The organism is Bradyrhizobium sp. RP6 (assembly GCF_003837805.1).
Classification (GTDB): Bacteria; Pseudomonadota; Alphaproteobacteria; order Rhizobiales; family Xanthobacteraceae; genus Bradyrhizobium.
This window is the reverse complement of the sequence record NZ_RQIT01000001.1, coordinates 386,792-441,388: the sequence shown is the minus strand read 5'-3', so window position 1 is coordinate 441,388 and position 54,597 is coordinate 386,792. Positions and strand designations below refer to the sequence as shown.

The 54,597-nt window shown below is 64.6% G+C and carries 58 protein-coding genes and 2 pseudogenes (2 of these 60 only partly in view); 26 read left to right on the top strand and 34 right to left on the bottom strand.

The window, feature by feature from the left end; genetic code table 11:
* Positions 1-567, top strand: the final stretch of a protein-coding gene (locus EHH60_RS02445; protein ID WP_124157902.1) for an MFS transporter. The gene continues 855 nt to the left of window position 1, outside the view; the window shows 567 of its 1,422 coding nt (coding positions 856-1,422); its start codon lies off the left edge, out of view; it ends in the stop codon at positions 565-567.
* On the opposite strand, the pseudogene EHH60_RS02440 reads toward EHH60_RS02445, so the two are convergent.
* Positions 564-1,377, bottom strand: a pseudogene (locus EHH60_RS02440) (transposase). The gene EHH60_RS02445 and the pseudogene EHH60_RS02440 sit on opposite strands and share 4 nt — an antisense overlap.
* A gap of 222 nt (positions 1,378-1,599) precedes the next feature.
* Between EHH60_RS02440 and EHH60_RS02435 the strand changes: the two are divergent.
* Positions 1,600-2,049: a PEGA domain-containing protein gene (locus EHH60_RS02435; RefSeq protein ID WP_124157901.1), complete on the top strand. Its 450-nt coding sequence runs from the start codon at positions 1,600-1,602 to the stop codon at positions 2,047-2,049.
* 71 nt (positions 2,050-2,120) lie between these two features.
* Here the strand turns inward: EHH60_RS02435 and clpA are convergent, their stop codons facing one another.
* Together clpA and clpS are read right to left on the bottom strand one after the other, a co-directional pair.
* A complete protein-coding gene (clpA, locus tag EHH60_RS02430) occupies positions 2,121-4,529 on the bottom strand; it encodes an ATP-dependent Clp protease ATP-binding subunit ClpA (protein WP_124157900.1) in 2,409 nt (802 codons plus the stop codon).
* Positions 4,530-4,812: 283 nt separating this feature from the next.
* A complete protein-coding gene (gene clpS, locus EHH60_RS02425; RefSeq protein ID WP_028135886.1) occupies positions 4,813-5,145 on the bottom strand; it encodes an ATP-dependent Clp protease adapter ClpS in 333 nt (110 codons plus the stop codon).
* Positions 5,146-5,627: 482 nt separating this feature from the next.
* On the opposite strand from clpS, the gene EHH60_RS02420 reads away from it, so the two are divergent.
* Positions 5,628-7,559: a TadE/TadG family type IV pilus assembly protein gene (locus EHH60_RS02420; protein ID WP_124157898.1), complete on the top strand. Its 1,932-nt coding sequence runs from the start codon at positions 5,628-5,630 to the stop codon at positions 7,557-7,559.
* 76 nt (positions 7,560-7,635) lie between these two features.
* Here EHH60_RS02420 and EHH60_RS02415 read toward each other — a convergent pair whose 3' ends face one another.
* A complete protein-coding gene (locus tag EHH60_RS02415; protein WP_124157897.1) occupies positions 7,636-7,974 on the bottom strand; it encodes a phasin family protein in 339 nt (112 codons plus the stop codon).
* Between the two features lie 387 nt (positions 7,975-8,361).
* Between EHH60_RS02415 and EHH60_RS02410 the strand changes: the two genes are divergently transcribed.
* A complete protein-coding gene (locus EHH60_RS02410) occupies positions 8,362-10,212 on the top strand; it encodes a D-alanyl-D-alanine carboxypeptidase (protein ID WP_124157896.1) in 1,851 nt (616 codons plus the stop codon).
* Positions 10,213-10,451: 239 nt separating this feature from the next.
* Here EHH60_RS02410 and EHH60_RS02405 read toward each other — a convergent pair whose 3' ends face one another.
* The 5 genes from EHH60_RS02405 to EHH60_RS02385 all read right to left on the bottom strand — a co-directional run bounded on the left by EHH60_RS02405 (position 10,452) and on the right by EHH60_RS02385 (position 14,469).
* Entirely contained in the window at positions 10,452-11,177 is a 726-nt protein-coding gene (locus EHH60_RS02405; protein WP_124157895.1) for a DnaJ domain-containing protein, read from the bottom strand.
* Positions 11,178-11,250: 73 nt separating this feature from the next.
* Entirely contained in the window at positions 11,251-12,000 is a 750-nt protein-coding gene (locus EHH60_RS02400) for a VWA domain-containing protein (RefSeq protein ID WP_124157894.1), read from the bottom strand.
* A gap of 135 nt (positions 12,001-12,135) precedes the next feature.
* Entirely contained in the window at positions 12,136-12,996 is an 861-nt protein-coding gene (locus EHH60_RS02395; protein WP_124157893.1) for an alpha/beta fold hydrolase, read from the bottom strand.
* A 358-nt stretch (positions 12,997-13,354) separates the two neighbouring features.
* Complete coding sequence (locus tag EHH60_RS02390; protein WP_124157892.1) at positions 13,355-14,278, bottom strand: division plane positioning ATPase MipZ; 924 nt, start codon at positions 14,276-14,278, stop codon at positions 13,355-13,357.
* 8 nt (positions 14,279-14,286) lie between these two features.
* Complete coding sequence (locus EHH60_RS02385; protein ID WP_124157891.1) at positions 14,287-14,469, bottom strand: hypothetical protein; 183 nt, start codon at positions 14,467-14,469, stop codon at positions 14,287-14,289.
* 89 nt (positions 14,470-14,558) lie between these two features.
* Here EHH60_RS02385 and panC point away from each other — a divergent pair, with 89 nt between their 5' ends.
* Positions 14,559-15,410, top strand: coding sequence for a pantoate--beta-alanine ligase (gene panC / locus EHH60_RS02380; protein ID WP_124157890.1), 852 nt, complete (start codon positions 14,559-14,561; stop codon positions 15,408-15,410).
* Positions 15,411-15,493: 83 nt separating this feature from the next.
* Here panC and EHH60_RS02375 read toward each other — a convergent pair whose 3' ends face one another.
* The 4 genes from EHH60_RS02375 to EHH60_RS02360 form a co-directional block, all read right to left on the bottom strand.
* Positions 15,494-15,934: a DUF1489 family protein gene (locus tag EHH60_RS02375; protein ID WP_124157889.1), complete on the bottom strand. Its 441-nt coding sequence runs from the start codon at positions 15,932-15,934 to the stop codon at positions 15,494-15,496.
* Positions 15,935-15,976: 42 nt separating this feature from the next.
* Positions 15,977-16,951 (bottom strand): hypothetical protein, encoded by a 975-nt coding sequence (locus EHH60_RS02370; protein WP_124157888.1) that lies wholly within the window; start codon positions 16,949-16,951, stop codon positions 15,977-15,979.
* A gap of 154 nt (positions 16,952-17,105) precedes the next feature.
* Positions 17,106-17,309: a hypothetical protein gene (locus tag EHH60_RS02365; protein WP_085966667.1), complete on the bottom strand. Its 204-nt coding sequence runs from the start codon at positions 17,307-17,309 to the stop codon at positions 17,106-17,108.
* 305 nt (positions 17,310-17,614) lie between these two features.
* The gene (locus EHH60_RS02360) at positions 17,615-18,277 is read right to left on the bottom strand and encodes a glutathione S-transferase family protein (protein ID WP_124157887.1); all 663 of its coding nucleotides are present in this window, start codon (positions 18,275-18,277) and stop codon (positions 17,615-17,617) included.
* A 135-nt stretch (positions 18,278-18,412) separates the two neighbouring features.
* On the opposite strand from EHH60_RS02360, the gene EHH60_RS02355 reads away from it, so the two are divergent.
* Positions 18,413-19,129: a DUF599 domain-containing protein gene (locus EHH60_RS02355; protein WP_124157886.1), complete on the top strand. Its 717-nt coding sequence runs from the start codon at positions 18,413-18,415 to the stop codon at positions 19,127-19,129.
* Between the two features lie 748 nt (positions 19,130-19,877).
* Here EHH60_RS02355 and tolA read toward each other — a convergent pair.
* The 4 genes from tolA to mgtE all read right to left on the bottom strand — a co-directional run bounded on the left by tolA (position 19,878) and on the right by mgtE (position 23,622).
* Positions 19,878-20,795, bottom strand: coding sequence for a cell envelope integrity protein TolA (gene tolA / locus EHH60_RS02345; protein WP_124157884.1), 918 nt, complete (start codon positions 20,793-20,795; stop codon positions 19,878-19,880).
* 49 nt (positions 20,796-20,844) lie between these two features.
* Positions 20,845-21,663, bottom strand: coding sequence for an aldo/keto reductase (locus EHH60_RS02340; protein ID WP_124157883.1), 819 nt, complete (start codon positions 21,661-21,663; stop codon positions 20,845-20,847).
* Positions 21,664-21,780: 117 nt separating this feature from the next.
* Entirely contained in the window at positions 21,781-22,083 is a 303-nt protein-coding gene (locus tag EHH60_RS02335; RefSeq protein WP_124157882.1) for a helix-turn-helix domain-containing protein, read from the bottom strand.
* 117 nt (positions 22,084-22,200) lie between these two features.
* On the bottom strand, positions 22,201-23,622 hold the full coding sequence (gene mgtE, locus EHH60_RS02330) for a magnesium transporter (RefSeq protein WP_124157881.1): 1,422 nt from the start codon (positions 23,620-23,622) through the stop codon (positions 22,201-22,203).
* Positions 23,623-23,738: 116 nt separating this feature from the next.
* Between mgtE and EHH60_RS02325 the strand changes: the two genes are divergently transcribed.
* Together EHH60_RS02325 and EHH60_RS02320 are read left to right on the top strand one after the other, a co-directional pair.
* A complete protein-coding gene (locus EHH60_RS02325) occupies positions 23,739-24,512 on the top strand; it encodes a polysaccharide deacetylase family protein (RefSeq protein ID WP_199751295.1) in 774 nt (257 codons plus the stop codon).
* Between the two features lie 159 nt (positions 24,513-24,671).
* Positions 24,672-25,994 (top strand): polysaccharide deacetylase family protein, encoded by a 1,323-nt coding sequence (locus tag EHH60_RS02320; protein ID WP_124157879.1) that lies wholly within the window; start codon positions 24,672-24,674, stop codon positions 25,992-25,994.
* A gap of 4 nt (positions 25,995-25,998) precedes the next feature.
* On the opposite strand, the gene EHH60_RS02315 is transcribed toward EHH60_RS02320, so the two are convergent.
* Positions 25,999-26,373: a hypothetical protein gene (locus EHH60_RS02315; RefSeq protein WP_124157878.1), complete on the bottom strand. Its 375-nt coding sequence runs from the start codon at positions 26,371-26,373 to the stop codon at positions 25,999-26,001.
* A gap of 289 nt (positions 26,374-26,662) precedes the next feature.
* Between EHH60_RS02315 and EHH60_RS37375 the strand changes: the two genes are divergently transcribed.
* A complete protein-coding gene (locus EHH60_RS37375) occupies positions 26,663-26,920 on the top strand; it encodes a hypothetical protein (RefSeq protein ID WP_245454374.1) in 258 nt (85 codons plus the stop codon).
* A 15-nt stretch (positions 26,921-26,935) separates the two neighbouring features.
* Here EHH60_RS37375 and EHH60_RS02305 read toward each other — a convergent pair whose 3' ends face one another.
* The 6 genes from EHH60_RS02305 to EHH60_RS02280 all read right to left on the bottom strand — a co-directional run bounded on the left by EHH60_RS02305 (position 26,936) and on the right by EHH60_RS02280 (position 30,015).
* On the bottom strand, positions 26,936-27,124 hold the full coding sequence (locus tag EHH60_RS02305) for a hypothetical protein (RefSeq protein WP_124157877.1): 189 nt from the start codon (positions 27,122-27,124) through the stop codon (positions 26,936-26,938).
* Positions 27,125-27,134: 10 nt separating this feature from the next.
* Positions 27,135-27,464, bottom strand: a complete 330-nt coding sequence (locus EHH60_RS02300; protein ID WP_124157876.1) for a four-helix bundle copper-binding protein — start codon at positions 27,462-27,464, stop codon at positions 27,135-27,137.
* 103 nt (positions 27,465-27,567) lie between these two features.
* Positions 27,568-28,470, bottom strand: coding sequence for an NAD(P)/FAD-dependent oxidoreductase (locus EHH60_RS02295; RefSeq protein ID WP_124157875.1), 903 nt, complete (start codon positions 28,468-28,470; stop codon positions 27,568-27,570).
* Positions 28,467-29,543, bottom strand: coding sequence for a flavodoxin family protein (locus tag EHH60_RS02290; RefSeq protein WP_124157874.1), 1,077 nt, complete (start codon positions 29,541-29,543; stop codon positions 28,467-28,469). The genes EHH60_RS02295 and EHH60_RS02290 overlap by 4 nt, the downstream gene beginning before the upstream one ends.
* A gap of 62 nt (positions 29,544-29,605) precedes the next feature.
* Positions 29,606-29,806, bottom strand: coding sequence for a hypothetical protein (locus EHH60_RS02285; protein WP_124157873.1), 201 nt, complete (start codon positions 29,804-29,806; stop codon positions 29,606-29,608).
* Positions 29,806-30,015, bottom strand: coding sequence for a hypothetical protein (locus EHH60_RS02280; protein ID WP_124157872.1), 210 nt, complete (start codon positions 30,013-30,015; stop codon positions 29,806-29,808). The genes EHH60_RS02285 and EHH60_RS02280 overlap by 1 nt, the downstream gene beginning before the upstream one ends.
* A 278-nt stretch (positions 30,016-30,293) precedes the next feature.
* Here EHH60_RS02280 and EHH60_RS02275 point away from each other — a divergent pair, with 278 nt between their 5' ends.
* Positions 30,294-30,578: a hypothetical protein gene (locus EHH60_RS02275; RefSeq protein WP_124157871.1), complete on the top strand. Its 285-nt coding sequence runs from the start codon at positions 30,294-30,296 to the stop codon at positions 30,576-30,578.
* Between the two features lie 160 nt (positions 30,579-30,738).
* Here EHH60_RS02275 and EHH60_RS02270 read toward each other — a convergent pair whose 3' ends face one another.
* Positions 30,739-30,939 carry a hypothetical protein gene (locus tag EHH60_RS02270; RefSeq protein WP_124157870.1) on the bottom strand — a complete coding sequence of 67 codons (201 nt, stop codon included), beginning with the start codon at positions 30,937-30,939 and terminating at the stop codon, positions 30,739-30,741.
* A gap of 133 nt (positions 30,940-31,072) precedes the next feature.
* Complete coding sequence (locus tag EHH60_RS02265) at positions 31,073-31,255, bottom strand: hypothetical protein (RefSeq protein WP_124157869.1); 183 nt, start codon at positions 31,253-31,255, stop codon at positions 31,073-31,075.
* Positions 31,256-31,553: 298 nt separating this feature from the next.
* Between EHH60_RS02265 and EHH60_RS02260 the strand changes: the two genes are divergently transcribed.
* Positions 31,554-31,748: a hypothetical protein gene (locus EHH60_RS02260; protein WP_124157868.1), complete on the top strand. Its 195-nt coding sequence runs from the start codon at positions 31,554-31,556 to the stop codon at positions 31,746-31,748.
* Between the two features lie 73 nt (positions 31,749-31,821).
* Here the strand turns inward: EHH60_RS02260 and EHH60_RS02255 are convergent.
* The 4 genes and pseudogenes from EHH60_RS02255 to EHH60_RS02240 form a co-directional block, all read right to left on the bottom strand.
* Positions 31,822-32,579, bottom strand: a pseudogene (locus tag EHH60_RS02255) (Crp/Fnr family transcriptional regulator).
* The gene (locus EHH60_RS02250) at positions 32,579-35,749 is read right to left on the bottom strand and encodes a CheR family methyltransferase (RefSeq protein WP_124157867.1); all 3,171 of its coding nucleotides are present in this window, start codon (positions 35,747-35,749) and stop codon (positions 32,579-32,581) included. The pseudogene EHH60_RS02255 and the gene EHH60_RS02250 overlap by 1 nt, the downstream one beginning before the upstream one ends.
* Before the next feature lie 307 nt (positions 35,750-36,056).
* Positions 36,057-36,323, bottom strand: a complete 267-nt coding sequence (locus tag EHH60_RS02245; RefSeq protein ID WP_124157866.1) for a hypothetical protein — start codon at positions 36,321-36,323, stop codon at positions 36,057-36,059.
* Positions 36,324-36,333: 10 nt separating this feature from the next.
* A complete protein-coding gene (locus EHH60_RS02240; RefSeq protein WP_124157865.1) occupies positions 36,334-37,341 on the bottom strand; it encodes a chemotaxis protein CheB in 1,008 nt (335 codons plus the stop codon).
* Between the two features lie 86 nt (positions 37,342-37,427).
* On the opposite strand from EHH60_RS02240, the gene EHH60_RS02235 reads away from it, so the two are divergent.
* Positions 37,428-37,832, top strand: a complete 405-nt coding sequence (locus EHH60_RS02235; RefSeq protein ID WP_124157864.1) for a response regulator — start codon at positions 37,428-37,430, stop codon at positions 37,830-37,832.
* Positions 37,833-37,883: 51 nt separating this feature from the next.
* The gene (locus EHH60_RS02230) at positions 37,884-38,168 is read left to right on the top strand and encodes a hypothetical protein (protein ID WP_124157863.1); all 285 of its coding nucleotides are present in this window, start codon (positions 37,884-37,886) and stop codon (positions 38,166-38,168) included.
* Between the two features lie 260 nt (positions 38,169-38,428).
* Here EHH60_RS02230 and EHH60_RS02225 read toward each other — a convergent pair whose 3' ends face one another.
* On the bottom strand, positions 38,429-39,211 hold the full coding sequence (locus EHH60_RS02225) for an SDR family NAD(P)-dependent oxidoreductase (protein WP_124157862.1): 783 nt from the start codon (positions 39,209-39,211) through the stop codon (positions 38,429-38,431).
* Between the two features lie 166 nt (positions 39,212-39,377).
* On the opposite strand from EHH60_RS02225, the gene EHH60_RS02220 reads away from it, so the two are divergent.
* From EHH60_RS02220 to EHH60_RS02165, 12 genes are all read left to right on the top strand, one after another.
* Complete coding sequence (locus tag EHH60_RS02220) at positions 39,378-40,553, top strand: zinc-dependent alcohol dehydrogenase (RefSeq protein ID WP_124157861.1); 1,176 nt, start codon at positions 39,378-39,380, stop codon at positions 40,551-40,553.
* Positions 40,554-40,565: 12 nt separating this feature from the next.
* Complete coding sequence (locus EHH60_RS02215) at positions 40,566-41,135, top strand: hypothetical protein (RefSeq protein WP_124157860.1); 570 nt, start codon at positions 40,566-40,568, stop codon at positions 41,133-41,135.
* Positions 41,116-42,720, top strand: a complete 1,605-nt coding sequence (locus tag EHH60_RS02210; RefSeq protein ID WP_124157859.1) for an alpha-amylase family glycosyl hydrolase — start codon at positions 41,116-41,118, stop codon at positions 42,718-42,720. The genes EHH60_RS02215 and EHH60_RS02210 overlap by 20 nt, the downstream gene beginning before the upstream one ends.
* Positions 42,721-42,885: 165 nt before the next feature.
* A complete protein-coding gene (locus EHH60_RS02205) occupies positions 42,886-43,065 on the top strand; it encodes a hypothetical protein (protein ID WP_027575113.1) in 180 nt (59 codons plus the stop codon).
* Entirely contained in the window at positions 43,062-44,216 is a 1,155-nt protein-coding gene (locus tag EHH60_RS02200) for a DUF305 domain-containing protein (RefSeq protein WP_124157858.1), read from the top strand. The genes EHH60_RS02205 and EHH60_RS02200 overlap by 4 nt, the downstream gene beginning before the upstream one ends.
* A 73-nt stretch (positions 44,217-44,289) precedes the next feature.
* Positions 44,290-44,847, top strand: coding sequence for a c-type cytochrome (locus EHH60_RS02195; protein ID WP_124157857.1), 558 nt, complete (start codon positions 44,290-44,292; stop codon positions 44,845-44,847).
* Between the two features lie 32 nt (positions 44,848-44,879).
* Complete coding sequence (gene coxB / locus EHH60_RS02190; RefSeq protein WP_124158331.1) at positions 44,880-45,854, top strand: cytochrome c oxidase subunit II; 975 nt, start codon at positions 44,880-44,882, stop codon at positions 45,852-45,854.
* A gap of 23 nt (positions 45,855-45,877) precedes the next feature.
* Positions 45,878-47,764 (top strand): cytochrome c oxidase subunit I, encoded by a 1,887-nt coding sequence (ctaD, locus tag EHH60_RS02185; protein WP_245454392.1) that lies wholly within the window; start codon positions 45,878-45,880, stop codon positions 47,762-47,764.
* Entirely contained in the window at positions 47,761-48,363 is a 603-nt protein-coding gene (locus EHH60_RS02180) for a cytochrome c oxidase subunit 3 (RefSeq protein ID WP_124157855.1), read from the top strand. Before ctaD ends, EHH60_RS02180 begins: the two co-directional genes overlap by 4 nt.
* A complete protein-coding gene (locus tag EHH60_RS02175; RefSeq protein ID WP_124157854.1) occupies positions 48,360-48,704 on the top strand; it encodes a hypothetical protein in 345 nt (114 codons plus the stop codon). The genes EHH60_RS02180 and EHH60_RS02175 overlap by 4 nt, the downstream gene beginning before the upstream one ends.
* Entirely contained in the window at positions 48,692-49,576 is an 885-nt protein-coding gene (locus EHH60_RS02170; protein WP_124157853.1) for a cytochrome c oxidase assembly protein, read from the top strand. The genes EHH60_RS02175 and EHH60_RS02170 overlap by 13 nt, the downstream gene beginning before the upstream one ends.
* Positions 49,557-49,967, top strand: coding sequence for a c-type cytochrome (locus tag EHH60_RS02165; RefSeq protein ID WP_124157852.1), 411 nt, complete (start codon positions 49,557-49,559; stop codon positions 49,965-49,967). Before EHH60_RS02170 ends, EHH60_RS02165 begins: the two co-directional genes overlap by 20 nt.
* A gap of 7 nt (positions 49,968-49,974) precedes the next feature.
* Here EHH60_RS02165 and EHH60_RS02160 read toward each other — a convergent pair whose 3' ends face one another.
* Entirely contained in the window at positions 49,975-50,907 is a 933-nt protein-coding gene (locus tag EHH60_RS02160) for a c-type cytochrome (RefSeq protein WP_124158330.1), read from the bottom strand.
* A gap of 233 nt (positions 50,908-51,140) precedes the next feature.
* Here EHH60_RS02160 and EHH60_RS02155 point away from each other — a divergent pair, with 233 nt between their 5' ends.
* Positions 51,141-51,923 (top strand): Crp/Fnr family transcriptional regulator, encoded by a 783-nt coding sequence (locus EHH60_RS02155; RefSeq protein WP_124157851.1) that lies wholly within the window; start codon positions 51,141-51,143, stop codon positions 51,921-51,923.
* Between the two features lie 61 nt (positions 51,924-51,984).
* On the opposite strand, the gene EHH60_RS02150 is transcribed toward EHH60_RS02155, so the two are convergent.
* Complete coding sequence (locus EHH60_RS02150) at positions 51,985-52,593, bottom strand: cysteine hydrolase family protein (protein ID WP_124157850.1); 609 nt, start codon at positions 52,591-52,593, stop codon at positions 51,985-51,987.
* A gap of 38 nt (positions 52,594-52,631) precedes the next feature.
* Positions 52,632-54,597, bottom strand: partial view of an FdhF/YdeP family oxidoreductase gene (locus EHH60_RS02145; protein ID WP_124157849.1) — the 3' portion only. The gene runs 356 nt beyond the window's last position; 1,966 of the gene's 2,322 nt are visible here — the last part of the coding sequence; its start codon lies beyond the right edge, outside the window; its stop codon occupies positions 52,632-52,634.

Sequence of the window (54,597 nt, the reverse complement as noted above, 5' to 3'; positions counted from 1 at the left end):
ATGCTGGCCTTCGTCGCGATCCCCTTCTATCTCCAGAGCCGCTTCGGTTATTCGGCGGTCCATATGGGGCTCTTGATCACGCCCTGGCCGATCGCGGTGGCATTCGCAGCGCCCCTTGCCGGCCGCCTCGTCGAGCACTATCCGGCGGGCCTGCTCGGCGGCATCGGCCTCACGCTGTTCGCCTGCGGCCTCGCCGCGCTAGCCTTCCTGCCCGCAAGCCCGACCCCGTTCGACGTGATCTGGCGCATGGCGCTGGCCGGCGCCGGGTTCGGTCTGTTCCAGACCCCGAACAACCGCACCATGATCGCAGCCGCCCCGCGCGAGCGCGCCGGCGGCGCCAGCGGCATGTTGGGCACAGCGCGCCTGCTCGGCCAGACCACGGGGGCAGCGCTGGTGGCGCTGCTGCTCGGACGGTATCCGGTTGAGGGCACCAGGCTGGCGCTCCTCGTCGGCGTCGGATTTGCGCTCTGCGGCGCGGTGCTGAGCATGCTGCGGTTGTCTCCCGCAGGCGCGCGCGGTGCCGAGCACGTCCGCGTCCAGGACGATCAGCGCCTGCGCGGCGATTAGAGCGTTAGCCGATCAGGTTGCAAATAGCCGGCGGCGGCGAAGTAGTTTTTGGATCCAGTGGGCGTGTAGGTGTCGACGATGCGCCCGATCGCGTCCCAAAGGCCGCCGACGGTACGTTCGGCGGCCTTTCGCAAGTGCGCCTTGAGCTTGGCGAAGGCGTTCTCGATGGGATTGAGGTCGGGGCTGTACGGCGGGAGATAGAGGAGCGTGGCGCCGGCCGCCTCGATCATCTCGCGTATGCGTGGCCCTTTGTGGCTGGACAGATTGTCCATGATGACGATGGCGTGCTCGGGCAGCTCGGGGACGAGCACTTTTTCGACATAGGTCTCACGCCATGTTGGTCGATGCCCAGGTCTCGTCAATGAAGACGAGGCGATCCCGGTCGAGCTTGTCCTGACGCTCGCGCCAAGCCTCGCGCCCCTTCAAGACATCCGGACGGTCCTGCTCTGCGGCATGGGCAGTCTTTTTTTGCGCGTGATCTTGTGACGCGCGAAGAAGCGGCGGATCGTGCCATAGCCGAAGGATAGGCCTTGTTTTGCTCAAGCTATGCCGCAATTCCTCGATGGTAATATCGGGCGAAGCCTCCAGCAGAGCCATGATCGTCGCCTGATGGGCATCAATGCGGTGAGACTTGCGGTCGCCGCCTTGGGCCTTCGGCAGAGCATCGCCTTGCTCCCGCTCGCGCGTTCGCCAACGGCTTACGCTGGCCGGGCTCACGCCAAATCGCGCAGCAGCCTGCCGGCCTGAAACGCCGCCTTCAATACAGCCTAGAACACGTTCGCGAAGATCCATCGACAGCGGTTTCGCCATGCCCGCCGGCCTCCAGTCCCCGGCAGACAGTTTGAATCATTAAACCGCTGATTTGGGAATCCCAAACGATTCAATCAGGTAGGCTACCGCTCTAGCGCAGTCTCACGCCCAGGCCCGCTCTGTTTTCGTGCACAACCTTTGCGTGGCTTACCTATCCCGACCTGCGCCTATTGCACTCGCGCTTCGGTTGCGCTTCATTGGCGCCGGGACAAGGGGCATTTCATGCGTTCATTTGGAATTATGGCGCTCAGCGTCATGCTGGGCGGCTGCGCGTCGGTCACGCGCGGCACGACCGAGAATATCAGCATCTCATCGACACCGTCAGGCGTGGAAGCCGTGGTCTCCGGGCTCGAAGTGCCCACCACCTGCACCACGCCTTGCGCCGTCGTCGCCAAGCGTAGCGCGGACATCACGATCACCTTCGAGAAGGAGGGCTACCAATCCCAGACGGTGCAGCTCACCAAGGAAGTGTCGGGTACCGGCGCCGCCGGGTTCGCCGGCAATCTCCTGGCCGGCGGCCTCATTGGCATGGGCGTCGATGCCGCAACGGGGGCGGCCACCGATCACAAGCCGAATCCAGTGATCGTGACGATGCAGCCGTCAGCCCCGCACGCCGCACCGCGCACTCCGAGAAAGCCGCGGCCGCCACGCGCGCCGGAGGCTGGAACGTAATGCCGCTGGTTCGGCGTCCACATAAAAAAGGCCGGCTTTTCAGCCGGCCTTTTCGATTCATGGCGTGCCAATCAAGCCTTGACCAGGGGGCCCTTGGAGGTCGGCCCCTTCGAGCCGCCGGGACCGCCCGGCTTCGACTTGCCCGGCGGACGCTTGCGGGCACCGGGCAGCTTCTCCTGCTTCGGCGTGACCGGCCCCTCGACGAATTCGAAGCCGATCTTCTCCTTGGTCTCGTCGGCCTCGTCCTTGACGAGAACAACGCGGACGTGACCGCCGCCCTTCAGCTTGCCGAACAGCACCTCGTCGGCCAGCGGCTTCTTGATGTGCTCCTGGATCACGCGGGCCATCGGACGCGCGCCCATCTGCTCGTCGTAGCCGTGCTGGACCAGCCAGGTCTTGGCAGGCTCGGACAGCTCGATGGTGACGTCGCGGTCGCCGAGCTGCGCTTCGAGCTGAAGCACGAACTTCTCGACCACGGTGCCGATCACCTCGACGCTGAGATGGCCGAACGAAACGATGGCATCGAGACGATTGCGGAATTCCGGCGCGAACTGCCGGTTGATCGCCTCGTGGTCGTCGCCTTCCCGCTTCGAGCGCGTGAAGCCGAACGCCTGCTTGGCGAGGTCCGCCGCACCGGCATTCGTGGTCATGATCAGGATCACGTTGCGGAAGTTGACCTGCTTGCCGTTGTGATCGGTGAGCCGGCCGTGATCCATGATCTGGAGCAGCACGTTATAGAGGTCGGGATGCGCCTTCTCGATCTCATCGAGCAGCACCACGCAATGCGGATGCTGGTCGACGCCGTCGGTCAGCAGGCCGCCCTGGTCGAAACCGACATAGCCGGGAGGCGCGCCGATCAGGCGGGACACGGTGTGCCGCTCCATATACTCCGACATGTCAAAGCGCAGCAGTTCGACGCCGAGCGTCGCCGCGAGCTGTTTTGCCACTTCCGTCTTGCCGACGCCGGTGGGCCCTGAGAACAGGTAGCAGCCGATCGGCTTCTCTGGCTCGCGCAGGCCGGCGCGCGCCAGCTTGATCGAGGCGGCGAGCGACTCGATCGCCTTGTCCTGGCCGAACACGGTGCGCTTCAGGGTCTGCTCGAGATGCTTGAGCACCTCGGCATCGTCCTTCGACACGCTCTTCGGCGGAATCCGCGCCATCGAGGCGATTGTGGTCTCGATCTCCTTGATGCCGATGGTCTTCTTGCGCTTGTTCTCGGCGACCAGCATCTGCGCCGCGCCGGACTCGTCGATCACGTCGATCGCCTTGTCGGGCAGCTTGCGGTCGTGGATGTAGCGCGAGGAGAGCTGAACAGCGGCCTCGATCGCCTCGTTGGTGTACTTCAGCCGGTGGTAGTCCTCGAAATACGGCTTGAGGCCCTTGAGGATCGCGATCGCATCCTCGACCGTCGGCTCGTTGATGTCGATCTTCTGGAAGCGCCGCACCAGCGCGCGGTCCTTCTCGAAGTGCTGGCGATATTCCTTGTAGGTGGTCGAGCCCATGCAGCGGATCGTGCCCGACGCCAGCGCCGGCTTGAGCAGGTTCGAAGCATCCATCGCCCCGCCCGACGTGGCGCCCGCACCGATAACGGTGTGGATCTCGTCGATGAACAGGATGGCGTTGGGATGCGCCTCGAGCTCCTTCAGCACCTGCTTCAGGCGCTCCTCGAAGTCGCCGCGATAACGCGTGCCGGCAAGCAGCGTGCCCATGTCCAGCGAGAACACGGTCGCGGCCGCCAGAACCTCCGGCACCTCGCTATCGACGATGCGCTTGGCAAGGCCCTCCGCAATCGCGGTCTTGCCGACCCCGGCCTCGCCCACGAACAGCGGGTTGTTCTTCTGCCGCCGGCACAGCACCTGGATCGCGCGGTTGATCTCTGAATTGCGTCCGATCACCGGATCGATCTTGCCGTCGCGCGCCTTCTTGTTGAGGTTGACGCAATAGGTCTCGAGCGCCTCGCCCTTCTTCTTGGCGTCCTCGTTGCCCTTGGCCTCCGTCTCCTCGTCGACGCCGCGCACGGGGCGCGCCTCGGACACACCCGGGCGCTTGGCGATACCGTGGCTGATATAGTTGACCGCGTCATAGCGCGTCATGTCCTGCTCCTGCAGGAAATACGCGGCATGACTCTCGCGCTCGGCAAAGATCGCGATCAGCACATTGGCGCCGGTCACCTCTTCGCGACCGGAGGATTGCACGTGGATCACCGCGCGCTGGATTACGCGCTGGAAACCGGCGGTGGGCTTGGCATCGTCGGCGCCATCCGTCACCAGGTTCTCGAATTCGGTTTCAAGGTAGTTGACGAGGCTCGTGCGGAGCTTGTCGAGATCGACGCTACAGGCGCGCATGACGGCGGCTGCATCGGAATCGTCGATCAGTGAGAGCAAAAGATGCTCGAGCGTCGCGTATTGGTGATGACGCTCGTTTGCGATCGCCAGCGCACGATGCAGGGATTGTTCAAGGCTTTGGGAAAAAGTCGGCATTCGCGTCCTCTATGGCCCCCACCATCATGATCGCCATCGCCCGGTCAGGCAACAACAACCTTTGTCACATATAGTTATACAAGATCGCGGCGAAAGACCGGTTCCGCGACTCGGCGGCGACACACCTGCGGTATTTTTCGATGCAAGACCCGTTCCGATTTGGGCGGGATCGGCGCCGGCGCAGAATTCCGTAGTTTTGCCGGCAGCATCGCGCGCAGCCGTCACTGCAACAATCACGCCGCGCCTTACACGAGAGCCCGCTTCAAACGCTCCGCAAGGCGTCTTACTTCTTTTCCATCACGCATTGCAGCGGATGCTGGTGCTTGCGGGCAAAATCCATCACCTGCGTCACCTTGGTCTCGGCGATCTCGTAGGTGAACACGCCGCACTCGCCGATGCCATGATGATGGACGTGCAGCATGATCTTGGTGGCCGCCTCGACGTCCTTGTTGAAGAACTTCTCCAGCACGTGGACGACAAACTCCATCGGAGTGTAGTCGTCGTTCAGGATCAGCACGCGATAAAGGTTCGGCCGTTTGGTCTTGGGCTTGACCTTGGTGATGACCGAAGTGTTCGGACCCGAGGGGCTGCCCGAACGGTTCTCGTCATTGCTCATGCGAGGAGCGTCGGCGGCGGCTGGCGCGGACAGGTCTATACTGGAAGTCAATTGCGGCATGGCACAGGCGTTCAAATTCCCCACGGAAGCGCATGGCGGTCCCCGCGCGACTCCGCCCTTCGGAGCCTGGCGCAGGCGCGCCGCCTCGTTGGATCGCCGCTCCCGACACATCCGGCTCGAGCCGGACCGTTCGCCAGCAATATGGGCCTGCCCAAGGCTGGCCGCAAGCATACGGAGATCAGGCCGATGCGGCCGCGGCAGTCCCGATTCCCGGTCCGGGCGATCCATGTCAGGTTAATCAATCCGGACCGATTTGACAAAAATTTCCGCTCGCCATGTTTAGAACATGTTGACCAGGAACCCGGCCATTGACCCGCCTGCGACGGTTTTTCGCGCATGGCTCCGGCTTTCTACGGTTTAATTTACCTGCCGTTCAATGGCGTGCCCCGAAATCAGGCAAAACCCGGATTTCGTGGATAGCCATGTCTCGCCTGCCCCTCCTCAGCCGCCTTGGTCGACAACTCGCCCGCTTTGCAGTGGCCGAGCAAGGCAATATCGCCATGATCTTCGCCATCGCGCTGGTCCCGGTGCTGACCTTCGTCGGCGCCGCGATCGATTATAGCCGGGCCACCCGCGCGCGATCGTCAATGCAGGCTGCCCTGGATTCGACCGCACTGATGCTGTCCAAGGACCTGACAGCCGGTACCATCTCCCAGTCCCAGATCAGTCAGAAGGCCGCAGACTATTTCAAGGGCCTCTTCACCGATAGCGAAGCCGCGGATACGGCGGCGAAGACAAGGGTTCAGCTATCGGCAACCTACACTGCGGCGACCACAAATTCGGCGGCGAAGATCCTTCTGCAAGGCTCCAGCAACATCGATTCCATGTTCATGCAAATCGTCGGCTATCCGACGCTCGGCTTCAACACCACTTCGACCGCGACCTGGGGCAACGCAAAGATGCGCGTGGCGCTCGCGCTCGACAACACGGGGTCGATGGCCCAGAACGAGAAGATGACGGCACTGAGAAATGCGGTGGCCGGAACCGGTGGCCTGATCGACCAGCTCAGCAAGCTCAGCAAGAACGATGGCGACGTCTACATTTCACTCGTTCCCTTTGCCAAGACGGTCAATGTCGGAGCAAGCAAGTACGGCCAGAGCTGGATCGACTGGACGGACTGGCTCAATCCGCCTACCGCACAGCCGGCGAACGTGCTCGGGAATTACCAGGCGAATCTTCCGATGAATTGGCATGCGGTGGGACCAGGCGCGCGATGCCCCTGGTCAAACGGCAGCGGCGGCTTCTACTGCACGAGCGGATCAGCGAACAACAGCTCGAAATACACGGTCAACGGCTTCAATGTCGTTCCGTCGAGCGGGTACATCTGCCCGAGCGTCGACGCAAATTCCCACACGATGTACAATGGCTGCTGGGAGAGCAAATTTGTGGGCAATGGAACGTTCTGCTCGGGCAGCTCAAGCTGCAACTGCCCGGTCGACGCCTACGGCAACAGCGTCTCCGGTTGCAGTTGTTCCGGCAGCGGCAGCAGCAGGTCGTGCACCGGCAAGCTCTACACCCACGACTGGACACAGCCCGGGCCCAACGACCTCACCCACAATCTAAACCAACCGCGGGTGAGCGCCGTCGTCGGCTTCACCAACAACAAATGGACTGCCACCAACTCAACTCCTACCGTCCAGAACAATTGGCAGCAGGCATCCACCAACCCGATCAACACATGGACGGGCTGTATCACTGATCGCACCCAACCCAACGACGCAACCGGTACGTCCCCTTCGTCGTTCAACACCGCGACGCTGTTCCCGGCCAACCAATATTTCGAGAACAGCACCGCTTATTGCAGTGACAGCTCATCGCCTCAGCTCGAGCCGATCATTCCGCTCACGTACAATTGGAGTACCCTGAAGTCGGCGGTCAACGCCATGCAGCCCACCGGCGGCACAAATCAGGCGGTCGGTCTGGCTTGGGCCTGGCAATCTCTGCTGCAGGGCGATCCCCTGAATGCGCCCGCAGAGGGTGGAACCGTCAACACCACCTACAATCGGGTGATCATCCTGCTGTCGGACGGACTTAATACCGAGGACCGCTGGCCGGCATATGGCAACGGCAGCAGCCAGACCACGACCTACGGCAACAGCACATTCCCCGGTTCGATTGACGCCCGGCAGCAACTGCTGTGCGACAACCTGCACAACGCCAAGGACTCCAACGGCGTATCGATGTACACGATCTACACGATCCAGGTGAACACCAGCGGCGATCCGAGTTCGGCCATCCTCAAATATTGCGCGAGCAGCCCGGACAAGTTCTACGAGATCAAGAGCTCGACCGAGATCGCGACTATTTTCAATACGATCGGAACCGCGCTGAGCAAGCTGCGCGTCGCGCAGTAACTCAAGTCCGCAACCCGCAAACGAAAAGCCCGGCCAATCCGGCCGGGCTTTTGATTCCAGGAGCGTGTTGAGCGGGTCAGTTCGCGGCCGGGGTGAACTTCGACACGATGGTCTCGACCGGCTTGAAAGCCTGCTTGGCGAGGTCGCTGTAGAGGCCGGCGATCTTCTGCGATTCCGCAACGAAGGTCTCGTAGGTGGAACGGGCAAAATCGGTCTGCGCTTCCATGGCCTTGTCCAGCGACTTCACGCCGGAAAGCTTCTCGACGAAGGACTTGGTGTCTTCGAACGACTTCTTCGTATAGTCGCCATAGGCGCTGGCGATCGCCTGGAGGCCGTGCTGCACCGAAGTCGCGGAGGCAACGCACTGCTCGAACTGCTCTTTCCCGTAGTTCTGAAAGTCTTCAACCTTGAACATGTCGGAATCCTTTTCCCTGGCTCGCGTCGGGAAGCCCCGGCTCCCTGACTTCGCCCAAAAATAGTGCAACGCACAAAAAAGTCAAGAATCTTGTGCGCCGCACAAAATGCGACGCAAATCGCCGAAATTCCCGGGATTTCCCGCAAGGGTTTCTTAAGCTTTTGGAAACCGCCGGCCCCTACCTTGATTCCCTGGACGTGTTCACTTCCACAGGCGGCCAAAGTCGTTTGAGAACATCACCTTAGCCAGAACAGCGGCTCGGGTCCAACGTCCCCCGCGGCAACCACCGGCGGAGGGACAGCCTGAGCAGGTAATGATCCCGGGACCATTGGGCACAATTTCGCCTCACGGGCCGGTGATCAAAGTCAGAAACGGGGACGGGGTTCCATGCTTCGTAAAAACTTGTCTTCCTCGCGCTTGGCGCGGGTTGGCGTTTTGGGGCTTCTTACGGTCACCATCGCCGTCATAATCACCACCGATGCAGCGGAGGCGCGGCGCCATCGCCGCCACCATGCCCATCACCGCGTCCAGCGCGATGTGTCCGAGAGCTCCAGCCCGAAGTTCGCGTCCATCATCGTCGACGGTAATTCCGGTGCGGTGCTCCAGGCGACAAGCCCTGACGGTATCCGCCATCCTGCCTCGCTGACGAAGATCATGACGCTCTATCTGCTGTTCGAGCGCCTCGAATCCGGCAAGATGAGGCTCGACACCGAGATGCCGGTGTCCCAGCACGCCGCCGATCAGGATCCGACCAAGCTGAATCTGCGTGCCGGCCAGACCATTCGGGTCGAAGACGCGATCAAGGGCCTCGTCACCCGCTCGGCCAACGACGCAGCCGTGGTGATCGCCGAAGCAATCGCCGGTAGCGAGAACGATTTCGCCCAGATGATGACGCGCAAGGCGCGCTCGCTCGGCATGTCCAGAACGGTCTACCGCAACGCCAATGGCCTTCCCAACGACGAGCAGGTCACGACCGCGCGCGACCAGGCCACGCTCGGTCGCGCCATCCAGGAGCGCTTCCCGCGCTACTATCGCTATTTCGCGACCTCGACGTTCAATTGGCGGGGGCAGTCGATCCGCAACCACAACCACCTGCTCGGCAGCGTCGAGGGCGTGGACGGCATCAAGACCGGCTATACCCGCGCCTCCGGCTTCAACCTCGTCACCTCGATGCGCCGCGGCAACCGCCACCTGATCGGCGTGGTACTGGGCGGCCGCAGCGGTGGCTCGCGCGACGCCATCATGCGCAACCTGCTCGCGGAGAATCTCGAGAAGGGTGCGACCGTGCACACGGTTGCCGCGGTCACCGAGCGTAATGGCGCTGACGCCGCCACCGATGTTGCTGCCGCCTCGGAAACTCCGCCGGCCCGTCCCGCAGCGCAGGTCCAAGCCGCCGCTCCTGCTCCCGAGTCTGCCCCGTTGCGCCTTGCCGCCCGCCTCTCGACGCTGGCTGCCGCGACGGCTGCGGTGCCGCCGGCCCCGATCAAACCCGAACCCAGCAAGCCCGAGGTTCGGCCGACGGAATCCAGGACTGAGCCCGCGCCGCTCACCAACGGCGTGATCTCGAGCCAGCCGCTCTCCATCATCCCCGGCTCGTCCGAGCCGATGAAGCCGGTTCGGGTCAAGACGGTTCAAGTCAAGGCCGGCGCCGTGAAGGTCGCTTCCGCGGCCCCGGCTCACGTCGCGCCGCCGGTCACCAACACCATCCCGCCCCGTTCCGATGTCGCGGAAACCTCCGGCGCCGTCGTCGCCCGGGCGGATCTCATCAACAGGCCCGAGGCGGTCAGCCAGCCGGAAGCACCGAAGGCCGAGATTGCCCGCACCGAACTGCCCCGGCAGCCGGCCGGCTTCGGCACCGGCAACGGCATTCTCGGTGTGCTGCCGGCGGCAACCGCCGCTGCGCCCGCCCCCGCCGGTCCCAAGCTCGCGTCCGCCGACGCGGCGCCCCAGCCAATCCAGATGAGCAGCACCACCAAGCCGGCCGTCACCCACAGCGGCTGGATTGTCCAGGTCGGCGCACTCGAGAGCGAGAATGAAGCCCAGCAGCGGATCGACGCTGCCCGCAGCTCGGCCCGCGGCCTGCTCAGCAAGGCCGATCCGTTCACCGAGACGGTTGTCGCCAAGGACAATCGCAAGCTCTACCGCGCCCGCTTCGCCGGGCTCGAGCGCGACCAGGCCGAAGCCGTCTGCCGCACCTTGAAGCGCGCCGAGATCTCCTGCATCACCGTGCGCAACTGATCTCTCTTTTCCGTTCCGGACCAAATGCCCGCGCCTTGCGCGGGCATTTTCGTTTTGGGGATGCGGCGATGCCGGGGCTGATCCTGCCAAGGCTGTTCCGCGACAACCTCTCGTCAAGGATTTACGGTTAAAACTTTGCTCAAGGGATCGACCACGCCGACAATGGCGGGCATCGGGGCGACGGCAGACGGAGCAGGCGGAGCTCACGCGGTACGGGCGTTTGTAGCGTAGTGCCGGAGTTAGCCGTTATGCGTGCGAAGCAGAGTATCCTTGGCCTCGTTTACCCGGGCAGCGAGATACGTCGAGCCCCCCTGGTCGGGATGGAGTTTCTTCATCAGGGACTTGTGGGCCCGGCTGATGTCGTCGCGTCCCGCCCCCGGCTGCAAGCCAAGGATCTGATAGGCTTCCTCCGCCGTCATTTTGCCGCTCGCCGCCGTGCGGCGCTGCCGCCCTGCCGCATCGCCTTGCGCGTTCTGACGCCAAGCGGGAAACCGGCGGTCCAGATAGCTTTCAAGTAAGGCCACGCTCTCGGCGTCGAACGTCGGGACCATCGCCAGCAGGCTGGCGAGATCGAACTCGTCGAGATTGCGCCCGGCGTGAGGTCCCGCGACGATCTGGCCTGCAAGCTGCCCCGAATCGTGGTCGAGCCGCATGTCGAGGAATTGCGAGCGCACGCGTGAAGCCTGCCCTTGCGCCGGCGCCGCACCGCCACCGAACAGACCGCCAATATTGCCGATTCCGGCATTCGCCAGTGGCGTCCAGCCGAGCAGCCCGGCGCCGAAGATTCCGAGCGGGATCGCAACCGCCAGCTCGCCCCGCAAACCCGTGAAGGCCGCGACCGCCAGCGCCAGCACGCCGCCCCCGAGCTTGATCGTGCGCGCCAGCACCGCCGGATTGGCGGCGCGAAACATCTGAAGCAGCAGATAAAGCGTGATAACGGCGACAGCGCCGGCAATCAGGGTCATGGCCGGAATATAGTCACCCTCGCGGCAAAATGCATCGCATCTACCGCCGCCGCGAGCCGCGCCGGCCTGATCGCTACTTCATCTGGCCGATCAGATTTGCCGCTCCGCTCGCGGTCTTCGCCAGTTTCAGCAACGCTTCGCGTCCGCCGGCTGCATAGGCCGCAGCTGCCCGCAACAGTTCGCGCAGCTGCGCCGCCGCGCCGGGATCAAACCGGCACCAGGCGCCACCGGTCAGGTGCGCGATCTGGCGGAAGGCCTGCTCGGCGACGGCGTCACGGCCTTCCTGAAACACGAACACGGGCACCTTGAGCATACCGAGCTCGCCGGCCTTGGCGCAGAGCTCGTCGATCCTTTCCTCCATGGCATCACCGACGAAGACCACGGCCCGCACGCCGGATGCGACCGCCTCGCGCCGGGCCTCGCTCAGCACCTTGCCGATCTGGGTATCGCCGCCGCGGCAATCGATCTTGCTCATCAGCGCCGCCAGCTTGGCGCTGTCGGAGATCCATCCCGTGGCACGGCACTCGTTGAAGCCGCGATAGTAGACCAGCCGGATGTCGAGACTGCCGAACGCCGCGGTCTCGCGAAACATGTCGGCCTGGAGCGCGCAGGCCATGTCCCAGGTCGGCTGCCGGCTCATCGTCGCATCGAGGGCGAAGATCAGCCGCCCCTTCGCGCCCGATGCATGCGGTGACAGCGCCCGCGCCTTGGCAACGAAGGCGGCGATGTCTTCGGAGGTGGAGGTCCCCGCTTGCGGGAGCGCACCGTCGGCTTGCGCCGAGATGGCATCGCGACCGCGCGGTTTGATGGGTTCGCCCGACATCGCTGCTTGCACCTTGCGTGAGCAGCTAATGTGGTCAGCGCATGCGGCCCGGTCAATGCGCAAAGCCTCCGCGGGCGGCGCCGGCGGAGGCTTTGACGATCGGTGCAATCGAGTGGTGACGTGAGCTCTTGTACGTCAGCTCTTGGCGGGTGCCATCAGGGCGACCGGACCTGGCTCGAGGATCTTGGGCGGGGAGGATCGCGTATCGACCGGCGCCACGTCGCTGTCCGTCGCGCTCAGGAACTTATCGAGCATGGTCTGGATCGAGCTCTTGGCCGCATCCGGACCGGTGTCGCGCATGTCGTTATGCTGGAATTCGGTCTTCACGACCTGAATACCCGCTTTCTCGCATTCCTCGTCGGTCGGGAGCACGCCTGCATCGGTCTTGAACTGCGGATCCTGGGAGCGGAACGACAGGATCTTGAACTTGCCGGCGGTGACGAAGGGCACGCGCAGATTGTCCAGCGTGACGACCTTCTTGACCTCATCCGGATAGTGCTTGGCGAAGTACATCGTGATGTCGCCGCCCATGGAGTGGCCGACCATCGTCACCTTCTCATAGTCGGCGTTGGGTTGAACCTTCTTCATCTCCTGCACGGCGAGATGGATATTGGCGACGCCGCGCAGGATCTGCGGCAGCCGGCCGACATAGAGCTCGCCGGGCTTGGTCACCATCGGAGGATCGGTGGGCAGGTCATGCTGCGGGCTCAAAACCATGTAGCCGCGCGCAGCGAAGATGTTGGCGAGGAAGCCGTACTCGGTGTTCTTGACGGTGTTGCCGTGATTGATCACGGCAACCGGCAGCGTGATCATGCCGGCATTGGCCTGCATTTCCTTGTCGCGACGCACCGCGACGTAGACGGGCACCGGACGATTGTCGCGCGACGCGTCGTAGAAGGTGATGGTCTCGTGCTTGATTGCCCACTTGCTCGCCGTGAAATAGGCGATGCCGCAGAGGGCACTGACTGAAACCAGAACGGCAATTCCACGCTTCATTTTCGTCCTCAGCCTCAGGCCTAGCGGCCTGAATCCCTGTTGAAAATCGTGTTCTTCCGAGGCTCTTCGGCCCCTTGTCGCCTTTCGCTAATATATGTCACAGCAGCGTGACAGGAAGGCTAAATATTGTGAAATCGCCGCCCTTCCATTGTGCGTCGCACACGTTTTCTGTGCGCCCCATTCTCTTACCACTACGTCAGGTGCTGCTTACCATCCTACGCGACCGGTCTCGATTGGGTTCAATTTCGCGGTCAATACCGGGTAAAAAACGTAACGGAGTAAAAACGCGGCGAGCACAGCCTCGGTTCCCACAGGGACCGGCCGCTCGGATCGGCGAAAGTAGCAATTTACCGCCGCCTTAGACGCCCAGGATGTCGTGGACCTCGAGCGGCTTGTCGACCTGATTGAACCATTCGGCCCGGTTGGCGGCGCGGCGGCGACCGCGCTCGTCGAGCGGCAGCTTGAGCTGGCGGAGCAGGCTCGTCACCTCCTCCCGCGCGGTAAGATGGCCGAGATTGGGCCGCATGCCGAGCGTGGCCTCGTCGATCTCGTCGAGGGCGGTCAGGCCACGCGGGAAGAATTCGCGGTAGACGACGCGTTCGGCGAAGCCGTCGACATAGCGGAAGCCAAGCCGCAGCGACAAATCCTTCAGGCCCTCGGCGACGAGTTGCTTGTTGCGGGAGCCGAGCATGGACAGGCGATTGCGCACGACGATCCAGTCGGTGGTTGCGCCGTCGAGCTGGCGGCGCTTGCGCCTGACGTCGCGCACCATCTCGGCATAGTGACTCTCGCCCGTCACCGCGTAGTTGGCGGGATCGACGGTCCCGAGCACGTCGAAATCGAGGAAGCTGTCGTTGATCGGCGTCACCAGGGTGTCGGCCATCGAATGCGCGAGCCGCATCAGATAGCTGTCAGTGCCGGGCGTATCGACGACGATGAAATCGAAGCTGCTCTCGACGGCCGAGACCGCTTCCATGAACTGCTGGAACTCGGAATTCTCGTTCTCGGCGATCTGCATGTTCACGCCGAGCTTGATGCAGCGATGCACTGGCAGCTCGAGATCGAGCTTGGTGCGGCGGGCCCAGGCGGCTCGGTTGTCGATATAGTGGGTGAAGCTCTGCTGGCGGCAGTCAAGATCGATCGTGGCGACGCGCTGGCCGGCCTTCAGGAGCGCGACGGCGATGTGCAAGGCGGTGGTCGATTTGCCGGAGCCGCCCTTCTCGTTACCGAGCACGACCACATGCGCCGAGCCGGATTGGCCTTGGCTAGCCTGCACAAGCATGGTGATCCTCAACGCCCCTGGCGAATATCTTCGAGTTGACCGCGCCTGCGGTCAAGGGAAATGCGTGACAGGTCATGCAAATCCCAGCGTTCGCTGCTTTCGCCATGAATCGCGGCGCCGTCCTTCGTCTGTGATCCTGCCTGCAATGTCGCGACGTGCTGTGCCACCTTGCGCGGGATGCTGTGCCGCATTCGGGTGCATGGCGTCCACGATCGCCACTTGTTATGGTTAGTCGGCCGGGCGCCCGCACCTGCGCCGATTCCCAATCAGTCGAGTCCTGATGTCAGCAAGCCCATTGATCGCCCGCACGGTCCCCGCCCTGCGACGCGCCGTCGACAATCTCCGCAAGCGAAAGGCCACCATCGCGCTGGTCCCGACCATGGGGGCCCTCCATGACGGTCATGTGTCGCTGGTTCGCCTCGCCAGGCGGCGCGCCAGCCGCGTCGTGGTGTCGATCTTCGTCAACCCGACTCAATTTGCCCCGACCGAGGATTTTGGCGCCTATCCGCGCACCTGGAAGGCCGACATCGCCAAGCTCGCGGCCGAGGATGTCGACATCGTCTGGCATCCGGGCGTCGAGGCCATGTATCCGGAGGGCTTTGCCACCCGCATCGTGCCGGAAGGACCGGCGCTGGCCGGCCTCGAGGACCGCTTTCGCCCGCACTTCTTCGGCGGCGTCGCCACCGTCGTCGGCAAGCTGTTCACGCAGTGCCGGCCGGATTTTGCGATATTCGGCGAAAAGGATTTTCAGCAATTGCGAGTGGTGACGCAGATGGCGCGCGACCTCGACCTCGGCGTCAAGGTCCTCGGCTCCCGCACCGTGCGCGAGCGCGACGGGCTCGCGATGTCCTCGCGCAACGTCTACCTCTCACCCGAGGAGCGGCAGACCGCCAGCGTCCTCTACCGCGCCATGAAGGAGAGCGCCGGGCGCATCCGGGCCGGCGATTCGATCGCACCGGCGATGGCGGGCGGCGCCGAGATGATCAAGGCGGCCGGCCTGGCGCTCGACTATTACGAGGTCCGCCATGCCGAGACGCTGGCGCCGGTCACCTCGCGCAAGGACGGGCCCCTGCGCATCCTGGTCGCAGCCAAGCTCGGCACCACCCGGCTGATCGATAATATCGCGGTCTAAAGCGCGACGACGCCATCGCGCTCCAGGTTATTGTTTGAGCATGATCTTTCCGGAAAACCGCTGCACACTTTTCCGGATCATGCTCATAGCAGCCCGAGATCACGCAGCTCGCGCCGCATCGGCTCCGGCATCGCCGCGATCGAGCCGGCTGCGGACTTGCCGAGATCGGCCGGCACGGAATCGTCGGTGAGATAGCGCCAGCCCTGGAACGGGCGCATCGGCCGCGGCGAGACCGGGATCACCTTCGGCTGCATCACGATCCGGCAGCGGCCGATGCCGTCCTTGTCGCGGAACGGCTCGATGCCGATGATCTTTTCGCGCGCGGCAATCTCGCCCTTGATCACCCAATAGAGAGAACCGCCGGCAAGGATTTCGGCATCACGCTTGGGCACCATGCGGGTGATGTGGATGTGACGTTGCGGCAGACCCTTTCTCTTGGCGGTCTGCATCCGTTCGGCGACCCACTCCTTCAATTCCTTGACGGAGTCGCAGCCGACGGCGAGCTTGATCAGATGGAGTGGCATGCCCAAGCTTTAGCCGCGCAGCCACGCATTGGGAACGACGATCTACTCGTTATCCGCAGCTGCCGGAGCCGCCGCCGAGGCCGGCGGCGCCAGCGGAACCGGGGCGGCAGCCGGCGCACGCGCGGCCTTCGGCGCCGGCGGTTTCTTGGGGGCGGGTGCGGCAGCCTGCGCCGAGGCTGCGGCCGGTGCGCGCGGCGCTGCGTTGGCTGCCGGCGCCGCCTGGCGCGCCGCAGTGGACGGCTCCGGACTCATGATGCTCACCGGCGGCGTCGACGAAGCGCTCGGGAACTCCGCATTGGTCGGCCTGCCCGTCGGCATCGACGGCGGCAGCCCGGCAAGCGCGGCGGTGGCCGGCATCGCCGGCGCTGTTGCGGGCGTGTTCCAGGTCGGCGCATAGCGCGCGACCAGCGTGTCGTAGAGATGGGAGCCCATGTTGGCGGCGACCTGCTGCTGGTCGGTCAGCGAGCGGAACGCGGCGCAATCGAACTGCGTGCAGCCGTCGCGCACGATCAGCACATGCGCGACAAGGCCGTAGCGATCACGCTCCAGCGACTTGCGCAGCACCTTCATCTCGAGTGTCAGGCTCTTCTCGGCCGTGGCGACGTCGCCGAGCGCGGTCAGCCGGTCGATCCTGGCGGCGGTGTAGGACACTGCGGCAGCCGCGGCATCAGGCGCGCCGAACAGCGCCTTCTCGCAGCCAGCGGCGACGGCATCGCCCGCGAGATCGTCGAGACAGGCCAGCGCCGGCAGGCTCGCAGCAACCGTAGCCTGCACGCGCGCTTCGGCCGGGGCGGCCTGCCCGTCCGCTCCATAGACGCGCACGGTGGCTGCCCCCGCGATCGCGATGGATAGCAGCGTAACGACGGTCAGCGCACCGTTGGCAACCGATCTGTCGGCCCGCTGCAGCGTGACCAGGAGGATCAATCCGAAGAATCCGGCGGCCACCAGCGTCATCCACATCGGGAAGGCCGGCGAGTGCCAGATTTGGTCGAGCGAAGTGGCCCATGCCCAGTTCATGCGCGACGTCCCCTCACGCGAGCAAAGAGCGAATGGTCAAGCGAGCACCGCGGGTCGGCAACTGCCCCGGCCCACCTTGTGAAGGTGAAGCGGGCCTTTTGACGGCGCGGGACACAAATCACTGATGGCGCCAATGCGCGGGTGCGGTCAGCCTTCAGGAGAGCGCGAGCTGGCTTTCCTTGGCGACGCGCTCGAAGGCTTCGGTCGAGCTCTTGATCCGGTACTGGCAGTCGTCGCCGTCGGTCGGCAGCAGGCGGATGACTTCGTACGAGCCGCTGGCAGCGGGACGCGCAACGTTGCTGGCCGTGAACAGGACGCGCGATCCCACGGGAAATTTGTGCTTCAACACCCTCTCCATTACTCAAACAGCGCCTGCCTCGCCCAGTGTCCCACTGCGATGGCCGGCCGGAAACCCGGGCGGTTATATAGCACGCGCCGCGCTGTTTTGGCCAGCGCCATGGCAGCATGGCAAGTGTTCGAATTTTTCAGTCATTTCAGAATGATAGCGGGACAATCGGCGGGCCGATGATACCATTGGAGCGGCTCGCTCCGCCGACATGTCGCAGGCCGGTGTCGCAGCCTCCGATCCCACCGCCCCTCGCTCATTGCCGGCCTGGGGGCCGCCAGCCGGCGCGCGGTCGGCCGGCCCCGTCAAACCTGCGGTCAGGCGTCCTCGAACTTCGCGATGACAAGCGTTTCGGCAAGCCCGTCGCGCGTCCATTCCTGGAATGCCGGCAGCGCCATCATCGTCTCCATGTAGGCTTTGGTGTCCGGCGTCACCTCGATCGCGTAGGTACGAAAGCGGTGCACGACCGGGGCATACATGGCGTCCGCCGCGCCGAAGCGGCCGAACAGGAACGGTCCCTTCGCGCCATAGCGGGCGCGGCACTCGCGCCAGATCGCCTCGATGCGGGCGATGTTGGCCTTGGCGTCCGCCGACAGCGCCACGGGGCGGACCGGTCGATGCAGGTTCATGCCGCATTCGTTGCGCAACGCCATGAAGCCGGAATGCATTTCGGCGCACACCGAACGCGCATGCGCGCGGGCCGCGGCATCGTCGGGCCACAGCTTCACTTCCGGGTAGCGCTCGGCGATGTATTCGATGATGGCAAGCGAATCCCACACCGTGATGTCGCCGTCGACCAGCACCGGCACCTTGCCGGCGCGACTGAAGGACAGGATCTGCTCCTTGTCCGCTGGATTGTCGGTGTAGAGCGGGATGAGCGTCTCCACGAACGGGATGTCGTTGGCGCGCAGCGCGAGCCAGGGCCGCATCGACCATGACGAGTAGTTCTTGTTGCCGATCGCGAGTTTCAGCGCAGCCATGTCATCAATCCTTCCCGAGACGCCTTGAAGCGAGCCGCTTTTAACGCCATCGCCTGCTGCCAATCAATCGTTGCTGCGCCCCGTCATGCGTGGCAATCGTTGCGATCCGCGCCAAGAGACGGACACGAGACAGACATGAGCAGGCACTGGGTCGACATTACCGCCGTCGGCTTCTTCATCATCGAATGGCTGGTCTACGCGCTGACGCTGGAACATTCGACCTATGGCCGCGACAGCCTATCGGCGCGCATGAACCGCTATCGGGAGGTCTGGGTGCGCCGGATGCTCCACCGCGAGACACGCATGGTCGACATGCAGATCATGGCCTCGCTGCAGAGCGGCACCGCCTTCTTCGCTTCCACCAGCCTGTTCGCGCTCGGCGGCGCGCTGGCGCTGCTGCACGCCACCAACGACGCCATCACGATTCTGAGCAAGCTGCCGGTTGACCTCAGCACCTCGCCCGCGATGTGGGAGCTGAAATGCGTCGGCCTCGTGCTGATCTGCGTCTACGCCTTCTTCAAATTCGCCTGGGCCTATCGCCTGTTCAACTACGTCGCGATCCTGTTCGGCGGCATGCCGCCGGCTGACCGGCGCGATACGCCGGAGGCCGAAGCTCATGTCATTCGCACCTCGCGCCTGTTCGAATCCGCCGGCCGCCATTTCAACCGCGGCCAGCGCGCCTTCTTCTTCGCGCTCGGCTATCTCGGCTGGTTCGTCAGCCTCTGGGTGCTGTTCGTGACCACAGCGGCGGTGGTGGTCGTGACCTGGCGACGGCAGTTCGCGTCCAGTGCATGGGCCGCGATGGCGCCGGAGGTGGTGAATGGTGAGGAGTTGCGGAAGCGCGGTCATTGAGACACGTGCTGCTCTGCGTCCGCATTTCAACTCGCAGACACGCCTTCGCGTTCTCGCGGCTGAATTCGCCCGAGCTTTGCTTCGTCGCTCACCCTGTCGAGCCAAGAGGGCACAGGGAAGACCGGGTGCCGACAGGCACCCGCGGTCCGCTGCGCAAAAGGTGCACGCAGAAAACCCCACAGCAGCATACAGGTGGTGCCGATCACTCGGCCTTCCCTGCGCGATGGTCGGACGGCTTATACCGTGCTCTCCCGAGAGCCGAGTTCCTTCTGGCCTCCCTCGCCCCAGCGAAATTCACCGGCGCCGCGCCGGTTGACGCAACTGCCGCATCCGCAAGAGCTTGACCGTAGCAACGACGGCCAGGACCACACGGTTTTGCCGTACGCGCGGCTCGCTTGACCCCACCGGCTCCGACGACGTTGTGCACGTTGCCATCGAAGACCGCCGGGACGAACCTGTCAGCGCCGCTCGTCCGCACGCCGTTCCGGGCTCACGGAGAGCAATCCGCCCCGCCCTTCACCTCTCGTGCACGACGCTGCCGCGTCCACCGCAAGCCCGGCTCGCGAACATGACGACCACACGATCGCCCCTCAAGGATGAGCCGGGATGGGCGACACATACGACAAATCCGAATTTCGGTAAAGCGGAATATTTCCGCTGCGGCGGCTTGACAGCCGGCGACACAGCCGGATCCCGTAGCCCGCGATCAGCGAAGCGACGTCCGGATTAATGAGTGGCTTCCCGGGAGTTAGCTCCCGAAATCCTTCGGGCTGAACGGCAAATCCAACACCTTCCATTCCCCGTACAAATTGGCCGGCAGCATCTTGTAAGGCTGGCAGTTCTGCAGCGCGCTCATTGCGGACTTGACGATAGCCACGCCCTTCACGGACGGCGGAGCTTCGAGCAGGATCGGCTCGCGGGCCAGCGTGCCGTCGGTGGCGAACACCGTGCGCAGCTTGACATGAACGTTGTCGGTCGGCGCGACCCCGGCCGGCAGCTTGGCGCAGCTCCGCAAATGGCGGCGAAGCTCGGCAATGACTTCGGGCGGCAGCTTGGCTCCGATCGAATCCTTGGCGTCGCCGCCATCGTCCTTGGGGGCTTCTTTCGGCAGCTCCGGCGGCAGTTCAGGCGGCAGGCCCAGCATGACGCCGTATTTGACGGTGACGTCCGGCTCCGGAGGCAGATAGGCCGGCGGCGGCGCGGCCTGAGGCTGCTGCATCGCCTGTGGCGGTTGGGACTGCAGCTGCTGAGGCGGCGGTTGCTGCGGCTGAGGTTGCACATTGGCCTCGCGCTGCTTCGACGTCTGTGAGGATTGCGGCTGCTTCTGCTGTGGCTCAGGCGAGGCCTGCGGTGATGGCGATGGTGCAGCGGCCTCCTGCTTGGCTGAGGGCTTCGAGGCTGTGTCTGCCTTGTCGGTGACATCCAGCTTCGGCAGCTTGAGATCGGGGAGCGGCTCCGGCGGCTTCTCCTTCTCCTCGGCCTTCTCGTCCGCTTTGGCTTCTTCCTGCTTCACCTGCTCCGGCGTGACGATGTCCACCGTCACAGTCTCGGGCGGCGCGGCATGGAACGGATGGACTTCGCTGATCAGGATGATCAGCCCCACCAGCATCAGATGCGCGATCGCCGACGCCGCAATGTCCGTCCGTATGGTCTTCCGCAGTTCCATCGACCGATCTTGAGTTGCCGCCGCGGTCCTAGCATAGTGGAAGTTCCCCTCAATCCCATTTCGGCGCGAAGCCAAAGTCGGTCAGGCGGCCTTTCGCGTTGGCGAGCGAGGCAATCCGGCCCATCTCATCCTCCGACAGCTCAAAATCGAAGATATCGATGTTTTCCGACAGGCGCTCGACGCGTGAGGTGCGCGGGATCGCAGCGACATTTTGCTGCACCAGCCAGCGCAGGCACACCTGCGCCGGCGTCTTGCGATGGGCGCGGCCGATCTCCGCGAGCGTCTGGTCGGACTTGATGCGACCCTTGGCGATCGGGCTGTAGGCGACCAGCGCGAGGCCGTGCTGGTCGCAGGCCGCCCTTACCTTCGCCTGGTCGAGGTAAGGATGGTATTCGACCTGGTTGCAGACGAGCGGCTCCGCTGACAGCGCGACCGCCTGCTCGATCAGCGCCACCGTGAAATTGGATACGCCGATGTGGCGGGTCAGTCCCATTTGCCTGGCATGCGACAGCGCGCCGAGCGTCTCCGCCAGCGGCACGTGGGGATTGGGCCAGTGCAGCAGCAACAGATCAACAGAGGGAAGTCGCAACCGGGCGAGGCTCTCCTTGACCGAGCGTTCGAGATCGTGGGGCGCGAAATGGTTGGTCCAGACCTTGGTCGTCAGGAAGACGTCGTCGCGGCGCACGCCGGAGGCGCGCAAGCCGTCGCCGACCTCGCGCTCATTGTCGTAGACCTGCGCGGTATCGATGTGACGGTAACCGAGCCGCAGCGCCTGCTGGACCACGCGCGCGGCAGGCTTTCCGCTCAGCTCCCAGGTCCCGAGCCCGATCGCCGGGATTCTTGCGCCGTTGGCCTCGACGAACAGCATGAGGAATCCTCTCTGTTGCGGCAAGAAATCTCATTATGGACCCGACCCATGATGCTGCCAACGGATGCCGCAACGGCCGGGCCGAATATTCAGTGCAAGACTAACGAGAGGTGTGCGTCAGACCTTGGCGAGCGCCTGGAACACGGTATCCGGCGCATGTGCGATCACCGCGAGCAGCGCGCGGGCGGGCCCGCGCGGAGCGCGCTTGCCCTGCTCCCAGTTCCGGATCGTCTCGACGGGGACGCCGAGCTTGGCGGCGAACTCCATCTGGGTCAGGCAGGCGCGGCGGCGCAAATCGCGCACCGCGAGCGGGCCGGTATCACTCGGCGCGGCATTGGGCGCAGGCTGGACCGGAAATTCCTGCCCATCCCGCAATTCGACGATCCGTCCGTCCGCCTTCAGCCGCAACCGCATGCGCATTCCCCAAAGCACAGGCGATGATGCGGCAGGTCGCTTAAGTTCAGATTAAAGATGCGAGGTCTGGTGCCCCGGACGCGCCGCAGCGCGCCGGGGACACGAGAGCGCGCAGCAATCTCTCTACTTCAGCCCGAACCACAGGGTCGCAATGCCGAGGAAGGAGAAGAAGCCGACCACGTCGGTCACGGTGGTGACGAAGGTGCCGGAGGCCACCGCCGGGTCGGCCCGCACGCGATCCAGTGCCATGGGGATCAGGATGCCGCCGAGCGCGCCGGCGACGAGGTTGCAGATGATGGCGAGCCCGATGACGATGCCGAGGCCCGGGATCTTGAACCAGGCCACCGCGGCAATGCCCGTGATCACGGCAAAGGCGAGGCCGTTGACGAGGCCGACCAGGGCCTCGCGCATCACGACGCGCCAGGCGTTGGAAGAGCCGAGCTCGCGCGTCGCCAGCGCCCGCACCGCCACCGTCATGGTCTGGGTCGCGGCATTGCCGCCCTGGCTCGCCACGATCGGCGCCAGCACCGCGAGCGCCACCATCTTCTCCAGCTGCCCCTCGAACAGGCCGAGCACGGAGGACGCCAGAAAGGCGGTGGCGAGATTCACCAGCAGCCAGTTGAAGCGGCCGCGCGCAATCGTCAGGAAGGTGTCCGACAGCTCTTCGTCACTGGTGACGCCGCCGAGCGCCTTGAGGTCCTCGTCCGCCTCCTCCTCGATGACGTCGACGACGTCGTCGACGGTGATGACGCCGACCAGGCGGTCCTGGGTGTCAAGCACGGGCGCGGCGACGAGATTGTACTTGCCGAACATGCGCGCCACCTCTTCCTGGTCCTCCAGGACGGAGACGCGGCGGCGGTCTTCATCGGTCAGTTCGGTCAGCGCCACGGGACGCCGCGTGCGCAAGAGCACGTCGAGCGGCACCGCGCCCAGCCAGTGCTGGTCCTTGTCGATGACGTAGATCTCGTAGAAGCGGTCGGGCAGATCCGGCGTCTCGCGCATGTAGTCGATCGCCTGGCCCACGGTGAAATCCTGGGGCACGGCGATGAATTCGGTCTGCATCCGGCGGCCGGCGGAGTTCTCCGGATAGAGCAGGCTGCGCTCGAGCGCGACGCGCTCCTTGAGCGGCAGCTTTTCGAGGATCTCCTCCTGTTCGGCCTGGTCGAGGGTTTCCAGCAGTTCGACCGCATCGTCGGATTCGAGCTCGCGGACGCCCTCGGCGACCGTCTCCGGCGGCAGCTCCTCGAGGATCTCCTCGCGGACGGCCTCGTCGACCTCGTTCAGGGCCGAGAAGTCGAAGTCGCGCCCCGTCAGCTCGACCAGGCGGACGCGGTCGTCGGGCTCCAGGGCGCCGATCAGATCGCCGAGATCGGCCTCGTGCAGCTCGGCGACACAGGCACGCAGCGCAGCGCTGTCGCCAGCCTCGATCGAACGGGCAATTTCTTCGACGAATTCGTGCCTGATATCGCCGTCCTCATTGCGCATCGGCACGTGGTCGAGTACCGAATCCGAGGCGGATGGGGCAACGTCCATATGTTCATCCATGGCGCGCCTCGCCGGTTGACAGGTTGGAACCAGTGGTCTGAGCTGATGGTTCAGGCAATACCCACAAGGCAACTCCGAGCGCAATGACAAAGATGCTTCGACTGAAATGGACATCGATGACGGCGGGCGCGGCCATCGCGGCCATCATCGGCATCTCCTCGGCCGATGCCGCCGAGTGCCCGCGCAAGGATGCGCTCGGCACTTCGCGCATCCTGAGCGTTGACGCCAAGACGTATCCGCGCGTCGGCCTGAAGAGTTTCCCCGCGACGCTGCCGCTGGCAGATCACGAGGTCGTGCTGACCTTCGACGACGGCCCATTCCCGCCGACGACGTCGAAGGTGCTGGCGGCACTGGCGAACGAATGCGTGCGCGCCACCTTCTTCCTGATCGGCCAGCACGCCGCCGAGTATCCCGACATGGTCAAGCGCATCGCCCGCGAGGGCCACACCGTCGGCCATCACACGTGGTCGCATCCGTTCATGGCGCATATCCCGTTCGACAAGTCGAAGGCCGACATCGATCGCGGCATCGCTACCGATGAGATGGCGCTGCACGGCACCTCGACGACGACACCCTCGACACCGTTCTTCCGCTTTCCCTATTTCGAGTCGACGCCAGCACAGCTCGACCTGCTCCAGTCGCGCGGCATCGTCGTGTTCGGGGCCGATCTCTGGGCCAGCGACTGGGAGGAGATCACGCCGGAGCAGGAGTTGAAACTCGTCACCGACCGCCTCGCGGCGAGCGGCAAGGGCATCATCCTCTTCCACGACAACAAGGTACGCACGGCCGCTATGATGCCGGCCTTTCTGCGGTATCTGAGGGAGAACGGCTATCGGGTGGTCCACGTCGTACCGGCGGGCACGTCACAGAAGAGCGCCGATGCGCATTGATGCCGGAATGTCACGCCGAAGCAAAATGGGGTGATCCTGGCCCAATTAACACTCTGTTCATGCTAGCCCATGCAAGGTTGTAGCGGATATTGCACCTGAACCATTCCGGGGCGTCTCCGACCTATTAAGGCGGCAATCGCATGAGGGCAGACGGGGTTCATGATCGGAAGTAGCGTTGTTTCGCGGACGCGATCCTGGATCGTCCTCTGTCTGGGAATGCTCACTATCGGCGCGCCGGCGGCCTTCGCCGCCGACTGTCCCGGCCACCCGGATGCCCTCGGCACCTCCCGCACCCTCGTGGTCGATCCGCGCGAGCATCCGCTGATCGGCACCATGCAGTACCGCGAGACGCTGCCGCTGAAGGACCATGAGGTCGTCCTGACCTTCGACGACGGTCCGCTGCCGAAATATTCCAACCAGGTGCTCCAGATCCTCGCCGACGAGTGCATCAAGGCGACCTTCTTCATCATCGGCAGCCAGGCCAAGGCCAATCCGGAAGGCGTGCGCAAGCTGGTCGCGGCGGGCCACACCGTCGGCACGCACAGCATGGACCATCCGCTGACGTTCGACCGCATGCCGATCGACAAGGCCGAGGCCGAGATCAACGGCGGAATCGCGTGGACCTCGGCCGCGATGACCGATCCGACCCAGCTCGCCCCGTTCTTCCGCATTCCCGGCCTGATGCGCGCCGAAGGCGTCGAGAATTATCTGATGTCGCGCGGCATCCAGGTCTGGAGCGCCGATTTCCCCGCCGACGACTGGCGGCATGTCTCGTCCGACCGCGTCTACCAGCTCGCGATCCAGCGGCTGGAGGCCAAGGGCAAGGGTATCCTGCTGCTGCACGATATCCAGGCCCGCACGGTGGCGGCGCTGCCCAAGATCATCCGGGACCTCAAGGCGCGCGGCTATCGCATCGTGCATGTGGTGCCCGCGACCGCCGAACGGCCGGCGACGCCGACCACGACGGTGGAATGGCTGCTGCATCCGCCGACCGAGACGACCCCGATCGCACGCTGGCCGCGCGTGCCGAACTTCGTGTTCACGCAGACCCGAACGCTGCCGGCGCCCGCTCTCGCCGACCTCAATGCGCAGGCCGAGCATCAGCAGCTGCTTCCGCTCCGAACCATGGCGCAGGCCAATGTCGCGGCCACCCTGCCCGTGCCCAGCCGCGCGCTCTTTGCGATCCCCGAAGGCTCGGTCGAGGTGCTGCTGTCGACGACCTTGTCGCGGCGTGCCGCGACGCGGCTGGCGATGGCAGCCGAGACCTCTCGTGCGGCCAGGGACAAGGCAGCACAGGCCAAAGCAGCAAAGGGCAAGGCTGCCAGGCTGCAGGGACGGCGCACGGCGCATGCGGCGCCCGCGGCACCGGATCATGCCGAGCAGCCCAAAGGCACGACCACCGGCGCTGCACCCAGGGGCTCGGCATCCAGGAGTGCGACCAGCCGCCCGACCCGCGTCGCCAGCCTGAAGAAGCGCGCTTAAGCCCTCACTGCCGCGTGATTGCGGCGACGCAGAGCAGCACGATCAGCGCCAGGAAAAACAGGTCCATATAGGACTTGAGCTCGCCATCGCGCCGCAGCCGCGCAACGTCGCCGACGACCTGCCTCCGCGCCGAGGCTCCGCCCGAACCGTCATTGATCGAAGCCTGAAGGCGCCTGGTCTCGGCCTCCAGCTTCTCGATCTTCTGGAAGAAGTAGAACGCACGCAGCGTCGAGGCGGCGCGCATGCCGGCATAAACCAGCACCAGGATCGCCAGGATCGCCCGGTTCGGATACTTCTCCATGAAGTTCAGGCTGAAATAGACCACCGCCATGAAGGCGAAATTCGTGAGGAAGCGGTAGACGAAGCTGAGAAAGGCCATGCTGGCTCGAACCTTTGGGGACGCGCAACTCATTCATGTTGCGAAATTTCGGGATCGGGGGACGCGGACCGGAACGGCCGGCCTGGATGCGGCAGCGGCCCGTCTACGCCAAGTTTGTTTCAACAAAGATACTATCGTCCCGCAACTTGCCGCCTTTTCGCCGAGACGCGGCCACAAGTCGGGCCGGAGCATGGCCCATCCGCCTGCCCGCGCGCGCCCGCGAAGGGCTCAATGGCGATTTGGCGGAAGTCGCGGTAAACTCGACCGCCGCGATATGTGGGGTCTGCCGATGCCGAAGAAGGGAATCACGGGCCACGACGACTGGGTTCTGACCGAGGCGCTCGCAACCGCGCTGGTCGCACTGGAGCAGCTCGAACCAAAGCACCAGCCGAACGCGCATATGGATGACATCCGCAAGCTGCTCGCGAACGGCAAGGAGCCGGCGGCGGTGAGCCTGCACCTCGCGCAGGCCAAATGCCGCCTGTTTCCCGGGCTCGACCCGCTCGAGATCTACCGGGAATACGGCATCGGCGAGGAGTATGGTTGAGGCCGCCGGTCGACGCTAAGGCCCGCCCGCGACCGATCCCGCGATCACCATGGCCAGCGCGCCGAGATCGATCTTGCCGTTGACGGTCAGCTCCTCCGAGCCCTTCGCCTCTTGCGCGCCCTGGACCTTCAGCGCTTGCGGCCGGTCGGCGGCCTGACGCTGCAACTCGCCAACGATCGCTTCCTTGAGTTTTTCTTCCAGCATGCGCGCCTCCTCAGGCCGCCATCGCGCGGCAGGATTGGGCGCATGAGCGGCACATCGCGACGCATTCGTCCATGCCGCCGATCCGCTCGCAATCCTCAGCGCATTCGCTGCAGATTTCGGCGCACTCACCGCAGGTATGCTTGTGATGCGGCGTGTTGATCAGCATGAAATGCGCAGCCGTCCGGCACATCTCGGCGCAGGCCATCATCAGGCGGAAGTGCTTCGGCTCGACGTGCTTGCCGCCGGTCTCGAGGCAATGGTTCATCGCCGTGCCGAGGCATGTGCGGTAGCAGCTCATGCAGAGGTCGATGCAGCGGGTCATGTCTTCGGATTGAGCCATCGGTTGTCTCCTGTTGCGCCCAGCCCGCCCCGCTCAATCAAGGCGAGGCAAGGCCCTTCGTTCCAGTTCCGGTCGATTGCGAAGCGCGCCTCCTGCGGCCCGGTCAGGCCAGTCGCGGCGGCAGGCTGTTGTGGATCGTGCAGGCGGCAATTGCGGCATGGCCGAACGCGACCGCGATCTGGTGCAGGTCGGTGACGACGTCGCCGATGCCGTAGAGCCCATCGATCGACGTGCGCTGATGGTCGTCGACCTTCAGATATCCCTCCCCGCTGTGTTCGGCGCCCATCGCCATCGCGAGCTGCGAGCGCACCTGCGCACCCATCGCGGGATAGATCGTGTCGAACTGCGCCGTGCGGCCCTCGGCGAAGACGGCTTCCACGAGTTCGCCCCTCCGCCGCAACCGCAGATCGGGCGCGAACAGGACGTCCACATCGGCCTCGGCCAATCGTGACGTGACCGCCTGATCGTCATCACGATCCGTTGCGAGCAGCATGACGTCTTTCGAATAGCCGCGCAGGAACAGCGCCTTGCCCGCGGCGCGAGCGAGCGGGCCGATGACGCCGACGCGGCGGCCGGTCGCTTCGAAGGCGTCGCAGACGGGGCAGTAGCGCAACAGCCCATCCGCGACCGCCGCGCGCCATTGGTCGAACGGAGGATGGGCATCGACGATCCCGCAGGCGAGGACGACGGCGGCAGCCGCATGCGCGCGGCCGTTCCAGCTCGCCAGAAAACCCTGATCGTGGCGCTGCAGGGCGGTGACCTCGGCATCCACGCGCGTGACGGCGAGTTCGTCCAGCTGGGCCGACATCCGTTCGATCAGTTCAGTGCCGGACAGGCCGTGGACGAAGCCCGGAACATTGTGGCTGCGCGGGATTAGCGCCGCCCGGCTCGCGCCCGCGTCCACGACGCAGACGCGGCGGCGGAATCGCGCGAGATAGATCGCGGCCATCAGCCCAGCCGGCCCACCGCCAATAATCAGGCAATCGAGCGGAGGCGTGCCGGTCATTTGGGGTTCGGGTCCGCAACACCGGCACCGGGATCCCCGAGGCGCCCGCTCCTTGCAAGCCGGACCGCGTTGCCCAGCGCGCGCGCCGCATTCTGCACCTCCTGCTGGAATTCCCTGTCCTCGTCGAGATCGCGATGCGAGGTGGCGTATGGCTCCATGTAGCCGACATAGCCGTCGAGCTCGGCGAAGCGCCCCGCCGAGATCAGCTGCATGTCGGTCAGCCAGTCGGACAAGGCCCGGCGCACGCCCTCGGCGCCGACCGCATCGCCGTGAACGACGACGCCGAAATGACGGCCGGCGAGATGGCGCGGATAGGGCCAGCCCTTCAGCTCCATCGCCTTGGCTTCGCTGGCGTTCTTGCCGTGGGTCGAGGTCGGATCGGGATTGCCGCCGTCGGCGCAGACCATGCGGTCCATCATCGCCTTGAGGCCGGCGGGCACGTGATACCAGTTCACCGGCGCCACGATCAGGATGCCGTGGGCGGCAACCCAGAGCGGATAGATATCGTTCATCCAGTCGCCCGTCTGGCCGAGCGAATGGTTCGGATAGCAGCTGCACGGCCAGTGGCAGAGCGGCATGGCGGTGCCGACACAGGACTTGCAGGGATGAATGGTCTTGCCGAACTCCGAGGCGAGGCGCGACAGATCGAGGATGTCGACGGCAAACCCCATCTCGATCAAGACGGGCTCGGCCAGCTTGACCAGCCGCCAGGTCTTGGACATCTCGCCGGGACAGGTGTGTTCGCTGCGCGCCGAGCCGTTGATGATCAGGATGCGCGGCGTCTCGCGCGCATCGTCGTGACGCCGCTGCGCTTCCAGGATTTTTGCGCGCGCCTCGAGCCAGTCGACGGCAAGATCGTAGTCGGGGTCGGAGAAGCCTGCACCGGCCTTCCGCGTCAACGGCGCCTTGCGCGAATGGCTGTAGGCGTCCCAGGCCGCAGCGGTGATGGCATCGAGCTCACGTTGCAGCGGAGCAAAGGCGGGATCGACGAACTGACCCTTGTAACGCCGCTCGAACTCCTCGCGCGATAGCTTGACGGGCGGCATCCCTTTGCGAACGTCGGCTTCCGTCATGCTGGCTCCTGGCGAAGTCGGTCATCGACCAACCCGGCGCGCAGCGCACGGTTCCCCGAGCTCTACTGGCGAGCAGCCTCCCGCGGCAGATCGAATTGCGCGATGCGTTGGTCGAGCCGCCACAGCTCGATACGGTGGACCAGCACGAGCGCGGCCGCTTCGCGTTTGGCCTGCTCGTCATCGTCGCAGACCAGATTGATGCACCCGAATACATGTCCGTCCGGATCGATCTGAAACGCGCGGTAATGCTTGATGCTCCCCATCAGGAGTGTCCCCGTCTTGGAGACACGGGCGCGCTCAGCCAGTCTGTCAGGTTCGAGGTCACCTCGTTCTGCTTGGCGCGTCGCAGCAGCATCTCGCGTTCCCTGCCGGGCGGCAGGCTGCGCGCGCGGTCGCGGGCGTTCTCGGCAAAGGCGGCCAGGCGCTCCTGGAGCGATTGGGTCTGTTTCCTGCGGTTACGTTTGGCGGTCATTGGGCTTTCACGTTGGATTTCGGATGGAGAAAGCTGGCCCCGGCGGGAGGTTGGGCGCCGGGACCCAAGTTGCCTGTCAGTCAAGTCGCTGCCGGTTGGGGCGGCCCAGTTCCGGAAGCGCGTTTGTAGCTTCCGCCGCAACTTGCGGTTCCAGCATTTCAATAAGTTAACGCGGTACGATTTTGCGCGAGCGACGTGCGAACCACCGATCGATCCTCACTGCGCCGGAACCGAAATGCTGATTCGCATGTTCAAGAACGACTTGAAGGAGGAACATCATGGCAAAAGCAGCATGGAAGCGGCCGGGCTCGCCGATCGGCCGCAAGGGACCGCGCAAGGCAAATCCCGCCTACAAGCGCCGCGCGCGCGAGCGGTGGACGCCGGCGGATGTGAGCAAGCTGAAGCAGCTGGCGAAAGGCAACACGCCGACCGGCGTGATGAGCATCAAGCTTCAGCGCCCGGTCGCGGCCATCCGCAGCAAGGCGCAACGCGAAGGGATTTCACTGAGGCCCGTGAACCGCTCGCCCTACAACCGGCGAACCAAAGCTGCCAAGCGGCGTTGATTCCCGCACCGCCGGGTGACAACCGGACGCAACGGGGACGATGGACGTGGTGCTCATTTTTCCGGTTTCTGCCCACGACACCAGCGCATCGGTACGCGCCGACATCTAACCCGTTCCCGGCGCGTGCAGCCTGACAGGCTGCACGCTGGCGGCCGCATGCCTAATCCGGCGGCTGCAGGCCCGGTGACCGCAGCCATTCGCTCATCTGAGATCCCGTTTCCGCCTGACGCGCCTTGCGCAACATCTCGTCGCGCGCCGCTCCGGGCGGAAGCGAGCTGGCCTGTTCACGCAGCCGCTCCGCCTCGGCGGCCAAGCGCGCTTCCAAGGTCTCTGCATGCTTGAACCGATGTCGCACCGTCATCAGGCGTTCTCCCTGCTGCATGAGGTCGAACGCGCCGTTGCGTTCTGGCGTTGGCGGGCCCAGCCGCACAGGTTCACCGACTATCAACGTTCCGGAAGGGGAACGGTTGCGCACTTCCGTAAAAAGACCGGAGTTATGGTTTCTCGTTGTCCCGGCGCGCCTTGATCTCCGAGCGCAGCATCGCGCTATCCATGATGGCCAGACGCAGATCGTTGACGGTTTCGCCGTAATGGCCCGCAGCCTGTCTGTGCTGCTCCCGGAGGGCGCGGCTCTCTTCAATAGCACGTGTGGCGCGGGCAAACAGAGCGTCGGGCATCCGCCATCATGCACCGAAGCTCATGAGCACGCCCTTGCATAGGTTACTCAAATCGCGCCAACCGCTCAAAAAGCATCGCTGACTAACCTGGATCAAGCGTTCACAACCGTTTTCGAGGGGTCTTCAACCAGAAGCAGCGATCGGAACGGAACTTGACCGGCAAATCCCCCGATTTCGTTGGCCGAGATGCTGCGGCAGGTGTACGGTCACCTCATCATCAGCTGAGGCTCCGCCCGTAGGCGCTGGTGGCTGAGAGACCGATGGCGCTCCCGCCTGCATGATCAGGGGAGCGCGCTCGATGGCGAAGCAGACTCACTATCCTTCGGAATCCGATCAGAGGCACGTACAGCAGGTTCGCGAGGCTATCCGCAAGGCGCGAAAAGTTCTGGAGCTTCCTCAGCCGGATACGTTTCTCGGCCGGCGAATGCACGAGCCTTTTCCAAGCGAACAAGCTGATGATGCGCAGGATGGGCCACATCGCAAGCCGGCATGATTGCGAACAGGATGGTCTCCCGCCCTGACCCCGTGTCACCGACGCAACGCGTCCGAGCGCAGGAACGCCGGCCTCACCGCGTCGCTTCGGCCGCTCGATACGGTTGCAGATAGCTCGGCGAGTACAGCGCCGCATCCTTGAGCGCATCGAGATCGGGAATGGTCAGCGTCCGCTCGCGCAATATGATCAGACCCGACGCGCGTAGCTCCTGAAGAGTCCGATTGAGGTGAACGACGGACAGTCCCGTCGCGTCGGCGAGATCCATCTGCGTCACGGGCATCACGCAGGAATTTCCGTCGACCATCCCGACGGGGCGAAGCCGCTCGAACGTCTCGCAGAACAGATGGGCCACGCGCTCCAGCGCAACGCGACGACCGAGATTGGTCGCCCATTCGCGCTGAATGGCGGCGCTGACGAGGGTCTCGCACCAGAACGCCTCCGCGAGTGAGCGATCGCTAGCCATCAGGTTCTCGAATCGCGCGCGCTTGATCTCGCTGTAGACCACCGGCGTCATCGTCGCGATAGAATGATCCATCACCGAGAGCAGGAACGCATGCGCGTCGCAGCTCTCGCCCGGGAAGATGAAATTGACGATCTGGCGCCGGCCGTCCTCGAGCGTCTTGTAGCGGCAGAGCCAGCCCGACAGCACGACGCGAACGCTGTCGACTGGGTCGCCCTCGGAGATCAGGTCCTCCCCCGATCCGGCACGGTGAAGGCCTTCGAGCATGGCATTTTCGAGCGATGCTCGGGCCTCGGTAGACAATGCCTGAGTGCGCTCAGCCGGCGAATGACCGGCTCTGCGACGCTGCGTTCGAGAGTCGACAACGGCATCAGCCAGCCACCACCGGTGTATGGAACGTGCGCTTGTCGAGGGGAATTGCGATCGTGCATTCCAACCCCGCAGGGTCGAATGTCATCGTAGTCTGCCCCTTGAATTCGAAAGCTAGCGTCCGCTCCAGAAGCTCCGTGCCAAAACCCTTGCGCGACGGCGGCTTGACCGGAGGACCGCCGCGCTCGCGCCATTCAAAGACGAGCTCGCCAGGCTCCCTGATCTCGTCGAGACGCCACGTGATCTCGACGCGCCCGCCGGGCTGGCTCAGGGCGCCGTATTTCAGTGCGTTGGTCGCAAGCTCGTGAATCGCGAGCGCAAACGTCTCCGCGGCCTTGGACCGGAAGCGCACCTTCGGCCCAGAGACCCGCATCTGGTCGCCTTCGCGCGCGTTGTAGGCCACGAACTCCTCGACCACGAGATATTCGAGATCGACGCCGCCTTCGGGATCGCGCGTCACCATCGCCTGGGTGCGAGCAAATGCGCTGAGCCGGCCGTCGAGATGGGAGGCGCATTCCTCGACGGTCGTGCTGGATTCGGCCGAACGGCGGGCGATGGAGCGCACCACGCCGAGCGTGTTGCGAACGCGGTGCTGGAGCTCGGCGAGCAGCAGGCGCTGGCGCTCCTCGGCACGGGTGATGGCGGTCACGTCAACGAAAGTGATAACGACGCCCGCGATGAAATTGTCGATGCTCCGATATGGCAGGATGCGCACGATGTAACGCGTGCCGCTGTCCGGCGCGCTCAGCTCGCGTTCGACGCCGGCGAGCGTGCGCAGCACCCGACGGATGTCGTCATAGAGCTCCTCGATCGGGATGCGCGCCTTGATGTGGGCGAGGGGCCGGCCCGTATCCGTCTCGACGAGATGCAAGATCTGCGCGATGGCAGGCGTGAAGTTCATCACGCGCAGATCGTTATCGAGGAACACGGTCGCGATCTGCGTGCTCTCGAGGAAGTTCTTGAGGTCGCTTGTGGCGCGCGTCAATTCCTGGACACGGTGCGCCAGCTCGCCGTTGACGGTGGTCAGCTCCTCGTTGACCGACTGCAATTCCTCGCGCGAGGTCTCCAGTTCTTCGTTCGCCGACTGAAGCTCTTCGTTGAGCGACTGGTATTCCTCGTTGGAAGATTTCAGCTCCTCGTTGGTACTCTCAAGCTCCTCGATCGTCGCCTGCAGACGTTCGCGCGTCGCACGCAACTCGCCTTCGAGACGCTCGATGTGCTCGGTGCGAACCAACACATTCGGATTGCTCTGATCGGCATCGACGACGCGAGTTGGACCGTCCTTGAACAGGACGACGAAGTTGCGCTGGCCGCCGTTACCCTCCTGAATCGGCTCCACGGTGATATCCACCAGCACGCGGTGACCGTTCTGTCCGAGCTGCACCTGCTCGGCATGGGCCGCTTCGTTCGATTCCGCGGCGCGGCCGAGCGCCGTGCGCAACTCCAGGCGGAGGTCACGATGGATCAGTTGGAGCAGGTCGAGCGTGGCGGCGCCCGCCGTCGGCTCGATGTAGCGGCCGGTCCGTCCGGAGAAATGCAGGATGTGGAAACTGTCGTCCGTGATGACATAGGCGGGCGCATAGCGTTCCGCGATGCGCTGCGCGCGGCGCTCCAGTCCGACATCGGGGCCGAACGAGCGCAAGGCCGTAACTTCGGCCGGCGCCCTGCCCGCCGCCGTCGTGATCGGAAACTCCGGCGGCAGCCGCGTTCCGGTTTCCAGCTTCTTGAAGATGCGCGCGCGGCGGTCGACAGGCACGAACAGCTTCGGGTGCCGCGTCACGTTCTCGGAATTTCCGAGGAACAGGTAGCGGTCCGGCAGCAGCGCGAAGTGGAACAGCGGGATCACCCGGTTCTGCAGTTCGGCATTGAGATAGATCAGCAGGTTGCGGCAGGAGACGAGGTCGAGCTTCGAGAACGGTGCGTCCTTGATGACATTGTGCTGCGAGAAGATGCACATCTCGCGCAGCTCCTTCACCACGCAGTAGGTGTCCCCCTCACGCACGAACCAGCGCGCCAGGCGCTCGCTGGTCATGTCGGCTTCGATATTGCTGCGGTAGCGGCCGACGCGCGCGCTCGCGAGCGCGCGTCCGTCGATGTCGGTGGCGAAGATCTGAACCTGCGGCGGGGACTCCATGCGTGCCATGTGCTCACGCAGGAGAATGCCGATAGAATAGGCCTCCTCGCCGGTGGCGCAGCCGAGCACCCAAATGCGCACCTGCTGGCCCGCGCCTTTTCCCTCGAAGATCCACGGAATGATCTGGGTTTCCAGCACCTCGAACTCGCGCTTGTCGCGGAAGAACTGAGTGACGCCGATCAAGAGGTCGTTGAAGAGATGCTGCGCTTCGTCCTTGTCGTTGCGCAGGAGATCGACATAGGCGGAGATGTCGTCGATCTGGGCCACCTGCATGCGCCGCTGCACGCGGCGCAGGAAAGTGTTCTGCTTGTATCCATTAAAATCGTTGCCGGTCTTGGCGCGAAGGATGTCGGCGACCCGCGACAGCGAGCTCGCCGCCGCGGCCAGCACCTCGTCGAATCCCTGCTTCGCGTCCAGGCGCCGCAGGTGCCGGGCATAGACCTGGATGTGCTCGGGGATCTCCTCCGGCGGCAGCACGTAGTCAGCGATCGAAGCGGGCGTGTTGCCGTCGGCCAGATGCGCGGCCTCTTCCATCCCAGCGACCTTTTCCGCGATCGCGATGCCGCCGTGATCCTTCAGCGCCGCCGTGCCGAGCGTTCCGTCACCGCCGGTCCCGGCAAGGATGACGCCGATGGATCGTTCCGCGCGCTCCTCCGCCAGCGAGACCAGGAAGCTGTCGATCGTGGCGCGCTCGCCTGGCGCCTGTTCCGCCTTGCGGATCGCGAACCGGTCGCCCTGGATCGTGGTGATCATCGCCGGCGGGCACAGATAGATCGTACCGCCCTCGATCGCGTGGCCATCCCGGACATCGGCGACGCTGCCGCCATTTGACGCCTGCACGATCCCGCGCAGCCGTTGCTCGTCGAAAGTCCCATGATGTTGAAGCGCCAGCACGATGGCCTGATCGGCCCCGACTGTCAGCGAGGCAAAGAAGCGCTCGATACTGTCCAGCGCACCGGGCGAGGCGCCCACCCCTATGATCAGCGGAGTCTTGATCCGGCGCTCTCCTTGAACCGGCTGGTCGCCGACTTCCTGCATGGCTCTGGTGGCTCTCGTTCGCGCCGGACCAATAGGCACCCGGCTCCTGCAAATAGCAGAAATCGATATTACCCCAACACATTAAACGCAAAAACGTCCCGAAGCCCCAACGTTGTTGGCGCCGGCGGTCAGGTCCATACTCGGCCAGCACGGCGGAGGGAACCCGCCATGCGAGGTCTGAGGATCTCGATCAGGCGCGCCGATCGCGCCAGTGCGGACGCCCGCCCCCGCCCGGAAAGACCGGGGCCAGTACGCCGAGCGGCAGCTTGCTGCCCTGATCAACAGCTCAGCAGGCCAGCCGCCTCTCCTAACCAGCCTCGACCTCCTGCCGAAGATACGCGACCCGCTGCGCGATCAGGACACGGTGGCGCTCCCATTCGACCAGGGTCTGCTTGAGCAGGCTGACCAGCCGCTCCGCCTGCTGCGTGTCGTGTCCGCCGGTCATCAGCTCACGCACCCGATCTTCCTGATCGCGGATGCGCTGCCGCCCCTCATCGAGGTCCTGATCGGCCTTCACCAGGAGACGTTGCTCGGCATCGAGCTGCGCGGTGCGTTCGGCAAGCGAGATGGCCATGATAGCGCTTTCAGGCCTCCCATTTGCCTACGGAAGGGTCGAGCGACTTTAGCACGACGCGTCGGATCGTGTCGGCATATTCGCGGTATTCGAGTGCCCGAGCCTCGTACATCTCCGCCACGGCTGCCCGTCCGCTGCGCCTGCCGTCGGCTGCCATGCGCTGCACGAGCTCCGCGCGCTCCTCTATGATCCGCAGCGCCACGCGCAGGGCCTCGTCGACGCGCCCTTCCTGCTCCTTGGCGAGGGCATCGGCGGTGAAACCATGGCCGACCTGGCAGCGGAAGCGCATCGGACGGGCATCCTTGACCTCGGACAGCACACCCCCGCAGGCGGGACATGTCAGTGCGACGGGCTTTCCTATCGAGGTCAGTTTGTCGCTTCCGATCCGCTCTCCGGCCGCAATCTCGACCTCGAGCCTGATCTCGGGCGGGATCGGCAGCGCGGCTCCAGCCGGCTCCCTGACGAGTTCGGACAGCACGTCGCCCATGGTTGCGCCGGGAACGCAGAGATCGACCGTCGTCGCCTCCATTGCGCGCCGCGGCATCTCGTCGGAAATTGCGTCCGAAGGGTCCTGCACCACGGCCATCCCGCCGCAGCGCTTGATGGCATTGAGGCCGGCCGCGCCGTCGGACAGCAGCCCGCTGAGAAGCACGCCGATCACGCGCGGGCCGTGATAAAGAGCCGCTGAACGAAACAACGCATCGATCGCCGGCCGAACCATGTTCTCGCGCGGGCCACGGCCCAGGAAAATGTGATCCCCGGACAGCAGCAGGTGATTGTCAGGCGCGGCCAGATAGATCTGGCCGGGCTCGATCTTCATGCCGCTCTCGGCCTGCCGGACCGGAAGCGGGCCGGCACTGCTGACAACCGTCGAGAGAATGCCGATGCCCTGCGCCGGAATGTGCAGCACGATGAAGACGGCAGCCGGCAAGTCCGCGGGCAGACGGCCTAGAATCTGTTTCAACGGCTGCGTGGCTCCAGCCGAGCCGCCGATGACGATGACGTCGCGATTGCTCATGGAACCTGGCACCGATTGCATCGTTTGCACCAAACTGGCTTCAGGTCTTATGTTCCTATTTGCCTGAAGGGATTGCTGGAGGGATCATGTCTGGTTCGCTCGCATCGTCTCCTCAGCGCGCGCCCCTGGCAGGGCGCCGTATCCTTGTGGTCGAGGACGAATATTTTCTCGCCGACGACATCGGCGCTGCGCTGCGCACGCTCGGCGCGGAGATCGCGGGTCCCGTCGGGGACATCGAGGACGCGACGGCGATGCTGCACGGGGGCGTAGCACTTGACGGCGCCGTGCTCGACGTCAACATCCGGACGGAGATGATCTTTCCGATCGCCAGGGAGCTCAGGGCGCGCGACGTGCCCTTCGTCTTCACCACCGGGTACGAGAAGGTGAGCATCGCGCCGGAATTCCACGACGTACCGCTCTGGGAAAAGCCGATCGATATCGTGGCCATGGCGCGGACCATGGCGGGGCTCGTCGGCGACCGGCGTGCATGACGTGCAGCGCGGCACGTTCTGCCCACTTCTCGCATTGGAGAGTGACGTTCGATGATCTACACACCTGATATCGACCTCGACAAGCAGCTGCTCAGCCAGTCGCGCGAGCTGGTGCGCGAGGGCATGGCGCTGCTGCGCAGCACCGACCATCTCGTGAGCGGGCAGCGGCTGCGCGATGAGCTGGCGCAAGAGCGCCGCAAGCCGCCGCACCGGGACAGCCAGAAAGCGGGCCGCGCCCGCTCATCTGAGGGCGCGCCGGATCGATCATCAGAGCAGATGCGCGAAAGCAATCCAGGCCGTCACCGCCAGGCACAGGATAACAGCGGCGTAGGGTAGCGCGACGCGCAAGACGGCAAGCTCCCCCCGTTTAGCTCATCATCATCCAGACGATTGCCACCATCATCACGAGAAAACCCGTGACCGCAGTCGCGACAAAGGCCTGCTCGATGCGATCCATCGCCATCGCAGTCTGTTTCAGCCCGTACAATTTGGACCGTTTCGGGGCCGCTGCGCATTAGGCTATGTGAATCGGCTTTTTCCCTTCGCCCGTTCGCAGGACGGTTCGCGCAGCTCCGCGCGACTGCGACGGCGTCGCTCTACGACCGCGCGGTGCCCGGCTCCGCCATCTTGCGATGCTGCTTGGCCAGCAACTCGTTCGGCGTGACGTTGGCGACCGTCGTCTGGATCTTGTTCTTCAGCCCGGTGACGATGTCGGAGTCCCCGCGCAGCATCGCGTCGAACCCGGCCTTGGCGACATCGTAGGCGCCGTCCTTCTTCTCGGTACCGACCTTGGTGTCCATCATGCCGGCGCGGCGGAAGAACTCGGTCTCGGTCGCACCCGGCATCAGGCAGGTGACGGTCACGCCGCTGTCGCGCAGCTCCTCACGCAGCGCAAACGAGAAGGAATCCAGGAACGCCTTGCTCGCGTTGTAGGCGGCCTGGAAACTGCCCGGCATGAACCCGGCGATCGAGCCGGTGATCAGGATCCGGCCCGCATTGCGGCGAAGCATTTCGTTGCCGACGCGATGGATCAGATACAGCGTGCCGGTGATGTTGGTGTCGATGAGGCGTTTCACCCTGGCAAAGTCCTGGTCGAGGAAGGCCTTGCCGAGACCGATGCCGGCATTGGCCAGCAGCGCATCGATCGGCCGGTCGGCGACGGCGGCACAGAGCTTGTCGACGCCCTCGGTGGTGGAAAGATCGGCCTCGACCGGCTCCACGCTGCCGCCGACCCGGCGCAGATCGACCGCAACCCGCTCGATCTGAGGTTCGTCCGCGGCGATGACGAGGTTGAAACCTGCCTGCGCGCAGCACCTGGCGAGTTCCAGGCCGATACCGGTGGAGGCACCTGTGACGACGGCGAGTTGATTGGCGGGCATGCGCATATCCTTGGAATTGAGGTCTTGGAATTGAGGCGATGACGCTCAATGGCTGCCCTGCTCCCTCGTTCCTATTTGCGCAGTGCGAAGAATTTGCGCGCGGCGATAGCAACCATCGTTCATTCCTGGACTTAGATCGCACGTAGCTCAACCGGGAGGACGGAAGATGAAGGCGCTGGTCTGGCACGGCAAGGAGGACATCCGCTGCGACACCGTCACAGACCCGGAGATCCAGGATCCGCGCGACGCGATCATCAAGGTCACGAGCTGCGCCATCTGCGGCTCCGACCTTCATCTCTTCCACAATTTCATTCCCGGCATGCTGCCCGGCGACATCATGGGCCACGAGACCATGGGCGAAGTGGTCGAGGTCGGCTCGGGCGTCGATGGAAAGCTCAAGAAGGGCGACCGTATCGTCGTGCCCTTCACGATCATTTGCGGCGAATGCGACCAGTGCAAGCGCGGCAATTTTTCGGTGTGCGAGACCACCAACCGCAAGCGCCATCTGGCCGACAAGGTGTTCGGACACACGACGGCCGGCCTGTTCGGCTATACGCATCTGACCGGCGGCTATCCCGGCGGCCAGGCTGAATATCTCCGCGTGCCCTTTGCCGACGCCACTCACATCAAGGTGCCCGCCGGCATCCCCGACGAGCAATTGCTGTTCCTCAGCGACATCTTCCCGACGGGCTGGCAGGCCGCCGCGCAATGCGACATCGAGCCGACCGACACGGTCGCGATCTGGGGCTGTGGGCCGGTCGGCCAGATGGCGATCCGCAGCGCCATCTTGCTCGGCGCCAACCAGGTGGTCGCGATCGACTGCCTGCCCGATCGGCTCAGCATGGCGGAGGCCGGCGGCGCCACCACGATCAATTTCGAGACCGAGAGCGTGGTGGAACGGCTGAACGAGCTCACCGACGGCAGGGGCCCGGAAAAATGCATCGACTGCGTCGGCATGGAATCGCATGTGATGGCTTCCCTGCCCGACACCCTGCTCGACCGCGCCAAGCAGATGGTGATGGCGGAGAGCGACCGGCCTCACGTGCTGCGCGAGATGATCTATGTCTGCCGTCCCGGCGGCATCATCTCCGTGCCGGGCGTGTACAGCGGCCTGTCCGACATGCTGCCGATGGGCGCCTTCATGAACAAGGGCCTGACGATGCGCACCGGCCAGACTCACGTGAACCGCTGGACCGACGACCTGCTCCGCCGCATCGAAGAGGGCGAGATCGACCCGTCTTTCGTCATCACCCACACCGTCCCGCTCGAACAGGGACCGGAGATGTACCAGGTGTTCCGCGACAAGCGAGATTCCTGCGTCAAGGTCGTGCTGAAGCCCTGAAGGAGCAAATCCATGTTTCATTTCTCCAACATCGTGCGGACCAAGGGCGACCCCAAGATCATCGAAGGCGGCCCGAGCCTGAAGCAGCCGGCGGACCAGCTCGCGCGCGCGCTGGGCTGGTTCAGCATCGGCCTCGGTGTGGTCGAGCTCTTCGCGCCAAGGCGCGTCACGCGCACGCTGGGCATGGAAGGCAGCGAGACGATGGTCCGGGCCTTCGGGGTACGCGAGATCCTGGCCGGGATCATGTCGCTCTCGGTGGACAAGAACGCCGGCCTGTGGGCCCGCGTCGGCGGCGACGGCCTCGATGCCGCCGCGCTGCTTTCAGGGCTGACGTCGGACAACCCCAAGAAGGGCAACATCGCGCTCGCACTGCTGATGGTCGGCGGCATCGCCGTGCTCGACTACCGCGCCGCGCAGGACACCAAGCCGCGACGTCCGCCGCGCGACGCACGGCGCAAGCTCTATCCGAGCCGCAGCGGTTTCCCCAGGGGAATCGAGAGCGCCAGAACCGCAGCAAGGCAGATCGCAGCTCACGCTGGGCATAACGAGGTGAAGCCAGGCGATGAGCATCGCGTCCCGTGACGAGGCGGCATGGTGGGAATCCGCCGTCATCTACGAGATCGCGCTGATCTCCTTCCAGGACTCCAACGGCGACGGCAAGGGCGACCTCGCCGGACTGATGTCGCGCATCGATTACCTGAAATGGCTCGGCGTCGACGCGGTGTGGCTGACGCCGATCTACAAGAGCCCTTTCCGCGACCTCGGCTACGACATCTCCGACTATTGCTCGATCGATCCCGCTTTCGGTAGTCTCGACGAATTCGACCGCCTCATCGAGGCGCTGCACGCCGCAGGCATCCGGCTCATCCTCGACCTCGTTCCCAATCACACCGCGAACGATCACGCATGGTTCGTCGAGAGCTCGAGCTCGCGCAATAGCGCGAAAGCGGATTGGTACATCTGGGCCGATCCTGCCGAGAATGGCGGCCCGCCCAACAACTGGCTGAGCCGGTTCGGTGGCAGCGGCTGGGAATGGTGCGAGGCGCGGCGGCAATATTACTATCATTCCTTTCTCGTCGAGCAGCCCGATCTCAATTGGCGCAATCCGGCGGTGCGCGCCGCGATCGCCGATGCGATGCGCTTCTGGCTCGACCGCGGCGTCGATGGCTTTCGAGTCGACGCCAGCGCGGTCCTGATCAAGGATGAACTTCTGCGCGACAACCCGCCAAATCCGCAAGCCGAGGGCAAGCCGCCGCCGCAGCGCCACACGCCCGTCTTCACCGACGATCGGCCCGAGACGATGGATTGCATCGAGTTCATTCGAGAGGTCATCGACAGCTATCCCGCCCGGATGCTGTGCGGCGAGGTTCAGGGCAAGACAGACCGCATCGGGCACTTCTACGACAACGACCGGCCGCGCCTGCACCTGCCGCTCAACTTCGCGCTGCTCGACTCGGAATGGGATGCGCTGTCGCTGCAAGCGACGATCGATGCGTATTTCAACGCCATACCGGAACATGCTTGGCCGGTCTGGGTGATCGGCGGGCATGACAAGCAGCGGATCGCGAGCAAGATCGGCGCGCCGCAGATGCGCGTGCTGGCGATGCTGCTGATGACGCTGCGGGGGACACCGTTCTTGTTCATGGGCGACGAGATCGGCCGCAAGCGCGTCCCGATCCCGCCCGACCGAGTCCGCGATCCCTTCGAGAAGCTCGTACCGGGCTATGGCCTGTGCCGCGATCCCGAACGCGCGCCGATGCGATGGGACGACAGTCCCGAGGGCGGCTTCACCACGGGCCGTCCATGGCTGCCGCTGGAGCCCTCTGATAGCGCCGCCAGCATCGCCGGACAGCAGCACGACATGCATTCGATCCTGACACTGTTTCGCGCGCTGATAGCGCTGCGGCGCGAGCATCTATGCCTACGTCGGGGCGGTTACGAGCCGCTGCGGTCGCAGAACGATGTCCTTGCCTACAGACGGATCGACGGCCGCAACGAAATCCTGGTCGCGCTCAATGTCGCGGCTGAACCACGGACATGGCACTGGCAGGGTCGCGGCCGCCTCCTGATGTCGACGCAGCTGGATCGGGCGCCCGAGCCAATGCCGGATGCTTCCATCCTGCTGCGGGGCAATGAGGGCGTGATCATCGCGCTCGAACCTCGGTGACGGCGAAGGAACCATCGGCGCCTCGAAGAGTCTCATCAACGCTTCCGGCATCTCCCCCGCCGCCGGAAGCAATTCGGACGAAACCGCAGCCCCGGTGCTCAACGCCCCCTTCATGCGCCGGGGTAGCGGCGCGCAGCCGGAGGCAGGACATATTGGAGGCAGCTCATGGGCAAGACCAAAGGTCTTCAGCAGCGGATCGCCGGCAAGACCAAGCAGGCCGTCGGCGAGATCATCGGCGACCAGGATCTGCACGATGACGGCAAGGCGCAAGCCGAGCGCGGACGCGACGAACAGGACAAGCCGAGCGAGCTCAATCCGCTGAAGAAGCTCAAGCAGCTGACGTGAACGCCGAGCCGCGACCAGCACTTGGCAGTGGGGCGCGGCGCACCACCGGCGAACGGCGGCGTTCGCGCTGGGTCGCCGCGGCCGAACTCGGCCTGATCAGCAGCACCTTCTCGACCATCGTCAGCCAGCTCTTCGCCGCCCGCATCGGCCGCGACGCCGCGGTCGACTGGATGACGGTCGCCGCCATTCCCGCGCGCGATTGGGCGATCAGCTCCGAGCCGTCCTGGAGCGCGATCCTGACCGGCATCGCTTTTCACCAATGGGCGGATTTTTCCTGGGCGTTGTTCTTCTTCGGTGTGCTCGGGCGCTGGACCGAAGACCTGCGGCCGGTGACGATCCTCATGCTCGCGCTGCCCTGGGCCGTGTTCTCCTCAGGCATGGAATGGTTCGTGCTTGTGCCGCTGTTTCCGTTCTGGCAACCGCTGTTCACGCTGCAACAGCCGTACTGGATCGGGCTGCTGGTCCATGCCTCCTCCGCCCTAATGTACCCCCTGTTCGCCCGCCTGCGCTGGCGGGCCGGGACTGCGCCGGGACGCGATGTGCGCTTCACCAACATGTGGAGCACCGGTGCGGTCGCTGTGGTCGCCCTGCTCGGCATCACCGCGCTGTTCGGCAGCCGCGGCTACGAGCTGCCGTGGATGGGCCGCGACAGGGATCTGGACCAGGCTTACATCCGTCACATGACCGCACACCATGCGCAGGGCATCGAGCTGGCGCAGGTGGCCGCGGCGCGCGCGCAAGATCCGCATCTGAGAAAGCTCGCGATGCTGATGGTCGCAAGCCAGGCCGGTGAGGTCAGGATCTTCGAGAATTGGTGGCTGAGCTGGTTCGACACGGAGATGCCCGATTGCAGCACCGAGGAGCGTGCGGCGATGCCGGGCTTCCTGACGGCGGCCGAGATGCGACAGGTCAAGACCGCGCCGCCGGACCAGTTCGACACGCTGTTCGTCGAGACGATGAGCAAGCATCACCGCGGCGCGGTCAGGATGGCCAATCGGATGTGGCACAGCGGCGGCGATCTGCGCCTGCGCATCATGGCGCACGCCATTCGCCACGAGCAGCAGGGCGAGATCGCGCTGATGCGCGGCACGAGCGGCGTTGCCGCCGTCGTCACCGCCTTTCGCAACATGCTCGGCGACAACGTCAATTGAGCGCGAGGAACTTTGGTTCGGCGAGCCGATTGAGGAATGTAGTTCCCTGAAATCAAGCGATCAGATGCAACGGATGGCCGGCGTTCTCCTTGCTCTTGCAACCGCTTTGGCGGGATGCCAGCGGGAAGAGCGGCAATTGCGGCTCGATCCGCCGATCGCCGACGCGCTCGACAAGATCGCGCTGATGCCGAACCGCATCAGCGGCGCGCCCCCGGATGTCTATTTTGTGCTCGGCAAGCCCTATGAGGTCAACGCCTACAATCTCAGCCAGGGCAAGCGGCTCTATGCGTGGTTCGGCTGCAAGAGCTGCCATGGCGACGGCCAGGGCGGCAGCGGGCCGGGCTTCCTCGACGGCTGGTGGTACTACGGCCCCGAGATGGTCTCGATCTTCGCCTCGATCCGGGATGGACGGCCGCACGGCATGCCGGCGTTCGGCGACAGGATGACGACGGATCAGATCTGGCAGCTCGCCGGGTATGTGCAGACCATCGGCTCCTACGAAGGCAAGACCGCCGCGCCGAGCCGCAACGACGAGAAGCAGACCCGGCCCGCCGAGAACCGCGCGCCGGCCAAGCTGTTGTTCGATGAAGGCCCCTCGCCCGTACATCCGGATCAGGGACCGACACCGTGATCCGCGCCGTCCGCAAAGCCTGTTCGAGCGCAATGCTCGCGACGCCGCTGGCTGGCTGCGGGGGCAACTGGCAGTCCGCGCTCGACGTCTACGGCACCTCGGCGATCAGCCTGAAACACCTCATCATCCTGATCGTCGCGGTCTGCTCCGCGGTCTGGATGCTGGTGATGGCTGCGCTGATCGCCGCGCTGTGGCGCGGCCGCGATGCGCGGCCGGCGCCTGCCGAACCGGGCCGTGAGCGGCGATTGACCATTGCCGTCATCGGCGCCGTCGTCGCCACCGTTCTCATCATCAGCACCTTCACCATCATGAGCTTCATCGCGACCCGCGCACTCACCGTCGCGGGGCAGGACGATCTGACGATCCGGGTGCGCGGCCTGCAATGGTGGTGGGGTCTCGAATATGTCGGCCCCGATCCTTCAAGCCGGTTCGAGACCGCCAACGAGATCCACATTCCCGTCGGCCGCAATGTCCGGCTCAAGCTCGAAGGCGTCGACGTGATCCATTCCGTTTGGGTCCCGAGCCTCGCCGGCAAGCAGGATCTCGTTCCCGGCCGCCCGAACGAGCTCACCATCCGCGCCGAGCACGCCGGCGTCTATCGCGGTCAATGCGCCGAGTTCTGCGGCATGCAGCACGCACATATGGCGCTGCTGGTCATCGCCGAAACGCAAGACGATTTCGATCAATGGGCGGCTGCACAAAGGCAGGCGGCGGCGCGACCGCCCGACGAGGAAACCGCCGCCGGATTGCAAACTTTCCTGGCGAAGCCCTGCGCGGCCTGCCACACCATTCGCGGCACAGCGGCGGCCGGCACCAGCGGGCCCGATCTCACCCATGTCGGCAGCCGCCGCACCATCGCCGCCGGCCTGTTCGAGACCACACGCGGCTCGCTCGCGGCCTGGATCGCCGATCCCCAGACCATCAAGCCCGGCAACAACATGCCGATGGTGCCGCTGACGCCCGACGAGCTGCGCGCGGTATCGGCCTATCTGGCGAGCCTGAAATGAACCGTCCTGCTACAACGACCGGTATGCGCGACATCGATATCGCGCGCACGAAACTGACCGGCGCGCTGGCGGAGACGTGGACGACACCATCCGGCTTCTGGGGCGCGCTCGCCACCGTGGACCACAAGATCATCGGCCGTCGTTACATTTTCACCGCCTTCGTCTTCCTCGCCCTCGGCGGCGTGCTGGCCGCCCTGATGCGCATTCAGCTCGCGCAGCCCGAGGCGCGCCTGCTCGGTCCCGATCGCTACAACCAGATCTTCACGATGCACGGCGCGAACATGATGTTCCTGTTCGCCGTGCCCGTGATGGAAGCGGTGGCGGTCTATCTCGTGCCGCTGATGGTCGGCACCCGCAACATCGCCTTCCCGCGCCTGAACGCCTTCTCCTACTGGATCTATCTCGCCGGCGGCATGCTGCTCTGGACCGCGTTCGCGCTCGACATGGGGCCCGACGTCGGCTGGTTTGCCTATGTGCCGCTGTCGGGCCCGCAATACGGCGCCGGCAAGCGTGCCGACATCTGGGCGCAGATGATCACCTTCACCGAACTTTCCGCGCTCGCCGTCGCGGTCGAGCTGGTCGTCACCATATTCAAGCAGCGCGCGCCTGGCATGACGCTCGACCGCATCCCGGTATTCGTCTGGGCCATGCTGGTGACGTCGTTCCTCGTGATCATGGCGATGCCGGCGATCATGATCGCGAGTACCAGCCTGATCCTCGACCGCCTCGTTGGCACGCATTTCTACAATCCGGCCGAGGGCGGTGACGTGCTGCTCTGGCAGCATCTGTTCTGGTTCTTCGGCCACCCCGAAGTCTACATCATCTTTCTGCCCGCCGCGGGCATGGTCTCGACCATGATCGAGCCGTTCGCGAGACGGCCGGCCTTCGGCTATCTCGGCCTCGTGATGGCGCTGATCGCGACCGGCATCCTCTCTTTCGGCTTGTGGGTGCACCACATGTTCGTGGCGGGGCTGCCGCGGCTCGGCGACAGCTTCTTCACAGCCTCCAGCATGGCGATCGCGATCCCCGCCGGGATCCAGATCTTCTGCTGGATCGCGACGCTGTGGGACGGCAGGCCGGTGTTCAAGACCCCGCTCCTCTTCATCATCGGTTTCATCGTGACCTTCGTCATCGGCGGACTGACCGGCGTGATGGTCGCTTCCGTACCGTTCGACACCCAGGTGCACGACACCTATTTCGTCGTCGCGCATTTTCACTACGTGCTGATCGGCGGCGCCGTGTTTCCGTTGCTTGGTACCATCCACTACTGGTTTCCCAAGCTGACCGGGCGCATGATGAGCGAAACGCTCGGACGGTGGTCGTTCTGGCTGATCTTCATTGGCTTCAACGCGACGTTCTTTCCCATGCACATCCTCGGGCTCGAGGGCATGCCGCGCCGCATCTACACCTATCAGCCCGATCTGCCCTGGCACGGACTTAACCTGTTCATCAGCCTCAGTGCAGTGATCCTCATAGCCGGCTTCCTGCTGTTCTTCGTCAATGTCATCCGGAGTGCGCGCTCCGGCGAGGTTGCGCCGGACAATCCCTGGGATGCGCCGACCCTGGAATGGGCGACGACATCCCCTCCCCCGAGCTACAATTTCGCGATGATCCCGGTCGTCGGCAGCCTGCACCCGTTGTGGAGCGAGCGTGATACTCTCCCTGTCGCCGACGGCCTGCGCACCGATCGCCGCGAGCTGATCGTGACCACGCTGGCAACGGCCGAACCGCAGGCGCGCGACGCCTCGCCGCAGAATTCGATCTGGCCGCTGTGGGCGGCGATTGCGACCACGATCATGCTGATCTGGTCGATCTTCTCGCCATGGGCCGTGGTCTGGGGCTCCATCCCGGTCGCGGTCGCGCTGATCGGCTGGTTCTGGCCCAAGGGTACGCCGGAGGACGAGTCATGAGAGAGAGGATCGTGCTCGATCTCGGCAAATTGCCGCTGCACGGTTTGGGGACCGCGAGCGTCACCTGGTGGGGCACACTCGCCTTCATGCTCATCGAAGGCACCGGCTTCGCGCTCGCCATCGCCGTCTATCTCTACCTGATGAGCATGGCGACGGCCTGGCCGATCAATACGCAGGCGCCCGATCTGCTCCCGGGCACGCTCGTGACGTTGATCCTGCTGGCCAGTCTCGTCCCCAACGTCCTGCTCTCGCGCTGGGCGGAGCAGCAGGACCTGGGCAAGGTCCGGATCGGGATTGTGATCATGTCGCTCCTCGGCACCGTCCCGCTGATCGTGCGCATTTTCGAATTCCCCGCCCTCAAGGTGAGCTGGGACAGCAACGCCTACGGTTCAGTGGTGTGGACCCTGCTCGGCCTCCACACCATCCACATCATCACCGATCTCGTCGATACACTGGTGCTGGCGGCCCTGATGTTCACGCGCCACGGCCATAGCCCGAGGAGGTTCGGCGACGTCCAGGACAACGCCATGTATTGGAACTTTGTCGTCGCGACCTGGCTTCCGATCTATGGCTGCATCTATTGGCTGGCACGGCTATGAGCGCATCGAAGCTCTTCACCCATCTCTCGATCTGGGTAGGCCTCTGGTTCGCGCCGCTGGTCTGGGCTGCGAACATGCAGCTCGGGCAGGTCCTGCCGTATGCCGATTGCCGCTCGCAGCTCCATTTGTCCGCCGCCACCTCGTTCATCGGTGCGGCGTTCACGATAGCGTCGAGCTTCGCATCATGGCTGTCTTCGCGCCGGGTGATCGGCGGCAGCGGCGAGCACCGGAGCAATGCCGATTTCGGCGGCACCGTGAGCGCGCTCTCCGCGACCCTCTTCACTTTCGCCCTGCTGATGCAGGGCGTCGCTGCAATGGTGTTGACCGGATGCGAAAAATAGCCTTCGCCGCGATAGCCTGGTCGATGCCGCACTCGGTCTATGCCCATGGTTCGCCGCCCGGGGCTGCGGCTCCGAGCTGGACGACCGATCCGTGGATTGTCGCGCCGCTGATGCTTTTCGGCCTCATGTACGGCATCGGCAGGCTGTTGCTGGCGCGCAAAGGCCGCAAACGCATCGCGCAGGATATCGTCTGCGGCGCGGGCTGGCTGACGCTGGCAGGCGCGCTGGTGTCCCCGCTGCATTGGCTCGGGGAGCGCCTCCTCTCGTTCCACATGATCGAGCATGAGATTCTGATGGCCATAGCGGCACCGCTGCTCGTGATCGCAAGGCCGGTCGGACCGTTGCTATGGTCGTTGCCGCGACACGCACGGCTCGCGATCGGCTGGGCGATGCGACATCCGCTCACCACGCGGCTCTGGACCCTGCTGAGCGCCGGCCGCAACGCTACACTGCTGCATGGGATCGCGATCTGGGCCTGGCACGCGCCGGCGCTGTTCGATGCCGCGCTGGAGAATATCGTCCTGCACCGGGTGCAGCATCTGAGTTTCTTCCTGACCGCGATCCTGTTCTGGTGGTCGGTGTTCCGGCGCAGCCAAACCGGCAGTGCTGCCTGGCATGTCTTCGTCACCATGCTGCACACGAGCATCCTCGGCGCGCTGATGGCGCTGGCGCCGCATCTCCTCTACCGGCAGCAAGCCGACGCCGCGGCGGCCTGGGGCCTGACGCCGCTCGAGGACCAGCAACTGGCTGGCATCATCATGTGGGTCCCCGCGGGGACGATTTATGCCGGCGCTGCGCTCGCGCTGATCGCGCTCTGGATCCGAGGCGCCGGGCAAGACAGGGAGCGTGCCGATGCGCTTCACGCGCTCTAGCTGGTCAGCCATCGCATTGGGGACAGCAAGCCTCCTCATCGCTGCGGCGGTCGCGACGGGCTTCGCGCGCAATGAGCGCCGGCAGAATGAAAGCATCGCCCGCACCATGACGGGGGGTGATCCGAGCCGCGCGCCGGCGCTGATCCGCCGCTATGGTTGCGCGGGATGCCACACCATCCCAGGCATTCCCGGCAGCGACGGCCAGGTCGGTGCTTCGCTGTCCGATCTCAGGACGCGCGTCTACATCGCCGGCGTTGCGACCAACGCGCCGGACAATCTGGTCCAATGGATCGTGACGCCACAGGCCTTCTCGCCCCGCACCGCAATGCCCGCCACCGGCATCACCGAAGCCGAGGCGCGCGATGTCGCTGCCTACCTTTACGCGCAATGAGACGTTCTCATGGATTGGGGGTCGGCCGCGACGGCAATGATTTCACGAAGGCGGCGATCGCTAGGCGATCGCTCTCAGGCAGCATTGCAAGATTGGTGACCACATCGGCCATCGACGAGCCGACCCGGCCATGGTTCGGCGTGATCCCGGTCCTCAGCATGTCCGCCAGTTGCGCCTCCGACCAATCGCCGAGGCGCGCGGCCGTGATGTTGGGATAGAAGCCGGTGCCCACGGGGTCCTGCCCGCCGGCATAGCGCGTGCTCGATTTGATGCCACCAAACATGTTGCGGGAGGAATGGCACTCGGCGCAATGCGCCAGCGCCTCGCTCAGATAGCGGCCGCGATTCCATTTTTCGTCGTGAGCCGGATCCGGCGCGATCGGGCCCGGCTCGAAATACAACGCTTTCCAGAACCCGACGAAGCGGCGAATGCCGAATAGCGGATTGAGCTGATGGTCCGGCGGACGCCCCTTCACCGCGGGCAGCGTACGCAGATAGGCCATCAAATCCCGCACGTCCTCAGGACGCATATGCGTGAAGCTCGCATAGGGAAAGACCGGATAATAATGGCTTCCATCCGGAGACACGCCGCGCAGCAGTGCATTGGCGAGGTCCTTGGCGGTCCAGTTCCCGATGCCGTCGATCCGGTCCGTCGAAATGTTGGGCGCACGAAAGCTCCCGTAGGGGGACGCAAGAGCGAGTCCGCCACCAAGACGCAAACGGTCGGACTGGCCCGGCGAGGCATGGCAGGAGGCGCAATCGCCAGCCGCGAACACGAGCTTGCCATGCTCGACGTCGCCGCCCGTATCGGACACGGCATCCGCTGCGGCCGAGCCGAAGCGCTCCGGCGCGGTGATGAACCATACCCCCGCCGCAGCGGCTGCGCTCGCGACGAGGACTGCCGACACCAGCCAGAAGCGCCTGCGCATCCGCTTATCCATTTCCTCCATGGGACTGTCCATCCGGTAACGGACGCAAACCGCGGCTGTTCCTGCCCGACAGACGCCACTGCGCTCGGATCAGCCCAACCGAAAGGAACATCGAGCAAGGCGGCTCGTCGAGCCACTCGGCTCGCCGGATCGGCCGACGCACCGGAGCGAACCTATCAAACGTTAATGCTTTCTGCCGTCATTCTCGCTCAAACTGGACGCGGGCGGCGGCTATCGGAGATCACATGCAGGCAGGATTCGCTTTCTCGAAACTCGCCGATCGCCTGACGAGCCTCGTCGAACTGAGCACCGACGATCTCGACCTGCTTGCCGACATGCCGAGCAGCATTGCGCATTTCGGCGCGCATCAGACGATCTTGCGGCACGGTGACGAGGCAACGCAATGCTGCCTGCTGCTCCATGGATATCTGTCCTGGCAGAATCACGAAAGCGCAGATGGCCAGATCACCGCGATCTGCGTCCCGGGCGACATCGCGAACCTGCACACCCTCTATCGCCCGCGCATCGACGGCAATCTGATCGCGCTCGGCCCCGCCATCGTCGCCCTCGTGCCGCACCGCTTCTTTAGCGAAGTCGCGGAGCGTTCGCCGGCGATGTCGCATGCCATGCTGTTGATGCTGCTTGCCGATCACGCGATCCAGCGCAACTGGACGGTGAACCTCGGCAGCCGGGATGCATTGACCCGCGTGGCCCATCTGCTCTGCGAGATTACCGCGCGGCTGCAGATCGTGGGGCTCGCCAGGGATTTCAGATTGTCCTCGCCCTTCACCCAGTCCGACCTTGCCGCGGCCTGTAGCATCTCCCCGGTCCATGCCAACCGCACCATCCAGGAGCTGCGCCGCTGCAATCTGTTGCAATGGCAAGGCAAGACCTTGACGATCACGGACTGGCCGGGCCTGGTCCGGCTCGCTGGCTTCGACCCAGCCTATCTGAGCGTTCGATCCGGTGCGGACGATGTGCGGCCGCCATACGCGAGATCGGTCACGGCGGACGTCGCCCTCGCCTGAATCGCTTCGAGGGGCGCCAGCGCGTTACGCGCCTCTGCGATTGCGGATCAAATTCCGCTTCCTACTCCCGCCAGAACTCGGCCAGCTCTTCCGCTGTCACCAGGTCGACCTGACCGTGAAACCGGGTGCGGTACATCGTCATGAGTGCATCGTGCCCGACGTCGGACGAGCTGCACAGCCCGTCTTCGACGATGACGACTCTGAAGCCGAGATCGACGGCGCTCAGGACGGTCGAGAGCACGCAGACGTCCGTCTCTGCGCCCGATATCACGACGGTGGCGACCTTCTTTTCGACCAGCAGGCTCGCAAGACCGGGATTGCTGAACGCGGAATAGGCCGGCTTGTCGATGACGGCAGCAGGCGGAACGAAGCGGTTCAAGGCCGGCACGAGCTCGAGGGCAGATGGCGGCAGATGCCTGCGGGTCGCCTGGTGCCAGCGGCGAAAATAGCTCTGCCACTGTCCGGGACGATCCTCTGGATCCCGCGGGGCGATGAAGCGCGTGAAGATCGTTCTCTCCGGATGGCGCGAGACCACTGAAACGATCGTCGGCAGGACACGCTCCATCCAGGGCGTCGCCCAGAGGCCGCCCGGCGCGAAAATGTTCTGCATGTCGATGCACAGGTGAACGGCGTCCCTGATGTCGGCAACATCCGACGAGCTGTCCCTCATCGTCGTTCACCCCTGGTCATGTCGTCCTCATCCAGCATTCACGAGGCCGAAATCGGAGCCTCTCCGCCGTCGGCGATCTCGGGAGGGACGTCCTTGAATAGGCGTACCGGGACGGATTTGGCGGCGGGGACCTTGCTGCCTTCCGCGTAGTGCCAGAGCGGAATGAGCACGTTGCACTCCGGGTAGTAGGCCGCAATGCTCCTGCGCGGAATGCCGTAGGGAACGACCTGGAGCTCGCTCAAGCTGCGCGCGACGCCGTCGCCCGCCTCCGTCACCAGCGTAACGGTATCTCCCGATTTCAGCCCGTCGTCTTCCATGTCGGCGGGATTCATGAACACGACATAGCGGCTGCCCTTGATACCGCGAAAACGATCGTCTTCCGTGTAGATCGTGGTGTTGAACTGTCCGTCGGCGCGCATCGTCATCAGCTCGTAGACGCCGTCGCTCTCGCGCGGCGGCGCGAAGGCCGACCTTGGAACGGTGAAGTTCGCCTTCCCGCTCGGGGTCTTCCACTTCCGCTCGCGGGCCGCGAGTGGCCGCGGAAAGCCGCCCGGCTCGAACATGCGCGCGTTAAAATCCTCGAACTGGTCGGGATAGGTACGCTCGATAGCATCGCGAATCCGTGAATAATCGGCGGTCCAGGCGTCCCAATCGACCTTGGGATTGGGCTTCAATGTCGCCTTTGCGAGCGCGGCAACGATCGCCGGTTCGGACAGGAGATGTTCGGCCACCGGATTGCGCTGGCCCTGCGAGCCGTGAATGCAGGCGGTGGAATCCTCCATCGACACCGCCTGCGGACCGCTTGCCTGCCGGTCGATCTCGATCCGGCCGAGACACGGCAGCAGATAGGTGACTTCCCCCGGCACAAGGTGAGTCCGGTTGAGCTTGGTCGCGACCTGCACGGACAGCCGCAGATCCGACCATGCGGGCTCCATCAACGAGCGCTCGGGAACGGCGCGCAGGAAGTTTCCGCCGAGGCTGACGAAGCCGCGTACCTCGCCTTTCAGGATGCCCTCGCAGGAGTCGACGGTGGACAGCCCCTCCCACCGCGGCGGCTCGAAACCGTAGAGCTCGGCAAGCTTGTCGAGCGGCACGAGCTTGGTCTTCTCGGAAATACCGACCGTGCGCTGGCCCTGGACATTGGAGTGGCCGCGGATCGGCGAGATCCCCGCGCCAGGCTTGCCGATATTGCCGCGCAGCAGCAGCAGGTTGACGATCATCTTGGTCGTCTCGACCCCGTGCTTGTGCTGGGTGATGCCCATGCCGTAATTGGCGATCACGGCGTTGGCGGTCATGTAGGTGTTCGCGGCCTGGCGCAATGCCATGCGCGAGAGCCCCGAGGCCCGCTCGATCTCGTCCCAGTCCTGCGCGCGGCAAAACGCGGCGAACTCCTCGAAGCCGGACGTGTGCTGATCGATGAACGCGACATCGACGACGCGCGAACTCCCATCGGCGCGAGCGAGGTCGTCCGTCTCGATTACCCATTTGCAGATTCCCGTGATGGCGGCGGCGTCACCGCCGACCCGCACCTGATAATATTGCGAGCTGATGCGCGTGCCGCCCGCGATCATCTGAACGGGATTTTGCGGATTGACGAAGCGCTCGAGGCCGCGCTCTCGGAGCGGATTGAAGGTCACGATCGGGACACCGCGTTGCGCCGCCTCCTGAAGCGGATGCAGCATGCGCGGCGCGTTCGTGGTGGTGTTGTGTCCGAAGAAGAAGATGCAATCGGTGGTCTCGAAATCCTGCAGCAGCACCGTGCCGACAGGAACTCCGATCACCTCCGGCAGCGCCACCGACGTGCTCTCGTGGCACATGTTCGAGCTGTCGGGGAAATTGTTGGTGCCGTACATGCGGCCGAACAATTGATACATGTAGCTCGCTTCGAGCGAGGCGCGGCCTGACGTGTACATGACGACGGAGCGCGGATCGAGCCGGTTCAGCTCTGTGCCGATGTGCCGGAAGGCTTCGTCCCAGTCGACCGGCAGGTATTTGTCGCTGGCC

Excerpts from the sequence above, each read along its gene's own strand:
- EHH60_RS02295 (WP_124157875.1), bottom strand. The coding sequence starts at position 28,470 with ATGACCGGCACGCCTCCGCTCGATTGCCTGATTATTGGCGGTGGGCCG.
- EHH60_RS02280 (WP_124157872.1), bottom strand. The coding sequence starts at position 30,015 with ATGACCGCCAAACGTAACCGCAGGAAACAGACCCAATCGCTCCAGGAG.
- EHH60_RS02165 (WP_124157852.1), top strand. The coding sequence starts at position 49,557 with ATGCGCTTCACGCGCTCTAGCTGGTCAGCCATCGCATTGGGGACAGCA.
- EHH60_RS02220 (WP_124157861.1), top strand. The coding sequence starts at position 39,378 with ATGAAGGCGCTGGTCTGGCACGGCAAGGAGGACATCCGCTGCGACACC.
- EHH60_RS02285 (WP_124157873.1), bottom strand. The coding sequence starts at position 29,806 with ATGGGGAGCATCAAGCATTACCGCGCGTTTCAGATCGATCCGGACGGA.
- mgtE (WP_124157881.1), bottom strand. The coding sequence starts at position 23,622 with ATGGATGAACATATGGACGTTGCCCCATCCGCCTCGGATTCGGTACTC.
- panC (WP_124157890.1), top strand. The coding sequence starts at position 14,559 with ATGTCAGCAAGCCCATTGATCGCCCGCACGGTCCCCGCCCTGCGACGC.
- EHH60_RS02215 (WP_124157860.1), top strand. The coding sequence starts at position 40,566 with ATGTTTCATTTCTCCAACATCGTGCGGACCAAGGGCGACCCCAAGATC.
- EHH60_RS02365 (WP_085966667.1), bottom strand. The coding sequence starts at position 17,309 with ATGGAGAGGGTGTTGAAGCACAAATTTCCCGTGGGATCGCGCGTCCTG.
- EHH60_RS02320 (WP_124157879.1), top strand. The coding sequence starts at position 24,672 with ATGATCGGAAGTAGCGTTGTTTCGCGGACGCGATCCTGGATCGTCCTC.
- EHH60_RS02240 (WP_124157865.1), bottom strand. The coding sequence starts at position 37,341 with ATGAGCAATCGCGACGTCATCGTCATCGGCGGCTCGGCTGGAGCCACG.
- tolA (WP_124157884.1), bottom strand. The coding sequence starts at position 20,795 with ATGGAACTGCGGAAGACCATACGGACGGACATTGCGGCGTCGGCGATC.
- EHH60_RS02415 (WP_124157897.1), bottom strand. The coding sequence starts at position 7,974 with ATGTTCAAGGTTGAAGACTTTCAGAACTACGGGAAAGAGCAGTTCGAG.
- EHH60_RS02265 (WP_124157869.1), bottom strand. The coding sequence starts at position 31,255 with ATGCCCGACGCTCTGTTTGCCCGCGCCACACGTGCTATTGAAGAGAGC.
- EHH60_RS02275 (WP_124157871.1), top strand. The coding sequence starts at position 30,294 with ATGGCAAAAGCAGCATGGAAGCGGCCGGGCTCGCCGATCGGCCGCAAG.
- EHH60_RS02170 (WP_124157853.1), top strand. The coding sequence starts at position 48,692 with ATGCGAAAAATAGCCTTCGCCGCGATAGCCTGGTCGATGCCGCACTCG.
- EHH60_RS02395 (WP_124157893.1), bottom strand. The coding sequence starts at position 12,996 with ATGAAGCGTGGAATTGCCGTTCTGGTTTCAGTCAGTGCCCTCTGCGGC.
- EHH60_RS02435 (WP_124157901.1), top strand. The coding sequence starts at position 1,600 with ATGCGTTCATTTGGAATTATGGCGCTCAGCGTCATGCTGGGCGGCTGC.
- ctaD (WP_245454392.1), top strand. The coding sequence starts at position 45,878 with ATGCGCGACATCGATATCGCGCGCACGAAACTGACCGGCGCGCTGGCG.
- EHH60_RS02195 (WP_124157857.1), top strand. The coding sequence starts at position 44,290 with ATGGCCGGCGTTCTCCTTGCTCTTGCAACCGCTTTGGCGGGATGCCAG.
- EHH60_RS02210 (WP_124157859.1), top strand. The coding sequence starts at position 41,116 with ATGAGCATCGCGTCCCGTGACGAGGCGGCATGGTGGGAATCCGCCGTC.
- clpA (WP_124157900.1), bottom strand. The coding sequence starts at position 4,529 with ATGCCGACTTTTTCCCAAAGCCTTGAACAATCCCTGCATCGTGCGCTG.
- EHH60_RS02160 (WP_124158330.1), bottom strand. The coding sequence starts at position 50,907 with ATGGATAAGCGGATGCGCAGGCGCTTCTGGCTGGTGTCGGCAGTCCTC.
- EHH60_RS02250 (WP_124157867.1), bottom strand. The coding sequence starts at position 35,749 with ATGCAGGAAGTCGGCGACCAGCCGGTTCAAGGAGAGCGCCGGATCAAG.
- EHH60_RS02235 (WP_124157864.1), top strand. The coding sequence starts at position 37,428 with ATGTCTGGTTCGCTCGCATCGTCTCCTCAGCGCGCGCCCCTGGCAGGG.
- EHH60_RS02180 (WP_124157855.1), top strand. The coding sequence starts at position 47,761 with ATGAGAGAGAGGATCGTGCTCGATCTCGGCAAATTGCCGCTGCACGGT.
- EHH60_RS02230 (WP_124157863.1), top strand. The coding sequence starts at position 37,884 with ATGATCTACACACCTGATATCGACCTCGACAAGCAGCTGCTCAGCCAG.
- EHH60_RS02390 (WP_124157892.1), bottom strand. The coding sequence starts at position 14,278 with ATGCTTGTGCAGGCTAGCCAAGGCCAATCCGGCTCGGCGCATGTGGTC.
- EHH60_RS02420 (WP_124157898.1), top strand. The coding sequence starts at position 5,628 with ATGTCTCGCCTGCCCCTCCTCAGCCGCCTTGGTCGACAACTCGCCCGC.
- EHH60_RS02205 (WP_027575113.1), top strand. The coding sequence starts at position 42,886 with ATGGGCAAGACCAAAGGTCTTCAGCAGCGGATCGCCGGCAAGACCAAG.
- EHH60_RS02175 (WP_124157854.1), top strand. The coding sequence starts at position 48,360 with ATGAGCGCATCGAAGCTCTTCACCCATCTCTCGATCTGGGTAGGCCTC.
- EHH60_RS02385 (WP_124157891.1), bottom strand. The coding sequence starts at position 14,469 with ATGCGGCACAGCATCCCGCGCAAGGTGGCACAGCACGTCGCGACATTG.
- EHH60_RS02290 (WP_124157874.1), bottom strand. The coding sequence starts at position 29,543 with ATGACGGAAGCCGACGTTCGCAAAGGGATGCCGCCCGTCAAGCTATCG.
- EHH60_RS02340 (WP_124157883.1), bottom strand. The coding sequence starts at position 21,663 with ATGCTGTTCGTCGAGGCCAACGGCGCAAGAATCCCGGCGATCGGGCTC.
- EHH60_RS02225 (WP_124157862.1), bottom strand. The coding sequence starts at position 39,211 with ATGCCCGCCAATCAACTCGCCGTCGTCACAGGTGCCTCCACCGGTATC.
- EHH60_RS02375 (WP_124157889.1), bottom strand. The coding sequence starts at position 15,934 with ATGCCACTCCATCTGATCAAGCTCGCCGTCGGCTGCGACTCCGTCAAG.
- EHH60_RS02270 (WP_124157870.1), bottom strand. The coding sequence starts at position 30,939 with ATGACGGTGCGACATCGGTTCAAGCATGCAGAGACCTTGGAAGCGCGC.
- EHH60_RS02335 (WP_124157882.1), bottom strand. The coding sequence starts at position 22,083 with ATGCGCATGCGGTTGCGGCTGAAGGCGGACGGACGGATCGTCGAATTG.
- EHH60_RS02150 (WP_124157850.1), bottom strand. The coding sequence starts at position 52,593 with ATGAGGGACAGCTCGTCGGATGTTGCCGACATCAGGGACGCCGTTCAC.
- clpS (WP_028135886.1), bottom strand. The coding sequence starts at position 5,145 with ATGAGCAATGACGAGAACCGTTCGGGCAGCCCCTCGGGTCCGAACACT.
- EHH60_RS02400 (WP_124157894.1), bottom strand. The coding sequence starts at position 12,000 with ATGTCGGGCGAACCCATCAAACCGCGCGGTCGCGATGCCATCTCGGCG.
- EHH60_RS02355 (WP_124157886.1), top strand. The coding sequence starts at position 18,413 with ATGAGCAGGCACTGGGTCGACATTACCGCCGTCGGCTTCTTCATCATC.
- EHH60_RS02325 (WP_199751295.1), top strand. The coding sequence starts at position 23,739 with ATGACGGCGGGCGCGGCCATCGCGGCCATCATCGGCATCTCCTCGGCC.
- EHH60_RS02370 (WP_124157888.1), bottom strand. The coding sequence starts at position 16,951 with ATGAACTGGGCATGGGCCACTTCGCTCGACCAAATCTGGCACTCGCCG.
- EHH60_RS02155 (WP_124157851.1), top strand. The coding sequence starts at position 51,141 with ATGCAGGCAGGATTCGCTTTCTCGAAACTCGCCGATCGCCTGACGAGC.
- EHH60_RS02360 (WP_124157887.1), bottom strand. The coding sequence starts at position 18,277 with ATGGCTGCGCTGAAACTCGCGATCGGCAACAAGAACTACTCGTCATGG.
- coxB (WP_124158331.1), top strand. The coding sequence starts at position 44,880 with ATGCTCGCGACGCCGCTGGCTGGCTGCGGGGGCAACTGGCAGTCCGCG.
- EHH60_RS02300 (WP_124157876.1), bottom strand. The coding sequence starts at position 27,464 with ATGGCTCAATCCGAAGACATGACCCGCTGCATCGACCTCTGCATGAGC.
- EHH60_RS02410 (WP_124157896.1), top strand. The coding sequence starts at position 8,362 with ATGCTTCGTAAAAACTTGTCTTCCTCGCGCTTGGCGCGGGTTGGCGTT.
- EHH60_RS02405 (WP_124157895.1), bottom strand. The coding sequence starts at position 11,177 with ATGACCCTGATTGCCGGCGCTGTCGCCGTTATCACGCTTTATCTGCTG.
- EHH60_RS02260 (WP_124157868.1), top strand. The coding sequence starts at position 31,554 with ATGGCGAAGCAGACTCACTATCCTTCGGAATCCGATCAGAGGCACGTA.
- EHH60_RS02315 (WP_124157878.1), bottom strand. The coding sequence starts at position 26,373 with ATGGCCTTTCTCAGCTTCGTCTACCGCTTCCTCACGAATTTCGCCTTC.
- EHH60_RS37375 (WP_245454374.1), top strand. The coding sequence starts at position 26,663 with ATGCCGAAGAAGGGAATCACGGGCCACGACGACTGGGTTCTGACCGAG.
- EHH60_RS02245 (WP_124157866.1), bottom strand. The coding sequence starts at position 36,323 with ATGGCCATCTCGCTTGCCGAACGCACCGCGCAGCTCGATGCCGAGCAA.
- EHH60_RS02305 (WP_124157877.1), bottom strand. The coding sequence starts at position 27,124 with ATGCTGGAAGAAAAACTCAAGGAAGCGATCGTTGGCGAGTTGCAGCGT.